General features: G+C 71.7%; 54 protein-coding genes (2 of these 54 cut by a window edge). 35 read left to right on the top strand and 19 right to left on the bottom strand.

From position 1 onward, the window contains the following. The 3 genes from ABZX22_RS09255 to ABZX22_RS09245 form a co-directional block, all read left to right on the top strand. On the top strand, window positions 1–282 hold the 3' portion of the coding sequence (locus tag ABZX22_RS09255; RefSeq protein ID WP_354907099.1) for a proline racemase family protein. The gene continues 681 nt to the left of window position 1, outside the view; the window shows 282 of its 963 coding nt (coding positions 682–963); its start codon lies off the left edge, out of view; its stop codon occupies window positions 280–282. 79 nt (window positions 283–361) lie between these two features. Then, window positions 362–1318 (top strand): ornithine cyclodeaminase family protein, encoded by a 957-nt coding sequence (locus ABZX22_RS09250; RefSeq protein ID WP_354907098.1) that lies wholly within the window; start codon window positions 362–364, stop codon window positions 1316–1318. Between the two features lie 10 nt (window positions 1319–1328). Next, the gene (locus ABZX22_RS09245; protein ID WP_354907097.1) at window positions 1329–2003 is read left to right on the top strand and encodes a GntR family transcriptional regulator; all 675 of its coding nucleotides are present in this window, start codon (window positions 1329–1331) and stop codon (window positions 2001–2003) included. Between the two features lie 79 nt (window positions 2004–2082). Here ABZX22_RS09245 and ABZX22_RS09240 read toward each other — a convergent pair whose 3' ends face one another. From ABZX22_RS09240 to ABZX22_RS09230, 3 genes are all read right to left on the bottom strand, one after another. Continuing rightward, window positions 2083–3000, bottom strand: coding sequence for an EamA family transporter (locus ABZX22_RS09240; protein ID WP_354907096.1), 918 nt, complete (start codon window positions 2998–3000; stop codon window positions 2083–2085). A 78-nt stretch (window positions 3001–3078) separates the two neighbouring features. Then, window positions 3079–3846 (bottom strand): ABC transporter permease, encoded by a 768-nt coding sequence (locus ABZX22_RS09235; protein ID WP_354907095.1) that lies wholly within the window; start codon window positions 3844–3846, stop codon window positions 3079–3081. Next, window positions 3843–4751 carry an ABC transporter ATP-binding protein gene (locus tag ABZX22_RS09230; RefSeq protein WP_354907094.1) on the bottom strand — a complete coding sequence of 303 codons (909 nt, stop codon included), beginning with the start codon at window positions 4749–4751 and terminating at the stop codon, window positions 3843–3845. Before ABZX22_RS09230 ends, ABZX22_RS09235 begins: the two co-directional genes overlap by 4 nt. A gap of 149 nt (window positions 4752–4900) precedes the next feature. Between ABZX22_RS09230 and ABZX22_RS09225 the strand changes: the two genes are divergently transcribed. The 16 genes from ABZX22_RS09225 (at window position 4901) to ABZX22_RS09150 (ending at window position 19450) form a co-directional block, all read left to right on the top strand. Further along, a complete protein-coding gene (locus ABZX22_RS09225; protein WP_354907093.1) occupies window positions 4901–5677 on the top strand; it encodes a VOC family protein in 777 nt (258 codons plus the stop codon). Between the two features lie 95 nt (window positions 5678–5772). Next, a complete protein-coding gene (locus ABZX22_RS09220; protein WP_354907092.1) occupies window positions 5773–7032 on the top strand; it encodes a multidrug effflux MFS transporter in 1260 nt (419 codons plus the stop codon). Between the two features lie 71 nt (window positions 7033–7103). After that, window positions 7104–7796: a helix-turn-helix domain-containing protein gene (locus ABZX22_RS09215; RefSeq protein ID WP_354907091.1), complete on the top strand. Its 693-nt coding sequence runs from the start codon at window positions 7104–7106 to the stop codon at window positions 7794–7796. Further along, window positions 7793–9205, top strand: a complete 1413-nt coding sequence (sufB, locus tag ABZX22_RS09210) for a Fe-S cluster assembly protein SufB (RefSeq protein ID WP_354907090.1) — start codon at window positions 7793–7795, stop codon at window positions 9203–9205. The genes ABZX22_RS09215 and sufB overlap by 4 nt, the downstream gene beginning before the upstream one ends. Then, window positions 9205–10329, top strand: coding sequence for a Fe-S cluster assembly protein SufD (gene sufD, locus ABZX22_RS09205; RefSeq protein ID WP_354907089.1), 1125 nt, complete (start codon window positions 9205–9207; stop codon window positions 10327–10329). Before sufB ends, sufD begins: the two co-directional genes overlap by 1 nt. Beyond that, entirely contained in the window at window positions 10326–10643 is a 318-nt protein-coding gene (locus tag ABZX22_RS09200; RefSeq protein ID WP_354907088.1) for a non-heme iron oxygenase ferredoxin subunit, read from the top strand. The genes sufD and ABZX22_RS09200 overlap by 4 nt, the downstream gene beginning before the upstream one ends. Window positions 10644–10645: 2 nt before the next feature. After that, window positions 10646–11392 (top strand): Fe-S cluster assembly ATPase SufC, encoded by a 747-nt coding sequence (sufC, locus tag ABZX22_RS09195; protein WP_354907087.1) that lies wholly within the window; start codon window positions 10646–10648, stop codon window positions 11390–11392. Between the two features lie 67 nt (window positions 11393–11459). Beyond that, entirely contained in the window at window positions 11460–12713 is a 1254-nt protein-coding gene (locus tag ABZX22_RS09190; RefSeq protein WP_354907086.1) for a cysteine desulfurase, read from the top strand. A 1-nt stretch (window position 12714) separates the two neighbouring features. Further along, the gene (gene sufU / locus ABZX22_RS09185) at window positions 12715–13149 is read left to right on the top strand and encodes a Fe-S cluster assembly sulfur transfer protein SufU (RefSeq protein ID WP_183661900.1); all 435 of its coding nucleotides are present in this window, start codon (window positions 12715–12717) and stop codon (window positions 13147–13149) included. Between the two features lie 2 nt (window positions 13150–13151). After that, the gene (locus tag ABZX22_RS09180) at window positions 13152–13514 is read left to right on the top strand and encodes a metal-sulfur cluster assembly factor (protein WP_354907085.1); all 363 of its coding nucleotides are present in this window, start codon (window positions 13152–13154) and stop codon (window positions 13512–13514) included. Window positions 13515–13829: 315 nt separating this feature from the next. Beyond that, entirely contained in the window at window positions 13830–15857 is a 2028-nt protein-coding gene (locus tag ABZX22_RS09175) for a DEAD/DEAH box helicase (RefSeq protein ID WP_354907084.1), read from the top strand. A 304-nt stretch (window positions 15858–16161) separates the two neighbouring features. After that, window positions 16162–17265 (top strand): mannose-6-phosphate isomerase, class I, encoded by a 1104-nt coding sequence (gene manA, locus ABZX22_RS09170; RefSeq protein ID WP_354907083.1) that lies wholly within the window; start codon window positions 16162–16164, stop codon window positions 17263–17265. A 47-nt stretch (window positions 17266–17312) separates the two neighbouring features. After that, window positions 17313–17576: a phosphoribosyl-ATP diphosphatase gene (locus tag ABZX22_RS09165; protein ID WP_354907082.1), complete on the top strand. Its 264-nt coding sequence runs from the start codon at window positions 17313–17315 to the stop codon at window positions 17574–17576. A gap of 14 nt (window positions 17577–17590) precedes the next feature. Continuing rightward, the gene (hisG, locus tag ABZX22_RS09160; protein WP_354907081.1) at window positions 17591–18436 is read left to right on the top strand and encodes an ATP phosphoribosyltransferase; all 846 of its coding nucleotides are present in this window, start codon (window positions 17591–17593) and stop codon (window positions 18434–18436) included. A gap of 85 nt (window positions 18437–18521) precedes the next feature. After that, a complete protein-coding gene (locus tag ABZX22_RS09155) occupies window positions 18522–18851 on the top strand; it encodes an ATP-binding protein (protein WP_354907080.1) in 330 nt (109 codons plus the stop codon). Beyond that, a complete protein-coding gene (locus tag ABZX22_RS09150) occupies window positions 18848–19450 on the top strand; it encodes a response regulator transcription factor (protein WP_354907079.1) in 603 nt (200 codons plus the stop codon). Before ABZX22_RS09155 ends, ABZX22_RS09150 begins: the two co-directional genes overlap by 4 nt. A 7-nt stretch (window positions 19451–19457) precedes the next feature. Here ABZX22_RS09150 and ABZX22_RS09145 read toward each other — a convergent pair whose 3' ends face one another. Then, complete coding sequence (locus ABZX22_RS09145; protein WP_354907078.1) at window positions 19458–20723, bottom strand: aminotransferase class V-fold PLP-dependent enzyme; 1266 nt, start codon at window positions 20721–20723, stop codon at window positions 19458–19460. 31 nt (window positions 20724–20754) lie between these two features. Between ABZX22_RS09145 and ABZX22_RS09140 the strand changes: the two genes are divergently transcribed. Next, window positions 20755–21339 (top strand): TetR/AcrR family transcriptional regulator, encoded by a 585-nt coding sequence (locus ABZX22_RS09140; RefSeq protein WP_354907077.1) that lies wholly within the window; start codon window positions 20755–20757, stop codon window positions 21337–21339. A gap of 27 nt (window positions 21340–21366) precedes the next feature. On the opposite strand, the gene ABZX22_RS09135 is transcribed toward ABZX22_RS09140, so the two are convergent. The 5 genes from ABZX22_RS09135 to ABZX22_RS09115 all read right to left on the bottom strand — a co-directional run bounded on the left by ABZX22_RS09135 (window position 21367) and on the right by ABZX22_RS09115 (window position 26779). Beyond that, entirely contained in the window at window positions 21367–22428 is a 1062-nt protein-coding gene (locus tag ABZX22_RS09135) for an EAL domain-containing protein (RefSeq protein WP_354907076.1), read from the bottom strand. 123 nt (window positions 22429–22551) lie between these two features. Next, a complete protein-coding gene (locus ABZX22_RS09130; protein WP_354907075.1) occupies window positions 22552–23238 on the bottom strand; it encodes a response regulator transcription factor in 687 nt (228 codons plus the stop codon). A gap of 7 nt (window positions 23239–23245) precedes the next feature. Then, window positions 23246–24367, bottom strand: a complete 1122-nt coding sequence (locus tag ABZX22_RS09125) for a histidine kinase (protein WP_354907074.1) — start codon at window positions 24365–24367, stop codon at window positions 23246–23248. After that, complete coding sequence (locus ABZX22_RS09120) at window positions 24351–25832, bottom strand: nitrilase-related carbon-nitrogen hydrolase (protein ID WP_354907073.1); 1482 nt, start codon at window positions 25830–25832, stop codon at window positions 24351–24353. Before ABZX22_RS09120 ends, ABZX22_RS09125 begins: the two co-directional genes overlap by 17 nt. Before the next feature lie 146 nt (window positions 25833–25978). Beyond that, window positions 25979–26779 carry a PIG-L family deacetylase gene (locus ABZX22_RS09115; protein WP_354907072.1) on the bottom strand — a complete coding sequence of 267 codons (801 nt, stop codon included), beginning with the start codon at window positions 26777–26779 and terminating at the stop codon, window positions 25979–25981. 98 nt (window positions 26780–26877) lie between these two features. Here ABZX22_RS09115 and ABZX22_RS09110 point away from each other — a divergent pair, with 98 nt between their 5' ends. After that, the gene (locus ABZX22_RS09110) at window positions 26878–27531 is read left to right on the top strand and encodes an acVLRF1 family peptidyl-tRNA hydrolase (protein ID WP_354907071.1); all 654 of its coding nucleotides are present in this window, start codon (window positions 26878–26880) and stop codon (window positions 27529–27531) included. A gap of 105 nt (window positions 27532–27636) precedes the next feature. Here the strand turns inward: ABZX22_RS09110 and ABZX22_RS09105 are convergent, their stop codons facing one another. Further along, window positions 27637–29571 (bottom strand): family 10 glycosylhydrolase, encoded by a 1935-nt coding sequence (locus tag ABZX22_RS09105; protein WP_354907070.1) that lies wholly within the window; start codon window positions 29569–29571, stop codon window positions 27637–27639. 218 nt (window positions 29572–29789) lie between these two features. Here ABZX22_RS09105 and ABZX22_RS09100 point away from each other — a divergent pair, with 218 nt between their 5' ends. From ABZX22_RS09100 to ABZX22_RS09080, 5 genes are all read left to right on the top strand, one after another. Further along, on the top strand, window positions 29790–31295 hold the full coding sequence (locus tag ABZX22_RS09100; protein ID WP_354907069.1) for an N-acetylmuramoyl-L-alanine amidase: 1506 nt from the start codon (window positions 29790–29792) through the stop codon (window positions 31293–31295). Between the two features lie 389 nt (window positions 31296–31684). Beyond that, complete coding sequence (locus ABZX22_RS09095) at window positions 31685–33283, top strand: ABC-F family ATP-binding cassette domain-containing protein (protein ID WP_354907068.1); 1599 nt, start codon at window positions 31685–31687, stop codon at window positions 33281–33283. A 113-nt stretch (window positions 33284–33396) separates the two neighbouring features. Next, complete coding sequence (locus tag ABZX22_RS09090) at window positions 33397–33612, top strand: helix-turn-helix domain-containing protein (RefSeq protein WP_020547488.1); 216 nt, start codon at window positions 33397–33399, stop codon at window positions 33610–33612. A 179-nt stretch (window positions 33613–33791) separates the two neighbouring features. Further along, a complete protein-coding gene (locus tag ABZX22_RS09085) occupies window positions 33792–34601 on the top strand; it encodes an enoyl-CoA hydratase/isomerase family protein (protein ID WP_354907067.1) in 810 nt (269 codons plus the stop codon). 40 nt (window positions 34602–34641) lie between these two features. Beyond that, the gene (locus tag ABZX22_RS09080; RefSeq protein WP_354907066.1) at window positions 34642–36528 is read left to right on the top strand and encodes an ABC transporter ATP-binding protein; all 1887 of its coding nucleotides are present in this window, start codon (window positions 34642–34644) and stop codon (window positions 36526–36528) included. Window positions 36529–36607: 79 nt separating this feature from the next. On the opposite strand, the gene ABZX22_RS09075 is transcribed toward ABZX22_RS09080, so the two are convergent. Then, entirely contained in the window at window positions 36608–37486 is an 879-nt protein-coding gene (locus ABZX22_RS09075; protein WP_354907065.1) for a sulfotransferase, read from the bottom strand. A 30-nt stretch (window positions 37487–37516) separates the two neighbouring features. On the opposite strand from ABZX22_RS09075, the gene ABZX22_RS09070 reads away from it, so the two are divergent. Both ABZX22_RS09070 and ABZX22_RS09065 read left to right on the top strand, forming a co-directional pair. Then, entirely contained in the window at window positions 37517–38485 is a 969-nt protein-coding gene (locus tag ABZX22_RS09070; RefSeq protein WP_354907064.1) for an LD-carboxypeptidase, read from the top strand. 43 nt (window positions 38486–38528) lie between these two features. Beyond that, a complete protein-coding gene (locus ABZX22_RS09065; RefSeq protein ID WP_354907063.1) occupies window positions 38529–39398 on the top strand; it encodes a hypothetical protein in 870 nt (289 codons plus the stop codon). A gap of 71 nt (window positions 39399–39469) precedes the next feature. Here ABZX22_RS09065 and ABZX22_RS09060 read toward each other — a convergent pair whose 3' ends face one another. After that, complete coding sequence (locus ABZX22_RS09060) at window positions 39470–41224, bottom strand: glycoside hydrolase family 15 protein (RefSeq protein ID WP_354907062.1); 1755 nt, start codon at window positions 41222–41224, stop codon at window positions 39470–39472. 77 nt (window positions 41225–41301) lie between these two features. Next, window positions 41302–41907 carry a hypothetical protein gene (locus ABZX22_RS09055; protein WP_354907061.1) on the bottom strand — a complete coding sequence of 202 codons (606 nt, stop codon included), beginning with the start codon at window positions 41905–41907 and terminating at the stop codon, window positions 41302–41304. A 64-nt stretch (window positions 41908–41971) separates the two neighbouring features. Between ABZX22_RS09055 and ABZX22_RS09050 the strand changes: the two genes are divergently transcribed. Next, entirely contained in the window at window positions 41972–43405 is a 1434-nt protein-coding gene (locus ABZX22_RS09050) for a PLP-dependent aminotransferase family protein (protein ID WP_354907060.1), read from the top strand. Here ABZX22_RS09050 and ABZX22_RS09045 read toward each other — a convergent pair. Both ABZX22_RS09045 and ABZX22_RS09040 read right to left on the bottom strand, forming a co-directional pair. Further along, window positions 43389–44003 carry a trimeric intracellular cation channel family protein gene (locus ABZX22_RS09045; protein WP_354907059.1) on the bottom strand — a complete coding sequence of 205 codons (615 nt, stop codon included), beginning with the start codon at window positions 44001–44003 and terminating at the stop codon, window positions 43389–43391. The two genes, ABZX22_RS09050 and ABZX22_RS09045, sit on opposite strands and share 17 nt — an antisense overlap. 5 nt (window positions 44004–44008) lie before the next feature. Next, window positions 44009–45505, bottom strand: coding sequence for an oligopeptide:H+ symporter (locus ABZX22_RS09040; protein ID WP_354907058.1), 1497 nt, complete (start codon window positions 45503–45505; stop codon window positions 44009–44011). 150 nt (window positions 45506–45655) lie between these two features. Between ABZX22_RS09040 and ABZX22_RS09035 the strand changes: the two genes are divergently transcribed. From ABZX22_RS09035 to ABZX22_RS09025, 3 genes are all read left to right on the top strand, one after another. Continuing rightward, a complete protein-coding gene (locus ABZX22_RS09035; RefSeq protein WP_354907057.1) occupies window positions 45656–47485 on the top strand; it encodes a long-chain fatty acid--CoA ligase in 1830 nt (609 codons plus the stop codon). 67 nt (window positions 47486–47552) lie between these two features. Then, complete coding sequence (locus ABZX22_RS09030) at window positions 47553–48896, top strand: hypothetical protein (RefSeq protein ID WP_354907056.1); 1344 nt, start codon at window positions 47553–47555, stop codon at window positions 48894–48896. Window positions 48897–49010: 114 nt separating this feature from the next. Continuing rightward, window positions 49011–49499, top strand: a complete 489-nt coding sequence (locus ABZX22_RS09025; protein ID WP_354907055.1) for a hypothetical protein — start codon at window positions 49011–49013, stop codon at window positions 49497–49499. Between the two features lie 103 nt (window positions 49500–49602). Here the strand turns inward: ABZX22_RS09025 and ABZX22_RS09020 are convergent, their stop codons facing one another. Continuing rightward, window positions 49603–50811, bottom strand: coding sequence for a cysteine desulfurase-like protein (locus tag ABZX22_RS09020; protein ID WP_354907054.1), 1209 nt, complete (start codon window positions 50809–50811; stop codon window positions 49603–49605). A 55-nt stretch (window positions 50812–50866) separates the two neighbouring features. Between ABZX22_RS09020 and ABZX22_RS09015 the strand changes: the two genes are divergently transcribed. Together ABZX22_RS09015 and ABZX22_RS09010 are read left to right on the top strand one after the other, a co-directional pair. After that, window positions 50867–51727, top strand: a complete 861-nt coding sequence (locus tag ABZX22_RS09015) for an aldo/keto reductase (RefSeq protein WP_354907053.1) — start codon at window positions 50867–50869, stop codon at window positions 51725–51727. A 68-nt stretch (window positions 51728–51795) separates the two neighbouring features. After that, window positions 51796–53022: a cytochrome P450 gene (locus ABZX22_RS09010; RefSeq protein WP_354907052.1), complete on the top strand. Its 1227-nt coding sequence runs from the start codon at window positions 51796–51798 to the stop codon at window positions 53020–53022. A gap of 49 nt (window positions 53023–53071) precedes the next feature. Here ABZX22_RS09010 and ABZX22_RS09005 read toward each other — a convergent pair whose 3' ends face one another. Together ABZX22_RS09005 and ABZX22_RS09000 are read right to left on the bottom strand one after the other, a co-directional pair. Beyond that, window positions 53072–53224, bottom strand: a complete 153-nt coding sequence (locus ABZX22_RS09005; RefSeq protein WP_354907051.1) for a hypothetical protein — start codon at window positions 53222–53224, stop codon at window positions 53072–53074. 102 nt (window positions 53225–53326) lie between these two features. Beyond that, window positions 53327–54484: an RtcB family protein gene (locus ABZX22_RS09000; RefSeq protein WP_354907050.1), complete on the bottom strand. Its 1158-nt coding sequence runs from the start codon at window positions 54482–54484 to the stop codon at window positions 53327–53329. 255 nt (window positions 54485–54739) lie between these two features. On the opposite strand from ABZX22_RS09000, the gene moaA reads away from it, so the two are divergent. Further along, window positions 54740–55729 carry a GTP 3',8-cyclase MoaA gene (gene moaA / locus ABZX22_RS08995; protein WP_354907049.1) on the top strand — a complete coding sequence of 330 codons (990 nt, stop codon included), beginning with the start codon at window positions 54740–54742 and terminating at the stop codon, window positions 55727–55729. Between the two features lie 29 nt (window positions 55730–55758). Here moaA and ABZX22_RS08990 read toward each other — a convergent pair whose 3' ends face one another. After that, window positions 55759–56027 carry the final stretch of a GntR family transcriptional regulator gene (locus ABZX22_RS08990; RefSeq protein WP_354907048.1) on the bottom strand. 397 nt of this gene lie beyond the right edge of the window, so the window shows 269 of its 666 coding nt (coding positions 398–666); its start codon lies off the right edge, out of view — the gene reads right to left on this strand; its stop codon occupies window positions 55759–55761.

The raw sequence follows: 56027 nt of genomic DNA, 5'->3' as shown, positions 1-56027 counted from the left end.
GCCCACCAGCGCAACGTCACCGTCTTCGCCGACGGGGAGGTGGACCGGTCGCCGTGCGGCTCGGGCACCGCGGCCAGGCTGGCGCTGCTGGCCGAGGAACTGCCGGCCGGGTTCACGCTCACGCACGACAGCATCGTCGGCTCGTCGTTCCGCGCCTGGGTGGCCGAATCCACCCCGGAAGGCGTGATTCCGGAGATCGAGGGCATGGCCTACCGTACCGGGCGGCACAGCTTCGAACTCGATCCGCGGGACCCGATCGGAACGGGGTTCACGCTGCGATGAGCCGCCTCGCGAGCATGTCGGCCGGGGCTGGATCCGCGCCTCCGGTCCCGGCCGGCCACCCTCTGGCCGGAGCGCGCCGATGAGCGGCCTGCCGTACATCGAGGACCTGGAGCGGCTGGTGCCGATGGCACGGGCCGTCGCGGTCCTGGAGGAGACGCTGGTCTCGGGGTTCGACCCCGAGACCGCGCCCGCCCGTGCCGCCGTGCCGGCCGGGCAGGGGGAGTTCCTGCTCATGCCCGCCTCGGCGGGCCGGTACGCGGGCGTCAAGGTGGTCACCGTCGCGCCGGGCAACCCCGCCCGTGGGCTGCCCCGCATCCAGGGCACCTACCTGCTGTTCGACGGCGACACCATGGCGCCGCTGGCGGCCATGGACGGCCTGGCGCTCACCGCGCTGCGCACGCCCGCCGTCTCCGCCCTCGCCGTCAGGCATCTGGCGCCGCCCGACGCCCGCAGCCTGCTGGTGTACGGCACCGGGCCGCAGGCGTGGGGGCACGTGCGGGCGCTGCGCGAGGTGCGTCCCGTGGACAGGGTCACGATCGTCGGCCGGGACCACGGGCGGGCCGCCGCGCTGGCCCTGCGCTGCGCCGACATCGGCCTGGCCGCCTCGGCGGCCGTCGGCGCGCCGCCGTCCGACGCGCTGGTGCCGCTCGAGCAGGCCGACCTGGTCGCCTGCTGTACCACCGCCAGGGATCCCTTGTTCCCCGGTAAGCTCACCGGCGACAACGTCACCGTGACTGCCGTCGGGTCGCACGAGCCCGACGCCAGAGAGATCGACGATGATCTCGTCGCCCGCGCCACCCTGGTCGTCGAGGCGAGGAAGGCGGCATTGTCCGAGGCTGGAGATGTGATCCTCCCTTTGCGCGGCGGTACGATCACCAGTGGTCATCTCGCCGGCAACCTCGCCGACCTGGTCAACGGTCGCGTCGACGTGGGCGAGGGGCCGCGGGTCTTCAAAAGTGTCGGCATGGCGTGGGAGGACCTGGTGGTCGCGGCGGCCGCATACGAGGCGTGGGCTCACATGAACGGACGAAAGTAGGGAAGCCGGGATGGCTGCGGAGGATCGGCTCGACCTTCCGATGGTGGGAGAGCGGCAGAGCCTGCGCGAGCAGGTCGCGCACGCGCTGCGCGCCGCGCTCGTCACCGGCGAGATGCGCCCTGGCGTGGTCTACTCCGCGCCCGTGCTCGCCGCCCAGTTCGGCGTCTCGGCCACGCCGGTCCGCGAGGCCATGCTCGACCTGGCCAAGGAGGGCCTGGTCGAGGCGGTGCGCAACAAGGGCTTCCGGGTCACGGAGCTGTCCGACCGCGACCTCGACGAGCTGACCGAGATCCGCCAGCTGATCGAGGTGCCGACGATCGCCCGGCTGGCCGACGCGTCGAGGGCCGAGGAGTTCGAGCGGCTGCGGCCGATCGCCCAGCAGATCGTCGACGCCGCCGAGCGCGCCGACCTGCTCGCCTACGTCGACGCCGATCTGCGCTTCCACATCGAGCTGCTGTCGCTGTCGGGCAACGCGCACCTGGTCGAGGTGGTGCGTGACCTGCGCAACAGGGCCAGGCTGTACGGGTTGTCGCAGCTGTCGGAGCGCGGCATGCTGCCCGACTCGGCGCGCGAGCACCTGGCGCTGCTCGACGCGCTCAAGGCGGGCGACAGGCAGGCGGCCGAGCGCATCATGGGCGAGCACATCCACCACGTCCGCGACATCTGGGCCGAGCCCACGACCTGAGCCCGGCGAGGCCTCGGGTCCGCCGCAAGACGAAAGCCGCTCATCCCAGGTCACCGGGTGAGCGGCTGTCTCGCGGAGGTCAGGCCCTGGCGGCGCGGGTGGCGCCCAGGCTGGCGGCCACGATGCAGATGATGGCCGCCCACTGCTGCACGTGCAGGATCTCGCCCAGCAGCACCAGCCCGATCATCGCCGCCACCGCGGGCTCCAGGCTCATCAGGATGCCGAACACGTGCTTGGGCATCCGCCGCAGCGCCTGCAGCTCGAGCGAGTAGGGGATCACCGACGACAACAGCCCCACCCCGAGCCCGATGAGGATCACCGAGGGCTGCAGCAGGTCGGCGCCGCCCGTCATCACGCCCACCGGCGCGATGGCCACCGCCGAGACGATCATGGCGAACGACAGCCCCGTGGTCCCGGGGAACCGGCTGCCCGCGGCGGCCGACAGCAGGATGTAGGCCGCCCAGCAGACCCCCGCCACCAGCGCGAAGCCGATGCCCAGCCAGCTGACGGCGGCGGACTCGGTCCAGGGCGCGATGAGCGCGATGCCCACCGCGGCCAGCAGCGCCCACAGCAGGTCGAGGCGCCGGCGCGAGGCGGCGATGGCCACGCCGAGCGGGCCGAGGAACTCGATCGCCACCGCGATGCCGATCGGCAGCCTGGCCAGCGCCTCGTAGAACGACAGGTTCATCACGGCCAGCGTGAGGCCGAAGCCGATGCCGACCGCCCAGTCACGCCACGACAGCCCCTTGAGCTTCGGCCGCGCGAACGCACCCAGGATCAGCGCGCCCGCCACGATGCGCATGAACACCACGGCGGCCGGAGGCAGCGCCGCGAACAGTTCCTTGGCGAAGCCCGCGCCCAGCTGCACCGAGACGATGGCCAGCATGATCAACCCCGACGGCGGCATCGAGTCGGCGGCCGTGCGGAACAGACCGCCCGTGCGCGGCAGGGCTGACTTGAAGCGGTCGGCGGGCCCGTCAAGGGCAAAGGCGGTCAACAGGGCTCCTCGGGGAGAAAACGTACGGCAAGCCCCGAGCCTACTCGGCGGGTCCGACATCCCCCGGCGGTGGGCGGCCTACTCCCAGCGGAACGTCCTGGAGGCCAGTCCCAGCGTGAGCGCGGCCCACGCCACCAGCACCGTCACCGCGCCGAGCGGCAGCGCCGCGCCCTCGGTCAGCACCGCGCGCAGGCCGCCGGTCAGCGCCGAGATCGGCAGCATGGCCAGCACCGGCTCGACGGCGTCGGGGAAGGCGGCCAGCGGGAACACCACGCCGCCGCAGCCCAGCAGCACCAGGTAGACCAGGTTGGCCGCGGCCAGCGTCGCCTCGGCGCGCAGCAACCCGGCCATGAGCAGCCCGAGCCCGCTGAAGGCGGCCGTGCCGAGCAGCACCAGCAGCACGGCCGCGGCCAGCGAGCCGCGCGGCTGCCAGCCGAGCAGGAGCGCCACCGCCACGATGGCCACGGCCTGCAGCAGCTCCACCGCGACGACGGCCGCGGTCTTGGCCAGCAACAGCCCGGCCCTCGACAGCGGGGTGGCGCCCAGGCGCTTCAGCACGCCGTAGCGGCGCTCGAAACCCGTCGCGATCGCCTGGCCGGTGAAGGCCGTCGACATGACCGCCAGCGCGAGCACGCCGGGGGCCAGGAAGCCGACGCGCGAGCCCCCGCCGACGTCCACCAGCGGCGCCAGCGAGAAGCCGACCAGCAGCAGCACCGGGATGATCAGCGTGAGCAGCAGCTGCTCGCCGTTGCGCAGGATGGCCTTGGCCTCGGCGCCCGCCTGCGCCAGCACCATGCGGTGGAAGGGCGCCGCCCCGGGCGCGGGGGTGAGGTCGAGGGCGGTCATCGCAGCTCCCTGCCGGTCAGCTCGAGGAAGACATCCTCCAGCGTCCTGCGCTCGATGGACAGATCGTCGGCCATGACGCCCTCGGCGGCGCACCAGGCCGTCACGGTGGCCAGCATCTCCGGCCCGACATAGCCTTCGATGATGTAATGGCCGGCCGGCGACTCCTTGGCCGCCGATCCCGAGGGCAGCGCGCTCAGCAACTCCTCGAGCCCGAGGCCGGGCCGGGCGCGGAAGCGCAGCTGCCGCTCGGCGCCGGTGAGCGAGGAGGGGGTGCCCTCGGCCACCACCCGGCCCCTGTCGATGATCACCACGTGGTCGGCCAGCCGCTCGGCCTCGTCCATGTAGTGGGTGGTCAGCACGACCGCCACGCCCGCCGTCCGCAGGTCCGCGACCAGCTCCCAGCAGGCCCGCCTGGCCTGCGGGTCGAGGCCCGCCGTCGGCTCGTCGAGGAAGACCAGCTCGGGCCGGCCGATGACGGCCCCGGCCAGCGAGAGCCGCTGCTGCTGCCCGCCCGACATCCTCCGGTACGGCGTGCGCGCGTGCTCGGCCAGGCCGAGCCGTACCAGAAGGCCCTGGGGGTCGAGGGGACGGGCGTGGAAGCGTGACATCAGCCGCAGCCACTCGCCGCAGCGCATCGCCGGCGGCACGCCCCCCGCCTGCGGCATCACGCCCACCCTGGCGCGCAGCGCGGGGTCGGCGGGCGCGCGGTCGAGCACCCGCACGGTGCCGCCGTCGGCGTCGCGGAACCCCTCGCAGATCTCGATGGTGGAGGTCTTGCCCGCGCCGTTGGGGCCGAGGATCGCGGTGACGGCGCCGCGCTCGGCGGCAAGGGTCAGCCCGTCGACGGCGGTGGTGCCGCCGTAGCGTTTCACCAGATCGACGACCTCGACGGCAGGGGAGCTCATGGCCACGAGTTTAGGGACCCCTACGCGCGGTCAGCGCGCCAGGCGGCGCCGGCGACATCCATGGGCGACAAAAAGCTAAAAAGGCAGCCAACTCCAGGGATGTGAGGTTGGTCACGTGATTGTGTGGTGTACCGACAGGAGGTAGCGCGATGTCGGTTCGAAGTGGTTACGAGGCGGGCGTCCCGTGCTGGGTTGATCTGTCGACTCCTGACGTGCAGGCGTCGGTCCGCTTCTACGGCGAGATCTTCGGCTGGACGGCCGAGATGGTCGACGACCCGGCCGCGGGGGGATACGGGCAGTTCGTCCGCGACGGCAAGCGGGTCGCGGGCGTCGGCCCCATCATGGCGGAGGGCATGCCGACGGTCTGGAACACGTACGTGGCCACCGACGACGCGGTCGTCACCGCCGACCGGGTCAAGAACGCGGGCGGGACCGTGGTCGTCGAGCCCATGCGGATCTTCGAGGAAGGCTCGATGGCCGTCTTCCAGGCCACGGACGGCTCCTTCTTCTCGGTCTGGCAGGCCGGCAACCACAAGGGCGCCGAGCTGGTCAACGAGCCCGGCGCGTTCTGCTGGAACGAGCTGGTGACCAGGGATCCGCAGGCGGCCACGAGCTTCTACGGCACCGTCCTGCCCTGGACGCCCAGGACCCAGCAGATGGACGGCATGGCCTACACCGAATGGCTGGTCGGCGACAGGAGCGTCGCGGGCATGATGGAGATGCCGCCCCAGTACCCCGAGGGCACCCCCTCCCACTGGGGGATCTACTTCGCGGTCGCCGACCTCGACGCCACGGTCGCCACGGCCAGGTCGCTGGGCGCCACGGTGCTGGTCGAGTCGATGGATGCCCCGCCCGGCAGGTTCGGGATGCTCGTCGACCCGCAGGGCGCCGCGTTCTCGGTGATCCAGCTGAACCAAACTGCGTGAAAATGAGGCCGAAATTTGGGAATTCGGCGTACCAGATCGTGGTTTGACCCCTCGGCCCTCGTGGGCCACGGCCTACGAGGGAGAGGGGTTTCACCATGTCCGTGGCAGCCGCCGCGCCGGACGTCGCCGGGGAGGCAGGGGGGACCGGGAGCGGCCGCCGCGGGCTGTTGCTGCTGATCCTGGGCGCGCTCTCGGCCATCGGTCCTCTCTCGATCGACATGTACCTGCCCGCGCTGCCCGCCATCACCGGGGAGATGCTCTCGGCGCCCGCGCAGGTCCAGCTCACGCTGACCGCGTGTCTCGTCGGCATCAGCCTCGGCCAGGTCCTCGCGGGCCCGCTGAGCGACGTCAGAGGACGCAGGTTCCCGCTCATCGTCGGCGTCGCCGGCTACACGCTGGCCTCACTGCTGTGCGCCTTCGCGCCCTCCGTACCCGCGCTCATCGCCACGCGGCTGGCCCAGGGCGTCATGGGCGGCGCCGCGCTGGTGATCGTCCGGGCTGTGGTCCGCGACCTGTACGAAGGCGCCGCCATCGCCCGCATCTTCGCCACCCTCATGCTGGTCAGCGGTCTGGCGCCGATCCTGGCCCCCATCGCGGGCGCCCAGCTGCTGTCCTTCACCTCCTGGCGCGGCATCTTCGTCGCGCTCAGCGTGGCCGGCGTGGTGCTGCTGCTGGCCGTCCTGCCGGGCGTCAAGGAGACCCTCCCCGCCGACCAGAGGGAGCGCGGCGGGCTCGGGAACACCGTCGCCACCTTCTGGCGGCTGCTCGGCGACCGGTCGTTCATGGCCTGTTCGCTGGCCGCAGGGCTGGCTTTCGCCGGCATGTTCGCCTACATCTCCGGCTCGCCGTTCGTGCTGCAGGAGGTGTACGGCGCCTCGCCGCAGCAGTTCTCGCTCATCTTCGGGCTCAACGCCCTCGGCCTCACGGTCATGGCCCAGCTCGGCGGCAGGCTCTCGGGTCGCGTCTCGCCCGCCCGCCTGGTGCTGGCCGGCATGCTCGTCAGCCTCGTGGGCGCGGCGCTGCTGGTCACCGCCACGACCGCCGGCTCGCCCGGCACGGGCGCGGGCCTGGGCGGCGTGGTGGCCGCGCTGTTCGTCATGATGTGCGGCGCGGGTCTGGTCCTGCCGGGCACCGGCGCGCTGGCGCTGGCCGGGCAGCCCCCGCAGGTGGCCGGAAGCGCCTCGGCGTTGCTCGGCGTCCTGCAGTTCGCCTTCGGCGCGGTCGCCGCGCCTCTCGTGGGCCTGGCCGGCTCCGGTACGGCGGTGCCGATGGCCGTCGTCATGCTGGCGCTCGTCATCACCTCCTTCCTGGTCTTCGTGCTCCTCGGCCGGGGACGCGTCTTCGCAGTTAGGTAAGCCTTGCCTGCGTGAGAAATTGCATCCCCGTTCATTTGAGAACCGGGAAGGAATTACGGCACACTGATGTTGTGAAAAACGTGCCCCCGTCGATTGAGCCTGGACACGAGCGCAGCACCCGCGCCCGCGTGGCCCGGCTGATCCTGGAGCACGGTCCCGTCGCGGCCGCGGCTCTCGGCGAGCGGCTCGGGCTCACCCCCGCAGCCGTCCGCCGTCACCTCGACGCGCTGCTGGCCGACGGGATGATCGAGCCGCGCACGACCCGGCCCCGGGGTCAGCGTGGACGTGGACGACCGGCCAAGCTGTTCGCCATCACCGATGCGGGGCGCAGTGCTTTCGAGCACGCCTATGACGATCTCGCGGGGAGCGCGCTGCGCTTCCTGGCCGAGCGCATGGGCGAGGAAGCGGTGACCGAGTTCGCCCGCTCGCAGGTCAAGGGCCTGTTGCAGCGGCTCGAGCCGGTCATGCGGACAGTGCCCGAAGACCAGCGCGTTCAGGTGCTGGCCGAGGCGCTGTCGGCGGACGGTTACGCCGCCTCGGCCAGCAAGGCCAAGTCCGGCGGCGACCAGCTCTGCCAGCATCACTGCCCGGTGGCACACGCGGCGGCGGAGTTCCCGCAGCTGTGTGAAGCCGAGACAGAGGCCTTCGGGCAACTGCTCGGTGTCCCCGTGCAACGCCTGGCCACCATCGCACACGGCGACGGGGTCTGTACCACCCACGTGAGCCCCGTTCGGATAAGAGAAAGCAAGGAGACCGGAAGGTGACTGTCACCGACCGCCCGGAGCTGGAAGGCCTCGGGAATTACAAGTTCGGCTGGTCCGACCCTGACGCCGCGGGAGCGGCGGCCAAGCGCGGCCTGTCCGAGGAGGTCGTCCGCAACATCTCCGCGCTCAAGAACGAGCCGGAGTGGATGCTCGACCTTCGCCTGAAGGGCCTCCGGCTGTTCGCCAAGAAGCCGCTGCCCACCTGGGGTTCCGACCTCTCGGGCATCGACTTCGACAACATCAAGTACTTCGTGCGCTCGACCGAGAAGCAGGCCGCTTCCTGGGACGAACTGCCCGCCGACATCAAGAACACCTACGACAAGCTCGGCATCCCGGAGGCGGAGAAGCAGCGCCTCATCGCCGGTGTCGCCGCCCAGTACGAGTCCGAGGTCGTCTACCACAAGATCCGTGAGGACCTCGAGGAGAAGGGCGTCATCTTCGTCGACACCGACACGGGCCTGAAGGAGCACGAGGAGCTCTTCAAGGAGTACTTCGGCTCGGTCATCCCCGTGGGCGACAACAAGTTCGCCGCGCTCAACACCTCTGTGTGGTCCGGTGGCTCGTTCATCTACGTGCCGCCGAACGTCGAGGTCGAGATCCCGCTGCAGGCCTACTTCCGGATCAACACCGAGAACATGGGCCAGTTCGAGCGGACCCTGATCGTCGTGGACGAGAACAGCTACGTCCACTACGTCGAGGGCTGCACCGCGCCGATCTACTCCAGCGACTCGCTCCACTCGGCGGTCGTCGAGATCATCGTGAAGAAGAACGCCCGCTGCCGTTACACGACCATCCAGAACTGGTCGAACAACGTCTACAACCTGGTCACCAAGCGCGCCGTGGCCTACGAGGGCGCGACCATGGAGTGGATCGACGGCAACATCGGCTCCAAGGTCACGATGAAGTACCCGGCCGTCTACCTGATGGGCGAGCACGCCAAGGGCGAGACGCTGAGCGTCGCCTTCGCCGGCGAGGGCCAGCACCAGGACGCCGGGTCCAAGATGGTCCACCTGGCGCCCAACACCTCCTCCAGCGTCATCTCCAAGTCGGTGGCGCGCGGCGGCGGCCGCACCTCCTACCGCGGCCTGGTCCAGATCGAGGAGGGCGCCCACGGCTCGGCCTCGACCGTCAAGTGCGACGCGCTCCTGGTCGACCAGATCAGCCGCTCCGACACCTACCCCTACGTCGACGTCCGCGAGGACGACGTCTCGATGGGTCACGAGGCCACGGTCTCCAAGGTCAGCGAGGACCAGCTGTTCTACCTCATGAGCCGCGGGCTCGACGAGGACGAGGCGATGGCGATGATCGTGCGCGGCTTCGTCGAGCCGATCGCGCGCGAGCTGCCCATGGAGTACGCCCTCGAGCTGAACCGCCTGATCGAGCTGCAGATGGAAGGAGCCGTCGGCTGATGGGCCTGAACGAGAAGCCCCTGTCGACCCTGCACGAGAAGTCGTCCTACGATCTGGCCGACTTCCCGGTGCCGACCGGGCGCGAGGAGGCCTGGCGCTTCACGCCGATCTCGCGGCTGAAGGGCCTGCACAACGGCGCCGCCGAGGTGACCGGGCAGGTCGTCACCCAGGCCTACACGCCCGCCGGCGTCACCGCCGAGTGGGTCGGCCGTGACGACGCGCGGGTCGGCAAGGCGTACGCGCCCGTCGACAGGGTCAGTGCCCAGGCCTACACCTCCTTCGAGAAGGCGCTGGTCGTCACCGTGCCGCAGGAGGCCGTCCCCGGCGAGCCGATCCAGATCGAGGTCCGCGGCGGCGGCCTGGCGGGTGCGGCCTACGGCCACATCGTGGTCAAGGTCGAGCCGATGGCCGAGGCCGTGGTCGTCATCGACCACCAGGGCAGCGCGGTGTACGCCGACAACGTCGAGTTCGTCGTGGGTGACGGCGCCACCCTCAAGGTCATCAGCCTGCAGGACTGGGCCGACGACGCCGTCCACGTCTCCCACCACCACGCCCAGCTGGCCAAGGACGCGACCTTCCGCAGCTTCGTGGTCACCCTGGGCGGCGACCTCGTCCGGCTGTCGCCCAGCGTCGCCTACACCGCCCCCGGCGGCGACGCCGACCTGTCGGGCATCTACTTCGTCGACGCCGGCCAGCACCTGGAGCACCGCCTGCTGGTCGACCACTCGCAGCCCAACTGCAAGAGCAACGTCGACTACCGCGGCGCGCTGCAGGGCGAGGACGCGCACGCCGTCTGGATCGGCGACGTGATCATCAGGGTCGAGGCCGAGGGCACCGACACCTACGAGCTCAACCGCAACCTCATCCTCACCGACGGCGCGCGCGCCGACTCGGTGCCCAACCTCGAGATCCTCACCGGCGAGGTGGCCGGCGCGGGCCACGCCTCCGCCTCGGGCCGTCTGGACGACGAGCACATCTTCTACCTCCAGGCTCGCGGCATCCCCTACGACGAGGCCCGCCGCCTGGTCATCAGGGGCTTCCTCGGCCAGCTGGTGGAGAAGATCTCCGTGCCTGAGCTGCGCGAGCGCGTGTTCGCCAAGGTGGAGGCGGAGCTCGAGAAGTGACATTCCAGAAGGTCTGCAAGGTCAGCGACATCCCCGACGGCGGGGTCGTCGGCCTCGAGGTCGACGAGACCCCCGTGGCGCTGGTCCGCAAGGGCGAGGAGGTCTTCGCCCTGCACGACGTCTGCTCGCACGCGGAAGTCAGGCTCAGCGAGGGTGAGGTCTACGACGGGACCCTCGAGTGCTGGCTGCACGGCTCATGCTTCGACGTGCGCTCGGGCAAGCCCACCGGCCCGCCCGCCACCAAGCCCGTGAACGTTTACCGAGTGAAGATCGACGGCGACGACGTCCTCGTCTCGCTCTCGAAGGAGTCATAACAGTGTCCACCCTTGAGATTCGTGACCTGCAGGTCTCCGTCGCCGACAAGGAGATCCTGCGCGGGGTCAACCTGACCGTGAAGGCCGGCGAGACCCACGCCATCATGGGTCCGAACGGCTCGGGCAAGTCCACCCTCGCCTACGCGATCGCCGGTCACCCCAAGTACACGATCACCGGCGGGCAGGTCCTGCTCGACGGCGTCGACCTGCTGGAGATGTCGGTCGACGAGCGCGCCCGCGCCGGTCTGTTCCTCGCCATGCAGTACCCGGTCGAGGTGCCGGGCGTCAGCGTCTCCAACTTCCTGCGCTCGGCCGTCACCGCCGTCCGCGGCGAGGCGCCGAAGCTGCGCGAGTTCAGCAAGGACCTCAAGACGGGCATGGACTCCCTGGCCATCGACCCGGCCTTCGCCACCCGCAACGTCAACGAGGGCTTCTCCGGCGGTGAGAAGAAGCGCCACGAGATCCTCCAGCTCGAGCTGCTCAAGCCGAAGATCGCCGTCCTCGACGAGACCGACTCCGGCCTCGACGTCGACGCCCTGCGCGTCGTCTCCGAGGGCATCAACCGCTTCCGGGCCTCGGGCGAGACCGGCGTCCTGCTGATCACCCACTACACCCGCATCCTGCGCTACGTGAAGCCCGACTTCGTGCACGTCTTCGCGGGCGGCAAGATCGTCGAGGAGGGTGGCCCTGAGCTGGCCGAGAAGCTCGAAGCCGAGGGCTACGAGCAGTACACCAAGGCGTCGGCCTGAGAAGTGGTGAGCGACCGATGGGCACGGAGCGAGCCCGGCGTAGTGAGCGGGGAGGGGTGAGCGACCGATGAACGGAGCATTCGACGTGGAGAGGGTCAGGAAAGACTTCCCTGTCCTGTCCCGCGAGCTGTCCGGCGGGCGCCCGCTCGTCTACCTCGACTCGGGCAACTCCTCGCAGAAGCCGGCGCAGGTCATCGAGACCATGCGCGAGCACTTCGCGATGCACTACAGCAACGTGGGGCGGGCTCACCACGCGCTCGGCACCGAGTCGACCGAGGCGTACGAGGCGGCGCGTGACAAGGTCGCCGCCTTCGTCAGGGCGCCGAGCCGTGACGAGATCGTGTTCACCAAGAACGCCTCCGAGGCGCTCAACCTGGTGGCCTACTCCTTCGGCAACCGCACCAACACCGACCCCCGTTTCACGCTCGGCCCCGGCGACGAGATCGTCATCTCGGAGATGGAGCACCACTCCAACATCGTGCCGTGGCAGATGCTGGTGCAGCGGACGGGCGCGACGCTCAAGTGGTTCGGCGTCACCGACGACGGCCGGCTCGACCTGGCCGACGACGTCATCACCGAGCGCACGAAGATCGTCTCCGTCGCCCACCAGTCGAACGTGCTCGGCACCGTCAACCCGGTCGCCGAGATCGCCCGCCGCGCCCACGCGGCCGGGGCGCTGCTGATGCTCGACGCCTCCCAGTCGGTGCCGCACCACCCGGTCGACCTGGCCGGGCTCGGGGCCGACTTCGTGGCCTTCACCGGCCACAAGATGCTCGGCCCTTCGGGGATCGGCGTGCTGTGGGGGCGCGCGGAGCTGCTCGAGGCCATGCCGCCGTTCCTCGGCGGCGGCGAGATGATCGAGGCGGTCTGGATGGACCGCTCGACCTACGCGCCCATCCCGCACAAGTTCGAGGCGGGCACGCCGCCGATCGTCGAGGCCATCGGGCTCGGCGCGGCGGTCGACTACCTCGAGGGCGTCGGCATGGCGGCCATCGAGGCGCACGAGCGGGAGCTGGCGGCCTACGCGCTGCAGGCCCTCGCCGAGGTGCCGACGCTGCGGATCATCGGTCCCGCCTCCACCGAGGGCAGGGGCGCCACGGTGTCGTTCACCCTCGACGGCATACATCCGCACGACGTGGGGCAGATCCTTGACGACCGGTTCGGCGTCGCCGTCCGGGTGGGGCACCACTGCGCGCGGCCGCTCCACCTGAGGTTCGGAATACCCGCGACCACGCGGGCGTCGTTCTACCTGTACAACACCACGAGCGAGATAGACGCCCTGGTCAGGGGTCTCCACCACGTGCAGAAGGTGTTCGCCTGAGATGATCGCCGAGTCGATGTACCAGGAGCTGATCCTGGAGCACTACAAGCACCCGCAGGGGCGGGGGCTGCGTGAGCCGTACGACGCCGAGGTCCACCACGTGAACCCGACCTGTGGCGACGAGATCACGCTCAGGGTCAAGCTCGGCGACGGCGGCAAGATCGAGGACGTCTCCTACGACGGGCAGGGCTGCTCCATCAGCCAGGCCGCGGCTTCGGTGCTCCACGAGCTGGCCACCGGCTCGACGGTCGAGGAGTCGCTGTCGGTCGTGGACGAGTTCACCCGGCTGATGCAGGGCAGGGGCCAGGTGGAGGCCGACGAGGACGTGCTCGGCGACGCGGTGGCCTTCGCGGGCGTGGCCAAGTTCCCCGCGCGTGTCAAGTGCGCGCTGCTGTCCTGGATGGCCTACAAGGACGCTGTTGTGAGGAGCGCATAGATATGAGCAAGCCGGTGGAGACGCCTACGTCGGCGTTCGACGGCGAGGCGACCGTCGAGGAGGTCATGGAGGCGCTCAGGGACGTCGTCGACCCCGAGCTCGGGATCAACGTCGTCGACCTGGGCCTGGTCTACGGCCTCAACCTCGACCCGGTCGAGGGCGGCCAGCCGGTGGCCACCATCGACATGACGCTGACCAGCGCGGCCTGCCCGCTGACCGACGTCATCGAGGACCAGGCTCACTCGGCCCTCGACGGCATGGTCTCCGACGTGAAGATCAACTGGGTGTGGCTGCCGCCATGGGGCCCCGACAAGATCACCGACGACGGGCGTGACCAGCTGCGTATGCTAGGATTCAACGTCTGATCTTTTTTGCTGCGACGGTCGGCGAATATCGGCGCCGACCGTTTCAGTATGCCAGGGCTCCGGAAGGTCCGGCGTCCCGCGCGGGAATACCCCAATCCTCTCGCGTGTTAGGCAACACGTGCATCTGACGCACCACTGTGCGTGAACGCCGCCTGCGGCCGGCAGATGGGATGCGCGCAGACGGGCCGGACACAGCGGCCCCGTCCTTCCCAGGCGGGCGTGAGAGACGCCCGCGCACATGGCTCGTCCTTTCGCAGAAGTGACGCGGCCACTCTGACTGAAAGGCACGACTTCGTGACCATGCTTGACGCTGCCATGCCCGAAACCTCCGCCGAGGAGCACGGCATTCCGGAGTTCGAACTGCTTGGCCTGCCCAAGCCGCTCGTGACCGGCCTGTCCCGGCAGGGCATCGACAGCCCGTTCCCCATCCAGCGCGCCACGATCCCCGACGTGCTGACCGGCGCTGACGTTCTCGGCCGCGGCCAGACCGGCTCCGGCAAGACCCTCGCCTTCGGCCTGCCCACGATGGCGCGCATCGCCGGCGTCAAGCCGGCTCCCAAGCGCCCGCGCGCGATGATCCTCGTTCCCACCCGCGAGCTGGCCCTGCAGGTGCACGACGCGCTCGAGCCCCTCGGCCGCGGCCTCGGCCTGCGCATGAAGGTCGTCGTCGGCGGCATGTCCATGGGCAAGCAGATCGAGGCGCTGCGCCGCGGCGTCGACGTCATCATCGCCACGCCCGGCCGCCTGGGCGACCTGATGCGCCAGGGCGAGTGCTCGCTGGACGCCGTCGAGGTCAGCGTGCTCGACGAGGCCGACCACATGTGTGACCTCGGCTTCTTCCCCGTCGTGTCGGACCTGCTCGCCCAGACCCCCGCCGACGGCCAGCGGCTGCTGTTCTCCGCCACCCTCGACGGCGACGTCGACAAGCTGGTGCAGCGCTTCCTCAAGGACCCGATCACCCACTCCATCGCGCCCGCGACCTCGCCGGTCGACACGATGGAGCACCACGTGATCCAGGTCAGCCGGGACGACAAGTTCGACGTCACCGCCGAGATCGCCAACCGCGAGGGCCGCACGATCATCTTCGTGCGCACCCAGCACGGCGTCGACCGGCTGTGCAAGCAGTTGGCCCGTGTCGGCGTCAAGGCCGGCGGCCTGCACGGCGGCAAGCGCCAGAACCAGCGCACCCGCATCCTGTCGGAGTTCAAGGAGGGCCAGGTCGACGTCCTGGTCTGCACCGACGTCGCGGCCCGCGGCATCCACGTCGACGGCATCAGCCTGGTGCTGCACGTCGACCCGCCGCAGGACCACAAGAGCTACCTGCACAGGGGTGGCCGCACGGCCCGCGCGGGGGAGAAGGGCACCGTGGTGACCCTGGTCCTGCCGAACGAGCGCCGCTCCACCGACGCGCTGACCCGCCGGGCGGGCATCCACCCGTTCCGGCTCAAGGCCGCGCCGGGCAACGACCGTGTCGCCGAGGTGACGGGCGCCCGCGTCCCCAGCGGGGAGTCCATCCCGGTGTGGGAGCCCGACGTGCGCAAGCCGCTGCGTCCGCGCCGCGAGGGCGCGGGACACGGCGGTGAGCGCCGTGGCCGCCGCCGCGACTTCGGCGACGACCGGCGCCCGCGCCGTACGGCCGACGGGTTCGGCGACGACCGCCGCCCCCGCCGCCACGACGACGAGGACCGCCGCCCCCAGCGTGACTTCGGTGGCGACCGCGGCTCCCGTGGCGACGTCGGTGGCGACCGCGGTTCGCGCGGCGACTTCGGTGGCGAGCGGCGCCCGCACCGCTCCTTCGACGGCGAGCGCCGGTCCCGCCAGCACGAGGGCGGCTCGACCGAGCCGCGCACGTTCGGCGAGGACAGGGCGCCCTACCGCGACCGGCGCCAGGGCGGCTACCGCTCCGACGACCGCGGCGACTTCCGCTCCGGCGAGCGCGGCGGCAACCGGTCGGACGACCGCGGGCCGCGCGGCGGGTTCCGCTCCGACGACCGTGGTGCCCGTGGCGGGTTCCGCTCCGGCGGCTTCGGCTCCGACGACCGCGCGCCCCGTTCCGGCGGCTTCGGTACCGATGACCGCGCGCCCCGCTCCGGCGGCTACCGCGACGACAGGGGCCCCCGTGGCGGGTTCCGCTCGGACGAACGCGGCCGTCCCTTCTCCGGCGACCGGGGTCCTCGCTCCGGCGGCTACCGCTCGGACGACCGCGGCGAGCACCGGGGCCGCCCGTTCTCGGCCGGACGTGACGACCGGGGCCCCCGCTCCGGCGGCTACCGTTCCGACGAGCGCGGCAACGGCGGCTACCGCTCCGACCGCGGCAACCCGGGCCGTCGCTTCGGCCGCTGACCCACCTTCCCGGCTGCCCGCCGTACCCGCCTGCTGGCGCGGTACGGCGGGCAGCGCCGTCTCACCCGGTCCCCTGTGACGTTCACCCGGTCCCCAGGTGACGACGGCACCCCGTCCAGAAGCACGACGCCACCCTCGTCCGGAAGCACGGGGGAGAGCCGGTGGGACGCGCAGGAGTGCCCGCGGTGTCGTTCCGCGAGGTGGGCGACGTGCGCGGGTGGTGCCGTTTCCTGGGGTTCCGTCGCCGTTCACGCGGGCGCGATAGTCTCGATCAGGCCGCATTCTGGGCATCATCGGAGATCTCGTGACTGAGCTGCTTTCCAACCCCGTCAAGCACTACGACTGGGGTTCCCGCACCGCCATCGCCACGCTGACGGGCCGGCCGTCGCCCTCGCCCGACCCCGAGGCGGAGATGTGGCTCGGCGCCCACCCGTCAGGGCCCTCCCTGCTCGTGGAGCGCGGCATCACCCTCGACCAGGCGATCGCCGCCGACCCGCAGGCGGAGCTCGGCGCCGGGACGGTGGCCAGGTTCGGGGCGCGCCTGCCGTACCTGCTGAAGCTGATCGCGGTCGAGCGGGTGCTGTCGCTGCAGGTGCATCCCTCGGCCGAGCAGGCCGAGGCGGGCCACGCGCGCGGCGCCTACGTCGACGCCCACCCCAAGCCGGAGCTGGTCTGCGCGCTGACCCCGTTCAGCGGCCTGGCGGGCTTCCGGGCGCCGGGTGAGGCGGCGCGGCTGCTGGCCGAGCTCGAACTGCCGGAGCTCAGGCCGGTCGTCGGCCTGCTGGAGGCGGGCGACTCGGCGGGCGCGCTGCGGCTGCTGCTGGAGTGGCCGGAGCGCAAGGCGCTGGTCGAAGCCGTCGCGGCGGCGGCCGGGCGGCGTGGCCACGACCTCGTCACGCGCCTGGCCGAGCAGTATCCCGACGACCCCGCCGTGCTGGCGCCGCTGCTGATGAACCGGCACGACCTGATGCCGGGCGAGGCGCTGTTCCTGGGTGCGGGGGTGCTCCACTGCTACCTGAGCGGGTTCGGGGTGGAGATCATGGGCGGCTCGGACAACGTGCTGCGCGCGGGGCTGACCCCCAAGCCGGTCGACGTCGACGAGCTGCTGCGCATCACCGACTTCGCCGCCCAGCCGCTGCGGGTCGAGCCGGTGGACGGGCTCTACACCGTGCCCGTCCCCGAGTTCGCGCTGGGCCGCGCGCAGGCGCCCGACGTCACGCTGGAGGGCGGCGTGCCGCGCGTGTTCGTCTGCGTCGAGGGCGAGGTCGCCGTCGACGGGCGGACGCTGCGGCCGGGCGAGTCCGCGTTCGTGCCGGGTTTCCAGGCCGCCGTCCAGGTGCGCGGCTCCGGCACCGTCTTCTGGGCGCAGCCGTCTCGGGAGGCGGACGCCCCCGCTACCGGTGTCTGAGGGCCGATAGGCTGGAAGACCACATCGACCGAGCACCGAGAGAGATCATGAAGACCTTCGATGAGCTGTTCACCGAGCTGTCCGAGAAGGCGCGCACCCGGCCCGCGGGGTCGGGGACCGTGGCCGCGCTGGACGCCGGGGTCCATGCCATCGGCAAGAAGGTCGTCGAGGAGGCCGCCGAGAGCTGGATGGCCGCCGAGCACGAATCCGACGACCGTGCCGCCGAGGAGATCTCGCAGCTGCTCTACCACGTGCAGTGCCTCATGATCGCCCGCGGCATCGGGCTTGACCAGGTCTACAAGTACCTCTGAAAGGTTCGTCCACGATGCTACGGCTGGCCGTACCCAACAAGGGCGCCCTCAACGAGGCCGCCGCCACGATGCTGAAGGAAGCCGGATACCGCACCAGGAAGGACAGCAAGGAGCTGGTCGTCGTCGACGCCGACAACTCCTGCGAGCTGTTCTTCCTGCGTCCGCGCGACATCGCCGTCTACGTCGGCGAGGGCACGCTCGACGCCGGGATCACCGGTCGCGACATGCTGTTCGACTCGGGCGCGCCGGTGGAGGAGGTGCTGCCGCTGGGCTTCGGCGGCTCGACCTTCCGCCTGGCGGCGAAGTCGGGCACCATGTCGGCCGTGCAGGACCTCAACGGCCTGCGCATCGCCACCTCCTACGCGGGGTTGCTGGAGAAGTACCTGTCCGACAGCGGCGTCGACGCCCGCGTCATCAAGCTCGACGGCGCCGTCGAGACCGCCATCCGGCTGGGCGTCGCCGACGCCGTCGCCGACGTGGTCGAGACCGGCACCACGCTGCGCAACGTCGGCCTCGAGGTCTTCGGCGAGCCGATCATGCGCTCGGAGGCGGTGCTGATCAGGCGCGAGGGCTCGGCGGAGACGCAGGGCATGCAGCAGCTCGTGCGCCGGCTGCAGGGCGTCATCCACGCCCGCGACTACGTGATGATGGACTACGACATCCGCGCCGAGCAGATCGAGCAGGCCAGCGCGATCACGCCCGGCATGGAGGGGCCCACCATCTCGCCGCTGCACCGCGAGGGCTGGGTCGCCGTCCGCACGATGGTGCCGCGCAAGGGTCACCAGCAGGTGATGGACCAGCTCTGGCAGATCGGCGCGCGCGCCATCCTGGTCACCGACATCTACGCCTGCCGGATCTAGCGGAACAGGTCACGGACCTGGCGGAACCGGTCACGGCGCCGGTGACGGCCGGCTGACCGGTGGCAGGCCGCCGCCGGCGCGCGCCGTGCTGCGGGCCGCGGGGGCCGAGCCGGTGGTGCGCGTCACGGGCACCCCGCTGCCCGAGGCCCTGGACGGCCTGCTCGGGTGGGCGGCCCGCGAGGGCGTCACCAACGTCGTACGGCACGCGGACGCCACCCGCTGCCAGATCGACGTCACCTACGACGGGACGGCGGCCACGCTGGAGATCGTGGACAACGGGCGTGGCGGTCCGCCCGAGTCGACCGGCAGCGGCCTGGCCGGCCTGGCCGAACGGGTCAGGGCGGCGGGCGGCTCGATCGAGGCGGGCCCCCGCGAGGCCGGGGGCTTCCGGCTGTGGGTGGCGGTACCAGCGTGATCAGGGTCATGCTGGCGGAGGACCAGAGCATGGTCCGCGGCGCCCTGGCCTCGCTGCTCAACCTGGAGCCCGACATCGAGGTGGTGGGGGAGGCGGCCAACGGGCAGGAGGCCGTCGCCGTGGTGGCAGCCGTACGGCCCGACATCGCCCTGCTGGACATCGAGATGCCGGGCGGCGTCGACGGCATCACCGCGGGCGCGACCATCGCCGCCACCGGATGCAGGGTGATGATCCTGACCACGTTCGGCAGGCCGGGTTACCTGCGCAGGGCCATGGAGGCGGGCGCCGTGGCGTTCCTGGTGAAGGACAGCCCCGCGCGCGAGCTGGCGGCCGCCATCCGCCGGGTCCACGAGGGGGAGCGGGTCATCGACCCGGCTCTGGCCGCCGCCGCGCTCAGCGCGGGGCCCAACCCGCTGTCGCCCCGCGAGCGCGACGTCCTGGCGGCGGCCGTCGACGGCGCCACGATCGGCGACATCGCCCGCCGCCTGCACCTGTCGGAGGGCACGGTGCGCAATTACCTGTCGTCGGCCATCGGCAAGACCCACGCCCGCAACCGCATGGAGGCCGTTCGGCGGGCCAGGGAGCAGGGGTGGCTGTGAGGCCGCGCTAGAGCGCGGCGACCGCCTTGACGGCCTGGTCGACCTGTTCGGGGCTGACCAGGATGGAGGTGCCGAAGCGCAGGTAGACCTGCTGGTAGGGGGTGGTGCTGGTCAGGATGCGCCGGGCGCGCAGGCGTTCTGTCGCCTGGAAGGGCGTCACGCCGTCGATCTCGCAGCACACCAGCCCCGCCGACAGCGCCGGATCCATCGGCGTGATGAGCCGCACCCGGCGGTCGGCGGCCAGGCCCTGCTTGAGGCGGGTGGCCAGCTCGATCGTCCGTTCGTGCACGCGCTGCTTGCCGATCGAGGTCTGGAAGGCGAAGGCCTCGGCCATCGCCCAGCGATGCTCGAAGGTCTGGTAGCCGCCGGGGGTGTTGACCAGGCCGCCAGGCCCGGTGGGCGCGGTACGGCCGAACCAGGCCCTGAAGCCCGGACCGCTGAAGCTCGGGATGATGGGGGCGACGTGCTCCCAGGCCCTGCCGTACACGATGCCGGTGCCGCGCGGGCCGAACAGCCACTTGTGGGTGCCGGAGGCCAGGAAGTCGCAGCCGAGGTCGGTGACGGAGTCGGCCAGCGCGCCGAAGCCGTGGACGCCGTCGACGCACAGCAGCGCCCTGTCGGCCTCGTCGCGGTCGCGGTTGGCCTCGGCGAGCATGTCGGCGATGGCGCGGATCGGCAGCCTGACGCCGGTGCCGGAGTGGACCCAGGTGACCGCGACGATCCGGGTGCGCGGGGTGAGCCCCGCCTTCAGCGCCGCCACGATCCGCCCGGCGTCGGCCTTGGCCGGGTCGTCGTACAGCCGCACGCGCGTGACCCGGGCGCCGGTGCGCTCGGCCAGCATCCTGAGGTTCTCGTGCGTGGCGTAGAAGTCGTGCTCGGTGGTCAGCACGTGCTGGCCTGGGCGCAGGCGGAAGCCCGAGTAGATCACGCTCAGGCCCATCGTCGTGCTGTCGGTGAGCGCGACCTGGCCCGCCTCGGCGCCGAGGTAGCGCTCGGCGGCCGCCCGGACCGCGGCGTCGCGGTCATCGGCCTCCAGGTATCCGGCGGTGTCGCCGTCGAGCCCGTCGCGGTGGCGCTGGATCGCCGCGCGAACCACGGCCGGGTGGGCGGCCAGCACGTACGCGGCGAAGTTGGCCACCTTCGCGTCGAGGGCGAACTGCGCGCGCACCGAGGCCCAGTCGTCCGTCACCGGCCTCGGGCCCTCGGCGGGCGCGGTGCAGCCCGCCAGCGTCGCGCCCGCTCCGCCCACCAGCAACGTCCGCCTGTTCAGCACGACTTCCTTCCTAGCACGCTAACGTGCCGATGTGGGAAGACCAGCCAAGTTCGGCGCCGACCAGATCCTCGACACCGCCGCGGCGCTCGCCGCGGAAGGCGGCCACGAGGCCGTCACCGTCACCGCCGTCGCCGCGCGCCTGGGCGCGCCGAGCGGATCCATCTACCACCGCTACGGCTCGCGCGACCTGCTGCTGGCACACCTGTGGATCAGGGCCGTGCGGCGCTTCCAGGAGGGCTTCCTGCGCGCCGTGCGCAGGCCCGACCTGGCCGAGGCGGTGCGCGCCGCGGCCGCGCACGTGGTGCGCTGGTCGGCCGAGCACCCCGACGAGGCGCGGCTGCTGCTCGCGCACAACGTGGCCGAACTGCGCGAGCGCTGGCCGGCCGAGCTGGGTGCGCAGCTCGACGCGCTCAACACCGACGTCATGGCGGCGCTGCGCGAGCTGGCGGAGCGGGTGCCGGGCGCCGACGGGCTGGAGCGGGTCACGTTCGCGCTCGTCGACGTGCCCGTGGCGGCCGCGCGGCGGCACGTGCTCGAGGGGCGGGCCGTACCGGATGCGGCCGTACGGCTGGCCGAGGTGGCCGCCCTGGCCGTCATCCTGGAGAACGATCTCTGAGACCAGGCGCGGCCGGCCCCGCGCGGGTCACCGGTACGGCCCGCTGGCCACCCGCATGAGGTCGCTGACCCTGACGATCCCCATGCACCTGCCCACCTCGTCGGTCACCACCAGGTCGTCGTAGACGCGGGCGGTGTCGCGCCCCGCGACCTGCATCGCGGCGATGGCAGGGGTGGTCTTGGGAACGGTCCTGGGCGGGTCGGCCAGCCGCAGCGCCGGTTTCTTGCCGTACAGGGCGTGGCCGTACCTCCCCGCGATCGACAGCAGGAACCTGCTGCGGTCCAGGCTGCCCTCGGGACGCTGGTACTCGTCCACCAAAATCACGCTGGTGATCGAGGGTTCGGTGCCGAACGCCTCCACCGCCTCCTCGGCCGTCGCCCCGGCGGGCAGCGACACAGCCGGCATCAGCAGCTCGTGCACGCGCGGGCCGAGCATCATGTCGGCCTGCGACGGCTTGCGCACCGGCAGCGGCACCCGCACCCGGCCGTCCGGTCCCGGCCGCAGCAGCGGTCCCTCCGCCAGCCGGGTGCCCCACGAGCGCACGGCCGCCAGCTGCGCCTCCTGCGCGATGGCGGGGGCCAGCACGTGCGCGCCGATCCCGCGCGCCAGCGTCGCCAGCGCCTCGCCCGCCGCCGACCTCCTGGGATCCTGCGGAACGCGGGCGAGCAGCTCGGGGGCGAGCACGATGAGGTACGGCGCGGCCTCGATGATCAGCTCCATCGGGAGGCTGCCGACGCCCAGGCCGCCGAAGGCGACCAGGTAACCGATCGCCCGCAGGCCGTCCAGCCCGACGAGCAGCGCCTTCCTGTCCGCGTCCACGCACGGGCCGTGCACCTGGAGGATCACCTCCCTCGGCCGCCTGCCGGACCTCCTGAGGGCCTCGTGCAGCGGCGAGAGCGCGGCCGAGCCGCCGATGACCATGTGGGTGGGAAGGTCGAGGATGACGGGAAGGGTTCCTGCACCGATCTCGGCGGCGTCAGGGGACACGTGCAACGCGATGACACCGCCGGTCTCGAGGTCGACCACAGGGGAGACCGCGGCGGAAGCTTCCTGGTCGTACTGGGGAAGCAGGGGAGTCTGGGGAGACACGTCCAAATTCTGGGGCCGCTCCCGGCAGCCCAGAAGCCCGGTGCGGGGAAATTCACCGACATTTCGCTCCCGGTTCCTGGGACGCCACACCGGGTCTCCGGGCCGGCACGGCCCTGGGGCCGTCTAGAGCGGCCACCCGCCGCCGTCGGCAGGGGCGCCGGGGACGACCAGCCCCGACTCGTAGGCGAACACCACGGCCTGGGCCCGGTCGCGCAGCCCCAGCTTGGTGAGGATCCGGCTGATGTGCGTCTTGGCGGTGTTCTCGCTGACCACGAGCTCGGCGGCCAGCTCCACGTTGGACAGCCCACGCGCCAGCAGTCTCAGCGTCTGGCTCTCGCGGTCGGTCAGCCGCTCCAGCCTGGCCGCCAGCCGCGGGGCGACGCCGTGCCCAGGGCGGCGGACCAGGCTCTCCACCAGCCGTCGGGTCACGGAGGGCGCCAGCAGCGCCTCGCCGGCGGCCACGACCCTGACCGCCTCGGCCAGCTCCTGGCGGCGGATGTCCTTCAGCAGGAATCCGCTCGCCCCGGCCCGCAGCGCGTCGTAGACGTAGTCGTCCAGGTCGAACATGGTCAGCACGAGGACCTTGGCGCTCGTGGTGGCGCAGATGCGCGCGGTGGCCTCCAGGCCGTCCATGCCGGGCATCCGCACGTCCATGAGCACCACATCGGGCCGCAGCCGTTCGGCCGCCGCGACGGCGGCGGCGCCGTCGGCGGCCTCGCCGACAACGGTGATGTCGGGGTGGACGCCCAGGATCATGGCGAAGCCGGCGCGGAACAGATCCTGGTCGTCTGCGATGAGGACGCTGATCACGCGACTCCTAGGGGAGGGGAAGCTCGGCGTGGACGACGAACCCGGTACCGCCGGGCGCGGTTCCCGCCCGCAGCGTGCCGCCGCAGGCGGCGACCCGCTCCCGCATCCCTGCCAGGCCGTGGCCGCCGGGCCCGCCGGGGCCCGCGCCCGCGCCGTCGTCGGTGACGGTGACGGTGAGCAGGTCGTCCGCGCAGGTCACCGCCACGTGGGCATGGCGGGCTCGGGCGTGCCTGATGACGTTGGTCAGCGCCTCCTGGACGATCCGGTAGGCGGCGACGGCCGTCTCGCGGGGCACCGGGTGAGGACCGTCGCCGGTCTCCAGCGTCACCTCGAGGCCCGCCCGGCGGGTCCTGTCGATCAGGCCGGGAAGGGTGTCGAGGCCGGGGGGCGGGTGTCCCGGCGGGTCGGCGTCGTGGCGGTCGTCGCGGCGCAGCGTGTCGAGCAGGCCGCGCAGCTGGACCAGCGCGGTCCTGCCGGTGTCGGCGACCGCGTCGAGCGCCGCCTGCGCCTGCCGCGGGTCCGAGCCGAGGACGGCCGAGCCCGCCTCGGCCTGCACGACCATGAGCCCGACCGAGTGGGTGACGACGTCGTGCACGTCGCGGGCGATGCGGGTGCGCTCCAGCGCGGCCGCGGCGGCGCGCTCCAGCTCCACCCTCCTGCCGCGCTCGGCCCGCTCGGCCAGCCGCGCGGCCCGCGCCCGCGCCCCGGCGCCGAGCGCCCAGGCGGCCACGAACGCGGTGCCGACCATCCGGTAGACCTCGCTCTCCTCGTGCGGTACGGCCAGCGACACGTAGACGGCGATCCCGACGACGGGCGCGGCGAGCAGCCGTACGGTGGTGCCGCTCAGCTCGGCGACGGTGTAGACGCCCAGCAGCGGCCCCCACGGCAGGAACGGCTTCTCCCACAGCACCATCGCGGTCATGGCCAGTCCGGAGACGACGGAGACCGGCACGGGGGCGCGCCGCCGCCACAGCAGCGGCACGCCGGAGGCCACCGCGGACAGGACCACCCACCACGGCGCGGGCGTGGGCATGAGCGTGGGCGCCACGGTCGCGACGGTGACCGCCCCTGCCAGCACGGCGTCGACCAGCCCGGCGGGCGGTGTGGGCAGGCTACGGGCGAACCGCATGAGCCCGCTTCGCGGAACGGTCGGAGCCGAGCCGGCCGCGCGCACCATCGCCATCCCTTCCGTCCCCTGCGGCCCGCAGCCCGACGAGCACGGTCGGGGGCAGCAGCAGGAGGCCGGCCCAGCCTAGCCAATCGCCGAGCACGCTGTACGGCGTGGCCGCCACGGGCGCGGGAAGCGTGAAGACGGCGGAGGCGAAGCCGGGCCCGGTGCGCGCCTCGGCGAGCACCCGCCCGTAGGCGTCGCTGGCCAGCAGGATGCCCGCCCTGGGCGCGCGCACGACGGTCATGCCGTTCTCCACCCCGCGCACCAGCGCCATCCTGCTGTGGATCCACGCGTCGCCGGGGAAGTCCCACGCGGGGGCGAAGACGGCGGTCGCGCCGCGCCGCCGGTAGTCGCGCACGAGCGCGGTGAAGTCGAGGTCCTTGCAGATGGCGATGGCCCACCGGCCGCCGGATCCCGGGAGGAAGGCCACCGCGTCCGCGGGTCCCGGCTGGTACGCCGACTCGATGCCGGGGATGAGATGGCGCTTGTCGTAGCGGACCGGGGCGGCCTTGCCGGGGAAGGCGAGCGCGCTGTTGCCGCGTACGTCGCCGTCGGCGAGGGTGAGGCCGACCAGGATGGTGGCGTGGCGCTCGGCGGCCAGCGCGCCCAGCGGCCGGGCGAGCGCCGGCAGGGTGGCGGCGTCGGCGGCGAAGGTGTTCTCGGGCAGGACGACGACGTCGGCGCGCAGCTTGCGCAGCGCGCCGACGTAGCGCGCGACCAGCGTCCTGCCCTGCGGGGTGCCGACGGGGACGGTGTCGTTCGGCTCGTCGGTGGCCAGCAGCGCCACCCGCGTCGTACCGCCGGCCGCGCCGGGCGCGGCGGCCAGCCGTGCGGCGCCGTAGCCGGTCACGAGTGCCACGACGACCGCCGCTCCGGCGGCCCGCAGCAGCCCGCCCGCCGTCCACGGCAGGCCGGCCAGGACGGCCTGGACGCCCAGCAGCAGGAAGGTGACGCCCCACGGGCCGGTCAGCGACACCAGCTGGAGCACCGGCAGGACGTCGGCCTGCGAGTAGACCATGCTCCACCAGGCGCCGTGCGGCAGCGTGAGCGACACGGCGAACTCCGCCGCCACCCAGGACGAGCCGAACGCCAGCGCGGCGACGAGCGGCCTGCCGCGCCGTGCGATCGCCCCGAAGGCGAGCACCGCCAGACCGAACAGCAGCGAGGTCCCGACGATCAGCGCCGCCCCGAGCGCGGGCGGCAGCTCGAGCACATCGAGGTAGTAGCCCCACATCGGCGTCTGGCCGCCGAGCCAGGCGGCCGTGCCCGCGGCCGTGCGGGTCCATGGGCCCGATCTGACGGCCACGGCCAGCACGGGAAGGGCCGCGATCCACGCGCACCACCACACCGGCGTGAGCCCCGTCCCGAACGCCAGCAGGACGGCCGACAGCGCGGTGAGCATCAGGAGGAGAAGACGATTCATGCCCGCCATGGTCGGCCGGGGACCGCGCCCGGCGCGTCGCGCGGGCGGATGATCCGCGCCCTCATCCGCACGGGTGACGGAGATCGTGTTCCCGCCGGTCACATCCGAAGCGCGCGCCGAAGCAGGAGTTCGCGGCTGCTGAAGGGTCAGCGTGGCGCGGCCGGGGTGAACAGGTCGTCGAGGACGCGCCCCGGTCCCGCTCCCGCGGCGGGTTCGGCGTACCACTCCCTGCCGAGCACCCACCCGAAGACGGGGACAGGAAGCCGGAGGAGCGCCCGCATGACGGGCGCCAGCCTGCCGCGGCCCGCCACCTGCGAATGGTGGGCGGCGATCGCGTCGCGCTTCTGCCTGGCGAAGCGGCGTACGTCGATGCGGTGGGTGATGGCCTCGCGGGGGCTGTAGGCGCGGCTGAGCGCGTCGGGGTCGTAGCGGAGCGGCAGCCGCAGGACGCGCGCCGCGGTCATCAGCCGGGCGACGATGTCGCGGGGGAGGGTCGCCTCCAGCAGGCGCGGCACCCCCGCCTCGGCGGCGGCGAGCTTGCCGACCTCGTGCACCCTGACGTGGTCGCGGTGGCCGTACCCGCCGTTGGCGTCGTAGCTGAGCAGGATGTCGGCCCGCTCCTCGGTGAGGATCGCCGCGAGCCTGCCCGCGGCCTCGGCCGGGTCGGCGGCGACGAAACGGGCGCGGTCCGGCGGATCGGGGTAGAGGATCGCGCCGTGGCCGCTGTCGGCGTAGCCGAGGTGGACGACCCGGTGGACGCCCAGGACGGCGGCGCTCGCGCGCAGCTCGTCCATGCGCGTCGTGTCGCCGTCGGCGGCGGCCCCCATGTGGTCGGTGGCGACGGCGATCACCACGCGGTGGCCTTCGGCGGCGGCACGGGCCAGCGCGCCGCCGGTCAGGATGGCCTCGTCGTCCGGATGCGCGTGGAATGCCACGACTGTCGCCATGCGTCCCCCTGGGTCGTGAAGCCACCCAGCGTAGCCACTGGATGATCTTCGCCGGCCGACTTCGCGGATCTTCACCCCGGCACCGGTACGCTGCCAGGGTGAAGGCGCGACCGGCGAAGGGCGGGGGACGGTGGGTGTCGGTGCCCCCCGAGCGCGTCCAGCGCTGGATCGACGGCTTCGCCGACCGGCACGGCCCCTTCGAGGCGACAGGTGACACCCACGTCGTACGGCTGGCCGCCGCCGACGGCGCGATCGCCGCGTGCCACGCCCCGTTCCCGCCGCTGCCGCAGGGCCCGCCGAGGGTGGCCCGGCTGGTGACGCACGCCCGCGCCGACCGGCTCGTCGGGGTGGTGCTCGTCCGCCTGGGCGGCTACGCGGCGGGCGTCTTCCACGGCTCGGAACTGGTCGCCTCCAAGGTCGGCTCCCGCTACGTGCAGGGCCGCACGGCGGCCGGCGGCTGGTCCCAGCAGCGCTTCGCCAGGCGCAGGCAGAACCAGGCCGACCAGGTCTGGCAGGCCGCCGCCGACACCGCGCTCCAGGTGCTGTCGCCGCACCTGGAGGCGCTGGCGGGGGTGGTGTTCGGCGGCGACAGGAAGGCGGTCGACGCGATGCGTGCCGACCGGCGCCTCGCGCCGTTGTTCGCGCTGGAGACCGAGCCGTTCCTCACCGTGCCCGACCCCAGACTCGCCGTCCTGCGGGAGACCCCCGCGCTGTTCCGCGCCGTCCGGATCCACGTCACCGATCCGGAGTGACCCGCCGTCCGGATCCATGATCCGGAGTGACCTGCCGTCTGGATCCATGTCGCCGATCCGGAGTGACCCGCCGTCCGGAGCTGCGGGCCACTCCGCACGGCCGCCTCAGCCGGTCGCCGTGATCCGGACGGCGTCGGCGATGACGTAGCCGGTGGCCGAGGTCCATCTGCTCACCCCGACCACGTTGTATGTGCCCGCGTTCAGCGTGAAGGTGCCCAGCGAGCGCCATTGCCCGCCGCCCGCGCGCTGGTCGACCGTCACGGTCTGGGTCCCGCTCGCGGCGGCCACGAGGTGCGGGGTCGCGCTGTTGTACCCGGCGTTGGCCGGATACCAGACCTCCACCCGGTAGGCGCCCGCCTGGGGGACGGTGGTCCTGAACCAGGCCGGGTCACTGGCGGCGACGGGGTCGGCGAACCGGTAGTCGGCCCCGTAGCGCTGCGTGGAGTACGCCGAGGTGCCCCACGCCGACCCGGCGGCCGGCCCGTCGACGATCACGCTGAACGGGCCGCCGCCGCCCGAGCTCGCGGCGCTCTCCTGGTGGGTCCTGCCGAGCGCGGTCACGTGGTACGTGCCGGGCCCGGGCGAGGTGTCGGTGAAGGAGGTGCCCCGGGTGGTGCCGATCAGGTTGCGGGCGTCGGTGAACAGGCAGGGGTCGGCGGGGTCGCCCCGGTAGACGGCGTAGGCGGTGCCGCTGCCCTGCCACGACACCTTCACCCCGCCGGACACCGGCGTCGCCGAGACGCCGGTCGGGGACGGCGGGGCGGAGGCCGTACCTCTGGGCGGGATCAGGGCGGGCCTGCGGTAGTGGTCGGAGACGACCAGGGAGAAGGAGCCGATCCTGTCGGCCCGCACGTCCTTGGCGCTGAAGTAGACGTCGCCCTGCACCTCGGGGTGGCCGCGGTTGTCGCGCAGGTGGTCGCTGAGCTCGGCGGGGTCCTGCCAGGCGGGATCCTGGCCGGAGGCGCCCGCGCGGTAGGCGGCCTGTCCGATGAAAAGCTGCACGTTCGTGCCCCGCACCACCTCCGACCACCAGGCGGTGAGCACCGCGTAGTCGGCGGCGGCGAAGCCGATGTGCCAGTAGAGCTGCGGCGTCAGGTAGTCGATCCAGCCCTGCTTCACCCAGCGCCGGCTGTCGGCGTAGATGGCGTCGTAGGACTGCAGGCCCGACGTACGCGAGCCGAGCGGGTCGGTGGAGGCGTTGCGCCAGATGCCGAACGGGCTGATGCCGAAGGCGACGTGCGCCTTGGCGGCGTGGATGCGCTGGCCGAGCTCGCGCACCAGGAGGTTGACGTTGTCGCGGCGCCAGTCGGCGATGTCGGTGAAGGCGCCGCCGTACTGGGCGAAGGTGGCCGCGTCGGGGATGGTCTGGCCGCTGACCGGATAGGGGTAGAAGTAGTCGTCGAGGTGCACGCCGTCCACGTCGTAGCGCGTGACGGCGTCCATGATGGCGTCCTGGATGAAGGCGCGGACGGCGGGGATGCCCGGGTTGTAGTACAGCTTGCCGCCGTAGGCGAAGCGCCAGCCCGGGTTCTGGCGGGCGGGATGGGTCGCGACGAGCTTGGTGAGGTCGTCGTGGTTGGCCACCCGGTAGGGGTTGAACCACGCGTGGAACTCCAGGTTGCGGGCGTGCGCCTCGGCGACCATGAACGCGAGCGGGTCGTAGCCGGGGTCGGTGCCCTGGGTGCCGGTCAGCCACTGCGACCACGGCTCGTACGGCGAGGGCCAGAACGCGTCGGCGGTGGGGCGCACCTGGACGACGACGGCGTTCAGGCGCTTCTGGACGGCCAGGTCGAGCCACGAGCGGAACTCGGCCTGCTGGGCGGAGACGGACAGGCCCGTCCTGCTGGGCCAGTCGATGTTGGCGACCGAGGAGATCCACATGGCCCTGAGCTGCCGCTTGGGCGTGGCGGGATCGGGGACGCAGGCCGCCGTGGCGAGAGTGGTGGCGGGAGCGGCGGCTGCGGAGGCGGCTGTCGGGACGGCGGCGGGGTTGACGAGGAAGGTGAGCACGAGGGCGAAGAGCGCCGCTAATCGGGTCACAGAAGGAATTTTTCATCCAAGATGCCGACGAACGCAATAGTCTTCATCCCGATCGCCGGGCGAAGCGGCGACGGGTGGCGCGTGGCCGGCGCCCGGCGGTCATCCCCTCCTCGGCGAAGGACGGAAATTTTCATCCACAATCGCGGTAATGTCAATTATCGACATCTGTCATGAAGAGCCCTTAATGTGCAGCCACACCCCCTGCTCGAGGAGCGCTCATGACCCGATTAGCCGCTCTTGTCGCCTCTGCCCTCTCCGCCCTCCTCGTCCTTACCGGTCAGCCTGCCGTCGCCGACCGGGCGACACCCCTCGGCGCCGCCTTCGACAAGGCCGCCGCCGCCCACGACGTCCCCCGCGACCTGCTCGCCGCCATCGCCTACGCCGAGACCCACCTCGACGGCCACAACGGCGAGCCGAGCGCCAGCGGCGGCTACGGCGTGATGCACCTGGTCAGCAACCCCACCACGCACACGCTGGAGAAGGCCGCCGAACTCACCGGCCTGCCGGTGGAGAAGCTGCGCGCCGACACCGAGGCCAACATCCTCGGCGGCGCCGCGGTCCTGCGCTCCCTCGCCGACGGCCTCGGCCTCGACGAGGCCGCCAGGAAGGAGGAGGGCCGCTGGTACGAGGCCGTCGCCGCGTACGGCAACGCCACCTCGCCCGAGCTCGCCCGCCTCTACGCCGACGCCGTCTACGAGATGCTCGGCCTCGGCTTCAAGGCCAAGGGCCTGCGCGTGGCGCCCCGGGAGGTCACCGCCGAGCGTGGACGGTACGCCACGGTCAAGGACCTGAACGCCAAGGACACGAACGCCGTGGCCGCCGCCAGCCCCGACTACCCGAACGCCAGCTGGGTGCCCGCCAGCTCCAGCAACTACACCGCGTCGAGCCGTCCGTCGAGCTACGCCATCGACCGGGTGGTCATCCACGTGACCCAGGGCTCCTACGCCGGGACGATCTCCTGGTTCCAGAACCCGAGCGCCCAGGTCTCGGCGCACTACGTGGTCCGCTCCTCCGACGGCGCCATCACCCAGATGGTCCGCGAGAAGGACGTCGCCTGGCACGCGGGCAACTGGTCCTACAACACCCGCTCCATCGGCATCGAGCACGAGGGCTTCATCAGCGACGCCTCGTGGTTCACCGACGCGATGTACCGGGCCTCGGCCGCCCTGACCCGCAACATCTGCGACAAGTACGGCATCCCTAAGGACCGCGCCCACATCATCGGCCACAACGAGGTCCCCGGCGCCACGCACACCGACCCGGGCCAGTACTGGAACTGGACCACCTACATGTCGTACGTGACCGGCGGTGGCGGCGGCTCGTGGTCCACCACGATCGACAACACCGGCGCGTTCACCGCCAGCGGCAACTGGGGCACCTCCAGCTACTCCGCCCAGCGCTACGGCGCCGACTACCGCTTCGCCAACCCCGTGGCGGCCAGCGACCCCGCATGGTACCGGGCCAACCTGCCCAGCATGGGCAGCTACCGGGTCGAGGTCTGGTACCCCTCCGACCCGGGCTACAACAGCTCGGCCCCCTACATCGTGGCCACCTCCAGCGGCAACCAGACGGTCTACGTCGACCAGCGGTCGGGCGGCGGCGGCTGGCGCAGCATCGGCACCTTCACGCTCAACGCCGGTGATCGCGACGTCGTCGGCGTCAGCCGCTGGACCTCCGGCACCGGCTACGTCATAGCCGACGCCGTCCGCATCACCCGCCTCTGACCGACCAGCACCGAAACGCCCCCGGCCCCCGGACCCTGACCCGGCTCACCCGGCCGGAACCCGGGACCCCGACCCAGCCCACCCGGCCGGAACCGGGGTCCCGGGGTCGGCACACCCGAAACTCCGCGCCGGTTCACCGGGACCGGCCCGGTCCATGGACGGGCGGCCGGTCCGGCCCGCTGAGTCCCCTCGGGGGAGAACCGAAGATCGAGGAGAAGGGCGGCCCGCGGGCCGCCCTTCTCGCCGTCACGGGAAGCCCTGCCCCGCCCAGCCCGTTAACAAGGGGAGGAGGCGTGCCCCGGCCCGTACACTGATCCCCATGCACACTCCCGATTGACCGGCCCCCGCCGCCTGACCGACTTTCCTAGCCCGGGAGTGTCCTCCTAACCATGATCATCGCCAGTGATATCGAGCTGCGCGCGGGAGCGCGCCTGCTCATCGAGAACGCGACGTTCCGCGTCAACCCCGGTGACAAGATCGGCCTTGTCGGCCGCAACGGTGCGGGCAAGACCACCCTGACCAAGGTGCTCGCGGGTGAGGGTGTCCCCGCCGCGGGCACGGTCACCGCCTCCGGCAGCATCGGCTACCTCCCCCAGGACCCCCGTGCGGGCGACCTCCAGGTGCTGGCCCGCGACCGCATCCTGTCGGCCCGCGGCCTCGACGAGGTGCTGCGCAAGCTGCGCGCCGCCGAGGAGGGCATGACCAGCGACGACCCGAAGGTGCGCGACCGGGCGGTCAAGCGCTACGGCAGGCTCGAGGACCAGATGCACGTCCTCGGCGGCTACGCGGCCGAGTCGGAGGCGGCCTCCATCGCCTCCAGCCTCGGGCTGCCCGACCGGGTGCTCAAGCAGCCGCTGGAGACCCTGTCCGGCGGCCAGCGCAGAAGGGTCGAACTCTCCCGAATTCTCTTCAGCGGTGCAGAAACTCTCCTTCTGGACGAACCGACAAACCACCTAGATGCCGACTCAATTGGGTGGCTTCGGGATTTTTTGCGCTCCCATCAGGGAGGCTTGGTGATCATCAGCCACGACGTTGGTCTACTTGAAGCGACGGTCAACAAGGTCCTCCACCTCGACGCCAACCGCAGCGTGATCGACATCTACAACGTCGGCTGGACGGCCTATCTCGCCCAGCGCGAGACCGACGAGAAGCGTCGCAAGCGCGAGCGCGCCAACGCCGAGAAGCAGGCCAACGCCCTGCTGTCGCAGGCCGACAAGATGCGCGCCAAGGCCACCAAGGCCAAGGCCGCCCAGGACATGATGCGCCGCGCCAACCGCCTGCTGTCGGGCACCGAGGAGGTGCGCAAGAGCGACAAGGTCGCCAAGCTGCGCTTCCCCGACCCGCTGCCCTGCGGCAAGACGCCGCTGACGGCCGAGGACCTGTCCAAGTCGTACGGCTCGCTGGAGATCTTCACCGATGTCAGCATGGCCGTCGACCGGGGCAGCAGGGTCGTCATCCTCGGCCTGAACGGCGCCGGCAAGACCACGCTGCTACGGCTGCTCGGCGGCATCGAGAAGCCCGACACCGGCGAGGTCAAGCCGGGTCACGGCCTCAAGGTCGGCTACTACGCCCAGGAGCACGAGACCCTCGACGGCGATCGCACGCTGCTGGAGAACATGCAGTCGGCGGGCGGCACGTTCACCGACACCGAGCTGCGCAAGGTGCTCGGCTCGTTCCTGTTCACCGGCGACGACGTCGACAAGCCGGCCGGCGTGCTGTCGGGCGGCGAGAAGACCCGTCTCGCCCTGGCCATCCTGGTGCTCTCGAGCGCCAACGTCCTCCTTCTCGACGAGCCCACGAACAACCTCGACCCCGTCAGCAGAGAGCAGGTACTTTCGGCACTTAGGTCCTATTCTGGGGCGATCGTCCTGGTTACGCACGACGAGGGTGCTGTTGAGGCGCTGCAACCCGATAGGGTGATCTTGCTACCTGACGGAACTGAAGACGCTTGGAGCGCTGAATTTTCCGATCTTGTGGCACTTGCCTGATCTTAATTTGAGCGGGTAGGGATCTTTTCCCCTGGAGTAGGTAGCCGATCCCGCTGAAATGACTGATCATGGCGGAGTAACGCTGCGGAAGTCTGGCACTACAGGAGGTACTCGTGGCCGAGACTCTGAAGAAAGGCACCCGGGTCACCGGGGCCGACCGTGAGAAACTGGCCGGCGATCTGAAGAAGCGCTACGCCGCGGGTGAGAGCATCCGCGCCCTGGCCGCTTCGACCGGCCGGTCATACGGGTTCATCCACCGCATCCTCAGCGAGTCCGGTGTGACTCTGCGCGGACGCGGCGGGGCCACCCGAGGCAAGTCCAAGCGCTGAGGCCGCCTCGGATACGCGCGACCGCAGCCGCTCGTCTCCCAGTCAGCGTGCCGTCCCGCCCGGGCCCTACTAGAACCTCATTCTAGGGAATCGGTAGGCTCGGGCGCGACGGACCAGCGAGGGAGCGGACCCGACCGTCACAGGTCGGGACGCTACCCGTGACCACGCGGGAGTGAGCGATGGCGGAAGCGACGCTTGGGGGGAGTGCGGCGGACGTCTCCTTCGAGGAGGCCGGTCTGCGCTACGAGGTGGACGGTGAGATCGCGACGATCACGCTGGATCGGCCGGACAAGCGGAACGCACAGACGTTCGCTACCTGGTCGGCTCTGGCTCGGATCGGTGACGACCTGCCCGAGCAGGTTCGAATCGTCGTGGTCCAAGGTGAGGGACCGTCCTTCTCAGCAGGGATCGACCTGCGGATGTTCACACCCGAGGGGGTGCCAGGACAGGGCTCGTTCAGCTCGACGGCACAACTCGACGAGAAGTCTTTCGAGCAGCGGATCGAACAGGCCCAGCAGGGTTTCCTGTGGCTGCGCCGTCCGGAGATCGTCTCCATCGCCGCGGTTCACGGTCACGCCATCGGCGCCGGATTCCAGCTGGCGCTCGCCTGTGACCTGCGGATCGTGGCCGAAGACGTCAAGTTCTGCATGAAGGAACCCGCGCTCGGGCTCGTGCCCGACCTGACGGGGACTAAGCCCCTTGTCGATCTGGTCGGCACGGCCAAGGCGATCGACATCTGTCTCACGGCCAGGGTCGTGGGCGCCGAGGAGGCGTTCAGGATCGGGCTGGCCGAACGGGTCGTCAGCAGGGAAGGGCTGGCGCAGGCCGTACAGGACAAGGCGGCCGAGCTGCTTTCGACCAACCGCGACGCGGCCACGGCCACCAAGCGGCTGCTCCAGGGCGCGGCGGGGCGCACCCTGGAGGAGCAGGCGGCGGCCGAGCGGGCCGAGCAGCAGGTCAGGATCAGGACACTGTTCGCCGGGAGCTGATCAGGGAATCGGTGCCGCCCAGCGGGTGCTGAGATTGCCGATGACGATGATGGGTGGGGGCTTCGCGCCCCAGACGATGCGATCGCTGCGCCGTGACGAGTCGGTCATGAAGCAGCGGCTCCGGCCTGGCACGGTCAGGCGGATAGCCGGCCATGCCCGGCCTTTCGGCGGTCTGATCACCGCCTTCCTGGTGCTGGTGGTCGCCGGCGCGGTCATCGTGGTCGCCAACCCGCTGCTGATGAAGGCCATCATCGACGACGGCATCCTGCCCAAGCGGCCGGACGTCGTCGTCTGGCTCGCCGTCGCGATCGCGGCGCTGGCCGCGCTGGACGCCGGGCTGACGCTGGCCCAGCGGTGGTTCTCCGCCCGCATCGGCGAGGGCCTCATCTACAACCTGCGCACCGAGGTCTTCGACCACGTCCAGCGCATGCCGGTGGCCTTCTTCATGCGCGCCCAGACGGGCGCGCTGGTCTCCAGGCTCAACACCGACGTCATCGGCGCGCAGCGCGCGCTGACCAGCACGCTGTCGTCGGTCGTCTCCAACGTCATCAGCCTGGTCCTCGTGCTGGGCGCGATGTTCGTGCTCTCGTGGCAGGTCACGCTGGTCGCCCTGGTCCTGCTGCCGATCTTCATCTTCCCCGCCAAGTGGGTGGGGCGGCGCATGTCCGCGCTCACGCGCGAGCAGATGCAGCTCGACGCCGAGATGAGCTCGGTGATGACCGAGCGCTTCAACGTGGCCGGCGCCATGGTCGCCAAGCTGTACGGCAGGCCGGAGGAGGAGGCCGACACCTTCGGCAGGCGCGCCGCCCGGGTCCGCGACGTGGGCGTCACCGTGGGCATGTACGGCACCGTCTTCAGGGTCGCGCTCGGCCTGGTCGCCGCCCTGGCCACGGCCCTGGTCTACGGCATCGGCGGGGTCCTGGCCGTGGGCGACTACTTCGAGCTCGGCACCCTGGTCGCTCTCACGGCGCTGCTGATGCGCCTGTACGGCCCGCTGACCTCGCTGTCGAACGTCCACGTCGACGTGATGACCGCGCTGGTCAGCTTCGACCGCGTCTTCGAGGTGCTCGACCTGCGGCCCATGGTCGCCGAGAAGGAGGAAGCGCGTCCGGTGCCGGCCGGCCCGGTGACGATCGAGTTCGACGACGTGCACTTCCGCTACCCCGCCGCCGAGGAGGTCTCGCTGGCCTCCCTGGAGTCGGTGGCCAGGCAGGACACGAGCCCCTCGAATCCCGTCCTCAAGGGCGTCTCGTTCGCCGCCCGGCCGGGGCGGCTGGTGGCGCTCGTCGGGCCGTCAGGGGCGGGCAAGACCACCATCACCTCGCTGGTCTCGCGCCTGTACGACGTCGGCGAGGGCGCGGTCCGGCTCAACGGGCTCGACGTGCGCGACGCCACTCTCGCCTCCATCCGCGACACCGTGGGCGTCGTCATGCAGGACGCCCACCTGTTCCACGACACCATCGGCGCCAACCTGCGCTACGCCAAGCCCGGCGCCGACGACGAGGAGATCTGGGAGGCGCTGCGCGCCGCGCAGATCGCCGACCTGGTCGAGGGCCTGCCCGACCGGCTCGACACCGTGGTCGGCGACCGCGGCTACCGGCTGTCGGGAGGGGAGAAGCAGCGGCTCGCCCTGGCCCGGCTGCTGCTGAAGGCGCCCAGCGTGGTCGTGCTCGACGAGGCCACCGCCCACCTCGACTCCGAGTCGGAGGCGGCGGTGCAGCGGGCGCTGAAGACGGCGCTGGCGGGGCGCACCTCGCTGGTCATCGCGCACCGGCTGTCGACGATCCGCGAGGCCGACGAGATCCTCGTCGTCCAGGACGGCACGATCGCCGAGCGCGGCAGGCACGAGGAGCTGCTGGCCCGCGGCGGCGCCTACGCCGAGCTCTACCGCACCCAGTTCGCCGCCGAGGCGCGCGAGCGGTCCTGAACCCCGCGCCCCGCGCCCCACCGGCCGCGCCTCCCGCACCGCGCCGAGCCGGCCCCTACAGGCAGCCGAGCCCGACCCCCTACAGGTAGCCGAGCCTGGTCAGCTCCTCGCGGGCGACCTTCTCCACCAGCTCGCGGTCGTCGGGACGCAGCCGGGTGCGCCACCCGCCCACCTCCGGGATGCGCGTGCCGTACAGCGCGACCTTCGACACCCGCGTCTCCAGGAAGCCCGACAGCGCCGCGACGCTCTCGCCGGTGGAGTGGACCAGGTCCTCGTAGCGGACGGTGAGCAGCTGCTCGGCCGGCAGCTGCCGGCGCAGGGCGGCGCTGAGCCGCACCGCGCTGCGCCAGCGGAGGGCGCACTTGCCCGCCGTCGGCATGGTCTTCCACCGGTCGAGGTGCTCGTCGCGGTTGATCCCGAGGAAGGCGTTGGGGAACTCGGTGTCGTCGGCCATCATCGGCGGCTTGAACCAGGCCAGGCAGTCGGGGTCGGCGGCCATGTCGCAGGCGACGTCGCGGCCGTCGCGGATCAGCTGCACGAAGCGGGCGTCGGGGAAGGCCTGCAGCAGGACCTCGGCACTGTAGAGCAGGTCGGGGCTCGCGTCGCCGAAGCGTGTCACGGTGGCGGTGGCGACGCAGGGACCGCTGCCGGTCACGCCGCCCGCCTCCCGGCACGGCAGCGCGCACTGGCCGCACGAGCCGGGCAGCACCTGCCACGACTCGGCGAGGGAGTCGCGCAGCACCCTGACCGCGCCCGAGCTGCGCCCGATGGACGGGCGGCGGGCGAAGGCGCGCACCACGTGCGCCACCGACTGGCGGCCCATGGTCATGTGGAAGCCGGGGGAGCGCTTCAGGGCACGCGCGAGCAGGTCCGCGCCGGAATGAGGAGCTCCCAGCAGGAAGACCGGCCTGCGGACCTTGATGCCGTTGACCACGAGAATGTGGGGCGGAGGTCGCATACGTCAGGTAAGTGTGACACCGTTTGCCGGGTGAACGAACCGGCCACGCCAACATCGGCCACGGCGACCCCGGGAGCGGGCGCCGGCTCCGGATCAGGACCGCTCCGCCTGGGCGCGGGTGACACGGTCGCCATCGTCTCGCCGTCAGGGCCGCCGAACGCGGCGCTGCTGCAGCGGGGGGTGAAGCTGCTGGAAGGGCTGGGGCTGAAGGTCGTCCTGGGCCGGCACGTGCTCGACCGCGAGGGCTACCTGGCAGGCACCGACGCCGACCGCGCCGCCGACCTCCAGGCCGCCTGGTGCGACCCGGCCGTCTCGGCGGTGTTCTGCTCGCGCGGAGGGTACGGCGCGGCCAGGATCCTCGACCTGCTCGACTGGCGGGAGATGCGCGCCGCGAGCCCCAAGATCCTGCTCGGCTCCAGCGACATCACCGCCCTGCACCACGTCTTCGGCGTCGAGCTCGGCCTGCCCACGCTCCACGGTCCGATGCCCGCCTGCCGTCCGCTCTCCTTCGAGGCCGAGCCGGAGCCGGTGACGTGGGACCACCTGCGGGCCGCGCTCTTCGCCACGGCCCCGCCGCCCGTCACGGGCGACAGGGTCCTGCGCGAGGGCCGCGCCCAGGGCGTGCTCGCGGGCGGGAACCTGGCGCTGCTGGCCTCGCTGTGCGGCACCCGCTACCAGCCGTCCTTCGCGGGCAGGCTGGTGCTGCTGGAGGACGTCGGCGAGCAGCCGTACCGGATCGACCGGATGCTCACCCAGCTGCTGCAGGCCGGCGCCTTCGACGGCGTGCGCGGAATCGCGCTCGGCTCCTGGGTGGAGTGCGGCGACCCCTACCCTGTGCTGGCCGAACGGCTCGGGCCGCTGGGCGTGCCGATCATCGGGGGGTTGACCGTGGGGCACGGCACACCACAGAGGTCTGTGTGGCTCGGAGCGCTTGGTGTTATCGATACCGAATCGTGCTCCCTTACTGGTCTGCTTGGTGGCATGGAGCAGGCAGTGTAAGACGCATAGGGAGAAAAGCGACGATTCCGGAGGTCGGGGACGCGTGAAGTTCTTCAGGCGCGACCGGGAGCCCTCCCGGAGATCCGTCGAGGACATCGATCTCGACTCCCTCCTCGCGCTCGTCGCCGACTCCCTCGGCTACACCTGCACGTTCGCCCCTGACGGCGGCTCGCTCACCCTCGGCGGCGGCAGGGAGATCCTGGTACGGCTGGCGGGCCTGCGCCGCGAGGCGGGCCGCCGCTCCCGCGAGGACTGGCCCGTGCTGGTCTCCGAGCACCTGAGCCACGCGGTGGCCGCCGCCGACGACCTGCTCGACGTGTGCGACCTCGACCAGGTCAGGCCGCTGCTGCGCACCAGGGTCGAGTCGGTCGACGCGGTCGAGGACCTCACCAGGGTGGTCGGCCGCTCACTCAACGGCGACCTGGTCGAGCTGCTGACCGTCGGGACCCGCTTCGTGCGGCCCGAGGAGGCCGGATGCTGGCCCATCCCGTCGGGCCAGGCGCTGGACCTGGCGCTGGGCAACGTCCGGCAGGACGAGCGGCTGACGCTCTCGCACCTCGACCTCGCCGGGCTGCAGGCCTGGCGGCTGTCGGGCCGTACCGTGGCCGCGGCCGCGCACCTGCGCTGGCTCGAGCAGTACGTCGCCGTGCCGGAGGACGGGGTGCTGGTCATCCTGCCCGATCCCGCCACGCTGCTGCTCTACCCGGTCGACGGCATCGGCGTCGTGCGCGCCATCGAGCGGCTGCGCCTGCACGCCGAGCGCGCCGGGGGGCTGAGCCAGCAGGTCTACTGGTGGCACGCCGGCATGCTGACGCTGATCCGCGCCGACATCGTCCTGCAGGACGGCCAGACCCGGCTCGTCGTGGCCCCGCCGCCCGAGTTCGCCAGGGTGCTGGCCCGCCTGGCCGCCTGACCGGGGGAGCGCGCCCGGCAGCACCCAGAACGGGCCTCAGGACGGCCCCAGGCAAGCCCAGGACGGGCTGGCTATGACAGGGCGCGGGCCGCGTGGACGAGGGGCACGTGGGAGAAGGCCTGGGGGAAGTTGCCGACCAGGCGGCCGTAGCGCGGATCGTACTCCTCGGCCAGCAGCCCCACGTCGTTGCGCAGGGTCAGCAGCCGTTCGAACAGCTCGCGCGCCTCCTCGGTACGGCCCTGCATGGCCATGACCTCCACCAGCCAGAAGCTGCACGCCAGGAACGCGCCCTCGCCGCCCGGCAGGCCGTCGATGTCGTTGTCGGCGGCGACCGGGTAGCGCAGCACGAACCCGTCCGTCAGCAGTTCCCGCTCGATCGCGCTCACCGTGCCGCTCACCCTGGGGTCGTCGACCGGCAGGAAGCCGACGACCGGGAGCAGCAGCAGCGACGCGTCGACCTCGACGGAGCCGTAGGACTGGGTGAAGGTGTTGCGGACCGGGTCGTAGCCCTTGGAGCAGATCTCGTCATGGATGCGCTGTCGCACCTCGCGCCACCGCTCGACGGGGCCGGTGCGGCCGAAGTTCTCCACCTGCTTGATCGCCCGGTCCATCGCCACCCAGCACATCACCTTGGAGTGCGTGAAGTGCCGGCGCGGGCCGCGCACCTCCCACAGGCCCTCGTCGGGCTCGTCCCAGTGTTCCTCGACGTAGTCGAGCAGCTCCCGCTGGATGGACCACGCCCTGTCGCTGGGGGCCAGGCCCGAGGTGCGCGAGTGGTAGAGGCAGTTGAGCACCTCGCCGTAGACGTCGAGCTGCAGCTGGTTGACCGCGCCGTTGCCGATGCGCACCGGGCGGGAGTCCTCGTAGCCGTCGAGCCAGCCGAGCTCCATCTCGGGCAGGCGGCGCTCGCCCGCCACGCCGTACATGATCTGCAGGTCCTGCGGCCTGCCCGCGATGGCCCGCAGCAGCCAGGCCCGCCAGGAGGCCGCCTCGTCGAGGTATCCGGAGCCGATGAGCGCGTCGAGCGTCATGGTGGCGTCGCGCAGCCAGCAGTAGCGGTAGTCCCAGTTGCGCACGCCGCCCAGGTCCTCGGGCAGCGAGGTGGTGGGGGCGGCGACGATGCCGCCGGTGGGGTCGTAGGTCAGCGCCTTCAGCGTGATGAGCGAGCGGATCACGGCGTCGCGCCACGGGCCCTTGTAGGTGCACTGGCTCACCCACTCGCCCCACAGCTCCTCGGTCTGCGTGAGGTGCTCGTCGGCCGAGATCAGCCGCGGCATCGGCTGGTGGGAGGGGTGCCAGGTGAAGACGAAGGCGTGCCGCTCGCCCTCCTTGACGTGGAAGGTGGCGCGGTGGGCGTAGTCGCCGCCCTTGAGCGGGACGGGGGAGTGCAGCCAGATGGAGTCGGGGCCGCCGATTGCCTGCAGGTGGCCGTCGCTGCGGCGCACCCACGGGACGATCCTCCCGTAGTCGAAGCGGATCCTGATCTGGGTGGACATCTCCACCGTGCCGGACACACCCTCGACGATGCGCACCACGTCGGGGTTGCGGTCGCGGGGCGGCATGAAGTCGATCACCCTGACGGTGCCGGTGGGGGTGTCGTACTCCGATTCCAGGATCAGGGTCTCGCCCCGGTAGCGGCGCCGGTCGGCCGCCGGCCGGCCGGTGGGTCCGAGCCACCAGTGCCCGTTGCTCTCCTTGCCGAGCAGCGCCGCGAAGCAGGCCGGCGAGTCGAACCTGGGCAGGCAGAGCCAGTCGATCGACCCGTCGCGAGCCACCAGCGCCGCCGACTGCATGTCTCCGATGAGGGCGTAGTCCTCGATCCGCATGAACCCGACGGTACAGCGACCTTGACCGCCAGGCATGGGCAGACAGGTGGATTTCGTGGTGTCGGCCCGCTTCGCGCTCAGGACGGCAGCGGGAAGCGCCGGGTGAACAACTGCGTGATCGGGCCGATCGCCACGGCGAAGAGCAGCGTGCCGATGCCGACGGTCCCGCCGAGCAGCCAGCCGACGGCCACGACGGTGATCTCGATGAGGAAGCGGGACAGCCGGACCGACAGGCCGAGCTTGATCAGGCCGGTCATGATGCCGTCGCGCGGCCCCGGGCCCATCCCCGCGCCGATGTACAGGACGGTCGCCAGCGCGACGGCCACGATCGCCACCAGCAGGTAGGTCCACGCCAGGGCCCAGTGGCCGGGTGCCGGCAGCACGAACATCGCCGCGTCGGCGAACAGGCCCAGGAAGACGATGTTGCTGATCGTGCCGATGCCGGGCTTCTGCCGCAGCGGGATCCACAGCAGCATGACCAGCGCGCCGACCGCGATGATCCAGGTGCCGATGGTCAGGCCGGTCCTGATCGCCAGGCCCTCGTGGAAGACGTCCCAGGGGTCGTTGCCGAGGTTCGACTCGACCTGCAGGCCGATGCCGATGCCGTACAGGGCCAGGCCGCCGTAGAGGCGGACCAGGCGGGACGGAAGAGAGCCAAGGGACGGTACGGATATCTCGCTCATAATGGCCGCTATCCTCCAAGGCCAATGGCTTGCGCTAAAAGGGCCAATCAGCGAAAGTGGCCTTATGTCGGATCGCCACCTGTCCGCCCATCAGCTCGGACGCCTCCTCGACGCCGACCGGTCGGCCCGGCCGTACTACCGGGCGCTGGCCCAGGAGGTGCGCGCCCTGGTGCGGGACGGCAGGGTGCCGGTGCGGATGCGGATGCCCGCCGAACGACACCTGGCCCAGGAACTCGGCGTCAGCCGTACCACCGTGACCGCCGCCTACGACCTGCTGCGCGAGCAGGGCTACCTCGACAGCCGCCAGGGCGCGGGCAGCTGGACGGCGCTGCCCGACCCCTCGGTGTGCGCCGACAACCCCTGGCTGTCGGTGGACGACGACGGCCTGCTCCAGTTGCACTGCGCCGCCCCCGCCGCCACCACGCTGCTGCCGGAGGCCGTCGCCGAGGCCGTCCACGACCTGCCCAGGTACGGCATGGGCACCGGCTACGACCCCATGGGCCTGCCCGAGCTGCGTGAGCGCATCGCCGCCCACTACACCGCCCGCGGCCTGGCCACCCGCCCCGAGCAGATCCTGGTGACGACCGGCTCCCAGCACGCCCTCCAGCTCGTCATGAGCCTGCTGGTCGGTGCCGGCGACCCGGTCGTGGTCGAGTCGCCCACCTACCCGCACGCCATCGACGCCGCCCGCCACAGGTCGGCCCGCATCGTGCCCGTCGGCGTCTCGGCCGAGGGCTGGCAGGTGGACCTGCTGGCCGGCGCCATGCGGCAGTCGGCGGCCCGGCTGGCCTACCTCATGCCCGACTTCCACAACCCGACGGGCGCGCTCATGGACGACGCCACCCGCGCCGCCGTCGTCGGCCACGCCAGGCGTATGGACACCACACTGCTGGTCGACGAGACATGGGCGGAGCTGGCGGTCGACGAGGTGCCGAGAGCCGCGCCGATGGCCGCCTTCGACACCGACAGCAGGGTGATCACCATCGGCTCCGCGTCCAAGCTGTGGTGGGGCGGGCTGCGCATCGGCTGGATCCGCGCCAGCGCGGCCCTGGCGCGCGGCCTGGCCGTGCACCGCGCGGCCGTCGACATCGCCAGCCCCGTGCTCGAGCAGCTCATCGTCGCCCGGCTGTTCGACCGCATCGAGGAGGCTCGCGCCGAGCGCCGCCGCTCGCTCGGCGCCTCCCGCGCGGCGCTGGTCACCGCGCTGCGCGAGCACCTGCCCGAGTGGAGCTTCACCGTGCCGCGCGGCGGCGGCACCCTGTGGGTACGGCTGGCCGGCGAGGGCGCCACCCCGCTGGCCGAGAGCGCCGCCTGCCACGGGGTCAGGCTCGCGCCCGGCCCGTGGTTCGGCGTGAGCGGCACCCTCGAGGGCTACCTGCGCCTGCCGTACACCCAGCCGCCGCAGGTGATCACCGAGGCGGTCGCCAGGCTGGCGACGGCCAGGGCCAGGGGACCGGTCGGCGCCCGTCCGAGGGACCCGCTCATTCGGATGGTTTGACGCCGCTGGCCAGCGGCGCCCGCCAGCCGTACTTCATGGCCAGCATCCGCAGCCCGAAGGCCAGCACGGCGGAGGCCAGCACGGCGGGCCAGCCGTGCAGGTCGAGCTCGAACAGCGCGGCCATCACGGCCGAGCCGAGCGTCGCGGGCACGGCGTACAGCTGGCGGTCGTAGAGCAGGGTGGGGATCTCGCCGGCCAGCATGTCGCGCAGCACGCCCCCGCCGACGGCGGTGGTGACGCCGAGCAGGGTCGCGTGCAGCGGCGACAGGTCGTACAGCAGCGCCTTCTCCGTGCCGACGGCGCAGAACAGGCCGAGGCCCGCCGCGTCGAGCACCAGCAGGACCGGCATGATCCGGGTGACCTGCGGATGCCAGAAGAAGACGATCACGGTCGCGGCGATGGGCACCAGCACGTACCCGAGGCTCTGGAAGGCGGCGGGCGGGACGTTGAGGATCAGGTCGCGCATGATCCCGCCGCCCAGTGCGGTCATCGACGCCAGCACCGCCATGCCGACGACGTCGAGGCGCTTGCGGACGCCCATGAGCGCGCCGGACAGGGCGAAGACAAAGATTCCGGCGAGATCGAGCAGTTCAGACACAAAGGTCAGTGTGTCAGTGCCTGCCCCGGTGCCACGTCCTCGTCACCCATCAACGCCTTCAGCCTGCCCACGAACATCAGCAGGAACAGGCCGGCGGCCAGGGCGATGCCGCCCAGCACCAGGTAGTACTGCGGGAGCGTCAGGAAGGCGGTCAGCCGGTAGGTCTGGCCGCCGATGGCGTCGCCGAGCGCGGCCGCCAGGAACCACACGCCGAGGATCTGGCCCTTGAAGTGGTGGGGGGCGAGTTTGGTGGACACCGACAGGCCCACCGGGCTGAGCGTCAGCTCGCCGATCGTCTGCATGAGGTACATGACGACCAGCCACAGGATGGAGACCTTGACCCCGGCGGCGGCGACGGTGGCGGCCGAGGCGAGCACCACGAAGCTCAGGCCCGCCATGAACAGGGCGAAGGTGAACTTCATCGGGCTGCTCACCCTGCTTCCCCACCGGGTCAGCCAGAGCGCCGCGAAGATCGGCGAGAAGACGATCACGAACAGCGAGTTGAGGTTCTGGGTCCAGCCCGCGGGAATCGTGAACCCGAAGAACTCCAGGTCCACGCTCTTCATGGCGAAGTTGGTCACCGGCCCGGGGGCCAGGTCGAAGATCATCCAGAAGATGACGGCGGCGCAGAACAGCCAGATGTAGGCGCCGAACCTGCGCCGCTCCAGCGGGGTGATGCCGTGGCCGCCGTGGATGATGTAGCTGAGGTAGAAGATCGTGACCAACGCGATGATCGCGGTCACCGTCCAGGTGATGCCGTCCTCGGTGAACAGGCCCGCCGCGCTCAGCAGCGCCGCGATGACGGCGAGCGCGGCGATGGCGGCCAGCACCCACCTGACGGCCACCCGCCGCTCGGCCGGCGTCAGCGGCTGCGGCACCCGCTCGCCCGCGCCGTGCAGGCTCCGCTTGCCCAGGACGTACCAGGTCAGGCCGAAGGCCATGCCGACCGCGGCCGCGCCGAAGGCCAGGTGCCAGTGGGAGTCGCCGGCCAGGACGGGGGTGAGGCTGATGCCCGCCAGCGCGCCGATGTTGATGCCCATGTAGAACAGCGAGAAGCCGGAGTCGCGGCGGGCGTCCTCGTCCTCCCGGTAGAGGTAGCCGACCATGCCGGAGACGTTCGGCTTGAGCAGGCCGGTGCCGGAGACGATGAGCAGCAGGCCGAGGTAGACGAAGAAGGGACCCCTCACCGGCAGGGCCATGCTGATGTGGCCGCACATGATGATGACGCCACCCAGCAGCACGGCCCTGCGCGCGCCGAGCACCCGGTCGGCCACCCAGCCGCCGGGCAGCGCGGTCAGGTACACCATGCCCTGGTAGACGCCGAGGATCGCGAACGCCGTGGCCTCGGGCAGGCCGAGGCCGTTGCGGACGGGCGGGGCCATGAGGAAGGCGGCCAGGATGGCGCGCATGCCGTAGAAGCTGAAGCGCTCCCACATCTCGGTGCCGAACAGCGTGGCCAAGCCCCACGGATGTCCGAAAAAGGTCTTGTCTGCCGTCCTCATCCCGTCCCCCCGGTGACGCGGCGCATGTGGTCGACAACTGGTGGTGATGGCGCGTTCTTGTCCCCTGCCCAGGTCTTGTCGGTGGGTAACGCCGTGTGATGCGATGCATGCCACTCATGCAAGTGGGCACTGACATGGAGGGCGCGCGTCATGGCCGATGTCCTTGAGGTACAGGCCGAGATCCTGCGGGAGATCGCCGGCCGTACGGTATGTGAGCAGCTCAAGCAGATCGCCGAGCGGTACCCGGACTCACCCGCCTACTCCGACCCCGTCGAGGGCGGCTGGAGCACGCTCACCTACGGCCGGGCCAGGCAGCGGGTCCTGGAGATCGCCGCCGGCTTCCTCGCGCTCGGCATGGAGCCAGGCGACGCGGTGGCGCTGATGATGGTCAACCGCAGCGAGCACGTGCTGGCCGACCTCGGCGCGGTCCACGCGGGCGGCACGTCCTGCTCGGTCTACTCGACCTTCGCCCCCGACCAGATCGCCTTCGTCGCCGACAACGTGGGCGCCAGGTACGCCGTCCTCGGCGGCCCCGCCGACCTGGCCCGCTGGGAGCCCGTCCTCGACCGGCTGCCGGACCTGCGCAGGATCATCCTGCTGGACGGCACGTCCTCCACCGACCGCTTCCTGAGCTGGGACGACTTCCTCGAGCTCGGCCGGGCCAGGCTCGCCGTCGACCCCGCGGCCGTCGAGGCCCGCTGGCAGGCGGTCGGCGCCGACGACGTGCTCACCGTCCTGTACACCTCCGGCACCACCGGCATGCCCAAGGGCGTGCCGCTCACCCACGCCAACGTCTTCTACGAGTGCGCCGCCACCGACCGCATGACCGCCCTGCCCCTGCAGGGCACCCAGATCTCCTACCTCACCTACGCCCACATCGCCGAGCGCGTCCTCAGCCTCTACCTGCCGCTGACCAAGGTCTCCCACGTGCACTTCTGCACCGACCTGGCCGCCCTCGGCGCCACGCTCGGCCAGGTGCGGCCGATGATGTTCTTCGGGGTGCCACGGGTGTGGGAGAAGATGATGGCCAAGCTCCAGGCCCTGCTGGCCACCCAGCCCGAGGAGCAGCAGCAGAAGGCACGCCAGGCCATGGCCGCGGGCCGCGCCTACATCGAGGCCGGCCAGTACGGCCGGGCCGTCACCCCCGAGATCCAGGCCGCCTTCGAGGCCGCCGACGCCGCGTTACTGTCGGTCGTCCGCGGCATGATCGGCTTCGACCGCGCCGAGTGGACCGCCACCGGCGCGGCCCCCCTGCCCGACGACGTGCAGGGCTTCTTCGCCGGGCTCGGTCTGCGCGTCATCGACGTGTACGGCATGACCGAGACCACCGGCGCCTTCACCGCCAACAGTCCCGCCTGCTACAAGCTGGGCACCGTCGGCAGGCCCGAACCGGGCGTCGAGGTGCGCATCGCCGAGGACGGCGAGATCCTCACCCGCAGCCCGCTCAACACCGGCGGCTACCTCGGCAGGGCGGCCGAAGAGCTGATCGACGAGGACGGCTGGCTGCACACCGGCGACATCGGCACCGTCGACGACGACGGCTTCTACCGGGTGGTCGACCGCAAGAAGGAGCTCATCATCACCGCCGGCGGCGAGAACATCTCGCCCGCCGCGATCGAGAACCACCTCAAGGAGCACCCGCTCATCGGCCAGGCGCTCGCCTACGGCGACAACCGGCCCTACCCCGTGGCCGTCCTCACCCTCGACGGCGAGGTGGCCCCCGGCTGGGCGCAGGCCCAGGGCATCGCGTTCACCACGCTGGCCGAGCTGGCCGAGCACCCCGACGTGGTCAAGACGGTCGAGACGGCCGTCGAGGCGGCCAACGCGAAGCTGGCCAGGGTGCAGCAGGTCAAGAAGTGGGCGCTGCTGCCTCACGAGTGGACGGCCGAGACCGCCGAGCTGACCCCGAGCCTCAAGCTCAAGCGCAGGGTGATCCACGCGAAGTACGCCGAAGTGATCGAGGGCCTCTACTCCGGGTGACACCTTTGCCAACAGGGGCGTGTGTCTCGCCCCTGGGCATTGCCGGGCGGTTCCTACCGTCCAACTCATGACCAAGACAGTCCTGCTCACATCGCTGGTGGCGGGGACACTGACCGGTCCCGCTCTGGTCGAGGCGCCTGCCCCCCTCGCGATCAAGGAAATCACGATCCGTCCCGGCGACCCCGTGGTGGGGCCGCACGGCTCGGTGAAGCTGGTGATCGACGTCGTGGCCAGCGGAGCCGAGGAGAACGGCGTGACCATCAAGGTCGAGCCGGGCGCTCCGCCGGGCCCGGTACTCGGCCGTAAGCCCGTCGGGGGCGGCAGGCTCCCCGGCCCCGTGTCCCAGGCGCCGGTGGCGAGGCTGGCGCTGGTACCCCTGAACGTCCACCAGCCCGCGGCAGGTGTCCTGTCGCCGGAGGAGGTCTCTCCCGCGTTCGCGGCACCGAAGCCCCCCGTGGCGCCACCGCCCGCCGACGAGGGGGGCGAGGGCCGCGTCCAACTCCCGCGCGCGAAGCGCCCGTCCACCGAGGGCGTGATAGGAGGGGCGATCTCCTGGCCGGGCGAGCCGCCACCCCCGCACCCGGGAGAGCCCTGGTTCGAGCCCTCGGCCGCGACCGACTCCACGACCGACGCCGCGACTGACTCCGCGACCGACGCCGCGGCTGATTCTGCGGCTGAACCTGCGGCCGACTCCACGGCCGATTCCACGGTCGAGCCCGCAGCAGACTCCACGGCCGACTCCGTAGCCGCCGACGCCACAACCGATGCCACAACCGACGCCGCGGCCGACGCCGCGGCCGACACTGCAGCCGACCCGGCGACCGACGCCGCGACCGACACCGCGACCGATTCCACGAGTGGGTCCGCGGGTGACCTCGCGGGGGCGCCGGACCCCTCGTCCGAGCCGGCACCGGAGCAGGAGCCCGCGCCGTCCGCCGGTCCGGACGGAGAGCCCGTCGACCGTGACGGGAGGTGGGAGACCTGGCGCTTCCTGCCCACCCAGCCTCTGAACCGCTTCTATCCCGCGGGCGCCTGGACCATCACGGCCACCGCCACGGCGGACGACGGCACCAGCGTCACCGCCTACGCCACCTTCAACCTGCGCCGCGAGACCAAGCTCAGCTCGGTGCGCGTGAGCGACGCGGGCCCGGCGCGGGGCGTACGGCTGAGCGGGTCGCTGCACCGGGTCGACCCCAGCGGCGTCTCGGACTTCGCGCCGTTCGCCAGGCAGCGGCTGGAGATCCTCTACCGCCAGGACGCCGACGCAGACTGGCGTCCCGTCGGAGTCGTGACCACCGGCGAGACCGGACGCTTCGACCGGCGCCTGCCGGGCCGGGAGCGCGGCATGTGGCGGGTCCGCTACGGGGGAACCGACACCTACGCGGCCGAGCAGGCCAGAACCCAGCGCTGAGCCGGCGTTACCCGATCGTTAGCTTCTTTACTGCAACTTTTCTTTACCTTGACTCGTCGGTGGTGGTGACGCACTCCGTCCCGAGCGCGTCTTCAACGGGGAGAGGAAGTTCAGATGATGCGACGACTCGCCGCCGGCGCGGTGGCCGCCGCGCTCGGCGCCTCGGTGCTCGCGACCACGGGCACCGCGCTCGCCGATCCCGGCTACGACCGCGACCCCGACTGGGACGGCGGCCACACCAGGCTGTCGCTCGACGTCGGTCCTGAGCCCGCGTGGAAGGGCCGCGGCATCTCGATCGAGGGCAAGCTCTCGGTCGAGTGCGAGGAGGACTACATCGACGGCTTCGTCGTGGTCCGCCACGCCGACCACTGCAAGCAGGCGGGCGGCTGGAAGCGGCTGGGCGGCAAGAACATCGAGATCCTGTTCAGGCCGGACGGCTCCGGCCGCTGGGAGCACGTCGACACGGTCAGGACCGGGCGCGACGGCTACTTCTACACGCGCGAGCGCGCCTGGACCTCGGGCACGTGGCGCGCGGTGTTCGAGGGCGCCTGGTACCTCGAGCCGGCCGAGGCCACCGACTGGGTGAAGGTCGTCGGCCACTAGCCGGTGATCGCAGGAGCCCCGGCCCCGGCCGGGGCTCTTGTCTTTCCCGCGGAGTCCCTTCCGGTCAGGTGTCCTCGCCGGTGAAGTTCCTCCCGCCCCGCTATCACGGGCGGGACAGCTCGTCCAGGGCCTCCAGCAGCCGGTCGATCTCCGCCCGGTCGTTGTAGTGGACCAGCCCCGCCCGCACCGCCGACCCGGTGTCCCTGATGCCCAGCGCCTTCGTGGGCTCCCACGCGTAACAGTGGCCGTCCCACACGTTGACCTTCCGCGCGGCCAGGTGCTCGGCCACCCGGCGCGGTGAGTGGCCCGCCACGGTGAAGTAGGCGGTGGCGGTGCGCCGCCGCGGGGCGCCGACCAGCCGTACCAGGGGCAGCGCGGCCAGGCCCTTGAGCAGGTGGGCGAGCTCGGCCTGCTCGTAGGCGGCGACGGCCGACATCGAGGCGAGGATCCGCGCTCTGCGCGGGCCCGCGGTGTCAGGGTCGAGGGCGGCCAAGTGCTCCACGGCCGCGCGCACGCCCGCCAGGTCGGCGAAGGGCAGCGTGCCCGTCTCGAACCTGGCGGGCACCTCGTCGGGCGAGCAGGCGAGCTTGTCCGGCCGTAGCGAGTCGAGCAGCGACGGGGCGGCGACCACCGCTCCGACGTGGGGGCCGCACCACTTGTAGGCGCTGGTGGCGTAGAAGTCGGCGCCGAGAGCCGCCATGTCGACGGGACCGTGCGGGGTGGCGTGCACGCCGTCCACGTAGACCAGCGCGCCCGCGCCGTGGGCGACGGCGGCGATCTCGGCCACGTCCGGGATCGTGCCGAGCACGTTGCTGGCCGCCGTCACCGCCACCAGCCTGGTCCGCTCGGTGACCAGCCGCCGGTACTGCTCGGCGGGCAGCTCGCCCGACGGCACCACGATGTCCGCGTACCTCACCACGGCGCCCGCGCGCTCGGCCGCCTGCACCCACGGGCGCACGTTGGCGTCGTGGTCGAGCCGGGAGACGACCACCTCGTCGCCCTCGGCCCAGGTTCTGGCGAGCGTGGCGGCGAAACGATAGGTCAGCGTGGTCATGTTGGCGCCGAACACCACGCCGCCGGCCTCGCCGCCCACCAGGTCGGCCACCGCGGCGCGGGCCCCGGCCACGATCGCGTCGGAGCGGGCGCTCGCGTCGAACGCGCCGTGCGCGTTGCCGATGCCGGCCCGGTAGGCGCCCGCGATCGCGTCGATCACCGTCCGCGGCACCTGGGTGCCGGCCGCGGCGTCCAGCCATGCGTGCCCGTCGGAGAGAGCGGGGTACAGCGCGCGTACCCGAGTCACGTCGAAGCTCATGAATCACCATCCTGCGCTTGCCCTGGACCGAACTCCAGCCGCGAGGATGGTGCCCATGAGGAACCGATCCATCGCCGACGTCACCGTCAGCGCCATCGGCCTGGGCGCCATGCCCATGTCGGTCGCCGACCACATGCCCGACGAGGCGCGCTCCATCAGGACCATCCACGCCGCCCTCGACGCGGGCGTCACGCTGATCGACACCGCCGACGCGTACGCGCCCACCACCGCGGAGCTCGGCCACAACGAGCGGCTCGTGGCCAAGGCCCTGGCGTTGTGGAGCGGCGACCGCGACGCCGTCCTGGTGGCCACCAAGGGCGGCCACACCCGCACACCCGGCGACGGCTGGGGCCTGAACGGCAGCCGCGCCTACCTGCGCCAGGCGTGCGAGCGGTCGCTGAAGGCCCTCGGTGTGGAGGCCATCGGGCTCTACCAGCACCACCGGCCCGACCCGGCCGTGCCGTACGAGGAGAGCATCGGGGCGCTGCGCGACCTGCTCGACGAGGGCAAGATCCGCCTGGCGGGCATCTCCAACGCCGACCCCGCGCAGATCAGGCAGGCCCACGACATCCTCGGCGGACGGCTGGCGAGCGTGCAGAACGAGTACTCGCCCCGCTTCCGCACCAGCGAGCCGGAGATCGACGTGTGCGCCGAGCTGGGGGTGGCGTTCCTGCCGTGGTCGCCCCTCGGCGGCATCTCGGCCGCCGCCGGGCTGGGCGCCGCGCACGCCGCCTTCAACGAGGTGGCGGCCGAGCGCGGGATCTCGCCGCAGCGGGTGTGCCTGGCGTGGGAACTGGCCCGCAGCCCCGCCGTCATCCCCATCCCGGGCGCCAGCCGTCCGGAGAGCATCCTCGACTCGGCGGCCGCCGCCGACCTGACCCTGACGCCGGACGAACTGGCCCGCCTCGGCCGTTGACCGTGGGCATCGCCCCGCATACGTTCCGCATGGGCCGCCTTCGCGCCGCCCGGACCGGAGGGAATGCGATGACCGCCGAACCCGACCCGCACCGGCAGACCTGGCCCGACATCGTGCCCGGACCGCTGGGCACGCCCCCGCCGGAGTTCGCCCGCCGCCGCGCGGAGGGACCGCTGGACCCGGCCGCGATGCCCAGCGGCGACCTGGTCCCCGTCGCCGTGCGGTACGAGGACGTGCGCACCCTGCTGGGGTCGGCTGCCTCCAGCCGCAACCTGCGCCTGCCGGGGCTGCCTCGGCTGGTGAGCGGCATGGGCATCGACGACGACCCGGACGCGCTGATCAACCAGGATCCGCCGGAGCACACCCGCTACCGGCGGATCATGCACGCGGCCTTCACCCCCCGCCGCACCGAGCCGTGGCGGCCCCGGATCGCGAGGATCGCCGGAGAACTGCTCGACGAGCTGGGCGAGGAGTTCGACCTGGTGGCCGCCTTCGCCGTGCGGCTGCCCGGCCAGGTCGTCTGCCGGCTGCTCGGCGTGCCCCACGCCGACTACGACCGGTTCGTGACGTGGACGGACATGTTCCTCACCACCTCCACGGCGACCGGGCAGGCCCGCCACCGCGCCTACACCGAGTTCATGGCCTACGCCGCCGACCTGGTCGCCCGGCATCGCGCGCGACCCGGCGACGATCTCATCGACCTGCTCGTCCAGGCCAGGGACGACGAGGACCGGCTGACCGAGGGGGAGCTGGTCAACACGGTCTTCTCGCTGATCACCGCCGGGCACGAGACGACCGCCTCGATGGTCTCCCGCGGCGCCTTCCGCCTCATGCTGCACCGCGCGCAGTGGGAGGAACTTGTCGCCCGGCCGGACCTGGCGGCCGGCGCGGCCGAGGAGATCCTGCGCTACGACGGGCCGCCGGCCAGCGCGTTCATGCGCAGGATGACGAAGGACGTCGAGGTGTCCTGCGGCACCCTGCCGGCCGGCTCCGTCGTGCTGCCGAACCTCAACGCCGCCAACCACGACCCGAGCGCCTTCCCCGACCCGGAGCGCTTCGACATCCACCGCTTCGGAGCGCAGCCGCCCCACCCGCACCTGGCCTTCGGGTACGGCCCGCACCGCTGCCTGGCCGCCGCGCTGGCCAGGGTGGAGCTCACCGAGGCGGTCCGGGCCCTGGCGGTCAAACGTCCCACGCTGCGGCTGGCGGTCCCGGCCGAGGCGGTCGAGTGGAGCGACGGGCTGACCTACCGTCCCGTCGCGTTACCGGTCACCTCGGCCGCCCCCGGGTCCTGAACCCCGCCGACGCGCCCCCGGCCGGGACCCACGACGGAGGTGGACGGGGTCAAAGGGTTGCCCGGGATGTCCGGCCTCTGGAGAAGGTCTTGTCGTTGGCGCGCGAATAGCCGGTCAGGGTCAGCCGGGTGCCGGGCAGCGTCCACGTCTTCCACTGCCGGAACGGATGCCCACGCTCCAGGCGCTCGGGATGCGTGATCATGGCGAGGAGAAGATCTTTCCCGTGAAGTTCGATTTCGACAGCGTAAAAGCCGAAAAGACGCCCCCGCCGCGATAATGGGCGAGGGCGTCCCGTTCAGGAATGTCATCCCTTGTAGTTGAAGATTTGCCGCAACGTGTGCTGCACCTCCACCAGATCCTTCTGGTCCGCCATCACCTGGTCGATGGACTTGTAGGCGTCAGGGTGCTCGTCCACCAGCGCGGCGGCCCGGTCCGCGTTCCAGGTGCGGCCGCTCATCGCCGCCGTCAGGGACGCCGCCGACAGCTCCCGCTTCGCCTTGGTGCGCGACATGCGGCGGCCCGCGCCGTGGGAGCAGGAGTTGTACGACTCGGGGTTCCCACGGCCGCGCACGATGTACGAGCGCGTCCCCATCGAGCCGGGGATGACGCCTTCGTCGCCCCTGTCGGCCTTGATGGCGCCCTTACGGGTGATCCACAGCGACTTGCCGTAGTGGGTCTCCTGCTGGGTGAAGTTGTGGTGGCAGTTGATCGTGCGCACCCGCTGACCCATGCCGACGACCCTGAACAGGGCGTTGATCAGGACCTTGTCCATCCGGGCGCGCGAGGCCATGGCGTAGCGCTGGGCCCACAGCATGTCCTCGATGTAGGCGGTGAACTCCGGAGTGTTCTGGACCAGGTAGGCCAGGTCCGGGTCCTCCAGGCCGATCTCCTGCTTCTTCATCAGCTTCTTGGCGCCCACGATGTGCATCGTGGCCAGCTGGTTGCCGATGCCACGCGAGCCCGAGTGCAGCACCGTCCAGACCCGGTCACGCTCGTCGAGGCAGACCTCGACGAAGTGGTTGCCGGAGCCGAGGGTCCCGAACTGGTCGGACACCTTCTTGGTCAGCCGCTGGTCGAGGTCGGTGTGGGGCAGGCCGAGGTCGCCGAGGGCAAGGTCCACTGACGGGTCGTCGTGGCCCTTGCCGACGCCGGCGGGGATGCGGCGCTCCACCATCGGCATCAGCGCGGCCAGGGTGTCGGGCAGGTCGGCGGCGGTGAGCGTCGTCTCCGTGGCCACCATGCCGCAGCCGATGTCCACGCCGACGGCCGCCGGGATGATCGCGTTCTTGGTGGGGATCACCGAGCCGACGGTCGCACCGATGCCGACATGGGCGTCCGGCATGAGAGCGACGTGGCCGGAGACGATTGGCAGGCGAGCGGCACGAGCGGCCTGCATGATCGCGCCTTCGTCGATCTCGCTGGCCCACGACAGCAGGTTGGGTGCGGGCTGGTTCGGCGACATGAGAACAATCTCCTTACTGGTTCTTGATCAGTGTGGCGTGACCAGAAAGGAAATCCCACTCATTTTATCTTTTCGCCGACGCTCACTCCGCCGACGATATTCGGCACCGGTGCGGGTACGCCCGAAACCGCATGGCCGAGCCGGCCGTACCCGGGGTCATGGCCGACGCACGGACGGGGCGGGCTCGGTTCCACGTGGCGCCATGGAATAGGCTGAACACGTGTTCCCCTCGATGAGCTAGGAGGTGACCGCCCAGTGCTGAAGGACTCGTTCGGCCGGGTGGCGACCGACCTTCGGGTGTCCCTCACGGACAAGTGCAACCTGCGCTGCTCCTACTGCATGCCGCCCGAAGGCCTCGACTGGATGCCCAACGCCCAGTTGCTGACCGCCGACGAGATCGTCCGCCTGGTCACCATCGGGGTCGAACGCCTCGGCATCACCGAGGTGCGCTACACGGGGGGAGAGCCGCTGCTGCGCCGCGAGCTGGTCGACATCGTCGCCCGCACCTCGGCGCTGGCGCCCAGGCCGCAGATCTCCGTCACCACGAACGGCATCGGCCTGGCCAGGCTCGCCACCCCGCTGGCCGAGGTGGGCCTCGACCGGGTCAACGTCTCCCTCGACACCCTCGACCGCGAGACGTTCAAGCGCCTGGCCCATCGCGACAGGTTCGCGGACGTCATCGCGGGCCTCGAGGCGGCCGAGCGGGCGGGGCTGCGGCCGGTCAAGGTCAACACGGTGCTCATGCGCGGCGTCAACGAGCACGAGGCCGTGCCGCTGCTGCGCTTCTGCCTCGAGCGCGGCTACGAACTGCGCTTCATCGAGCAGATGCCGCTGGATGCCCAGCACGGCTGGAGCCGGGCCGACATGGTCACGGCCGACGAGATCCTCGCCCTGCTCGCCGCCGACTTCGACCTGTGCCCCGACGACCTGGAGGAGCGGGGCAGCGCGCCCGCCGAACGCTTCCTCGTCGACGGCGGCCCGGCGCGGGTGGGCGTGATCGGCTCGGTGACGCGCCCGTTCTGCGGAGCCTGCGACAGGGTACGGCTGACCGCCGACGGCCAGATCCGCAACTGCCTGTTCGCCAGGGAGGAGTCCGACCTCAAGGCGGCGCTGCGCGACGGCGCCACCGACGAGGAACTGGCCGAGCGCTGGATCGCCGCGGTCCGCGGCAAGCGCGCCGGCCACGGCATCGACGACCCGTCGTTCCTGCAGCCGGTCAGGCCGATGTCGGCCATCGGAGGCTGATCAGCCGCCGGTAGGAGTCGCCGCCGGTGTCAGCCGTCGAGGACCGCCGACAGGGCGGCGACCGCGTGCGCGCGGTGCTCGTCGAGCAGGCGCACCGCGGTGTCGGCGTCGGCGGCCCGCAGCGCGCCGAGCACCGCGCGGTGCTCGCTCACGACCCGCTCCCTGTTGCCCCCGTCGCCGTAGTACATCGACCGGTAGGCGTCGGTGGTGTCCCACAGCGTCCTGATCAGCCGCACCAGCCGGGGCATCCCGGCGCACTCGAAGAGCGTCAGATGGAAGACCCTGTTGGCCGCCGCCA

The organism is Nonomuraea sp. NPDC003804 (genome assembly GCF_040610675.1).
Classification (GTDB): Bacteria; Actinomycetota; Actinomycetes; order Streptosporangiales; family Streptosporangiaceae; genus Nonomuraea.
This window is presented reverse-complemented; position numbering and strand designations above follow the sequence as displayed.

What these genes read in the sequence shown, in the direction of transcription:
- ABZX22_RS09180 (WP_354907085.1), top strand. Translation starts at nt 13,152, where the DNA reads ATGAGCAAGCCGGTGGAGACGCCTACGTCGGCGTTCGACGGCGAGGCG.
- ABZX22_RS09005 (WP_354907051.1), bottom strand. Translation starts at nt 53,224, where the DNA reads ATGATCACGCATCCCGAGCGCCTGGAGCGTGGGCATCCGTTCCGGCAG.
- ABZX22_RS09025 (WP_354907055.1), top strand. Translation starts at nt 49,011, where the DNA reads ATGATGCGACGACTCGCCGCCGGCGCGGTGGCCGCCGCGCTCGGCGCC.
- ABZX22_RS09075 (WP_354907065.1), bottom strand. Translation starts at nt 37,486, where the DNA reads ATGCGACCTCCGCCCCACATTCTCGTGGTCAACGGCATCAAGGTCCGC.
- sufU (WP_183661900.1), top strand. Translation starts at nt 12,715, where the DNA reads ATGATCGCCGAGTCGATGTACCAGGAGCTGATCCTGGAGCACTACAAG.
- ABZX22_RS09250 (WP_354907098.1), top strand. Translation starts at nt 362, where the DNA reads ATGAGCGGCCTGCCGTACATCGAGGACCTGGAGCGGCTGGTGCCGATG.
- ABZX22_RS09050 (WP_354907060.1), top strand. Translation starts at nt 41,972, where the DNA reads ATGTCGGATCGCCACCTGTCCGCCCATCAGCTCGGACGCCTCCTCGAC.
- ABZX22_RS09010 (WP_354907052.1), top strand. Translation starts at nt 51,796, where the DNA reads ATGACCGCCGAACCCGACCCGCACCGGCAGACCTGGCCCGACATCGTG.
- ABZX22_RS09100 (WP_354907069.1), top strand. Translation starts at nt 29,790, where the DNA reads ATGACCCGATTAGCCGCTCTTGTCGCCTCTGCCCTCTCCGCCCTCCTC.
- ABZX22_RS09000 (WP_354907050.1), bottom strand. Translation starts at nt 54,484, where the DNA reads ATGTCGCCGAACCAGCCCGCACCCAACCTGCTGTCGTGGGCCAGCGAG.
- ABZX22_RS09015 (WP_354907053.1), top strand. Translation starts at nt 50,867, where the DNA reads ATGAGGAACCGATCCATCGCCGACGTCACCGTCAGCGCCATCGGCCTG.
- ABZX22_RS09235 (WP_354907095.1), bottom strand. Translation starts at nt 3,846, where the DNA reads ATGACCGCCCTCGACCTCACCCCCGCGCCCGGGGCGGCGCCCTTCCAC.
- ABZX22_RS09190 (WP_354907086.1), top strand. Translation starts at nt 11,460, where the DNA reads ATGAACGGAGCATTCGACGTGGAGAGGGTCAGGAAAGACTTCCCTGTC.
- hisG (WP_354907081.1), top strand. Translation starts at nt 17,591, where the DNA reads ATGCTACGGCTGGCCGTACCCAACAAGGGCGCCCTCAACGAGGCCGCC.
- ABZX22_RS09085 (WP_354907067.1), top strand. Translation starts at nt 33,792, where the DNA reads ATGGCGGAAGCGACGCTTGGGGGGAGTGCGGCGGACGTCTCCTTCGAG.
- ABZX22_RS09060 (WP_354907062.1), bottom strand. Translation starts at nt 41,224, where the DNA reads ATGCGGATCGAGGACTACGCCCTCATCGGAGACATGCAGTCGGCGGCG.
- ABZX22_RS09165 (WP_354907082.1), top strand. Translation starts at nt 17,313, where the DNA reads ATGAAGACCTTCGATGAGCTGTTCACCGAGCTGTCCGAGAAGGCGCGC.
- ABZX22_RS09035 (WP_354907057.1), top strand. Translation starts at nt 45,656, where the DNA reads ATGGCCGATGTCCTTGAGGTACAGGCCGAGATCCTGCGGGAGATCGCC.
- ABZX22_RS09040 (WP_354907058.1), bottom strand. Translation starts at nt 45,505, where the DNA reads ATGAGGACGGCAGACAAGACCTTTTTCGGACATCCGTGGGGCTTGGCC.
- ABZX22_RS09080 (WP_354907066.1), top strand. Translation starts at nt 34,642, where the DNA reads ATGACGATGATGGGTGGGGGCTTCGCGCCCCAGACGATGCGATCGCTG.
- ABZX22_RS09115 (WP_354907072.1), bottom strand. Translation starts at nt 26,779, where the DNA reads ATGGCGACAGTCGTGGCATTCCACGCGCATCCGGACGACGAGGCCATC.
- ABZX22_RS09245 (WP_354907097.1), top strand. Translation starts at nt 1,329, where the DNA reads ATGGCTGCGGAGGATCGGCTCGACCTTCCGATGGTGGGAGAGCGGCAG.
- ABZX22_RS09120 (WP_354907073.1), bottom strand. Translation starts at nt 25,832, where the DNA reads ATGAATCGTCTTCTCCTCCTGATGCTCACCGCGCTGTCGGCCGTCCTG.
- ABZX22_RS09125 (WP_354907074.1), bottom strand. Translation starts at nt 24,367, where the DNA reads ATGCGGTTCGCCCGTAGCCTGCCCACACCGCCCGCCGGGCTGGTCGAC.
- sufD (WP_354907089.1), top strand. Translation starts at nt 9,205, where the DNA reads ATGGGCCTGAACGAGAAGCCCCTGTCGACCCTGCACGAGAAGTCGTCC.
- ABZX22_RS09095 (WP_354907068.1), top strand. Translation starts at nt 31,685, where the DNA reads ATGATCATCGCCAGTGATATCGAGCTGCGCGCGGGAGCGCGCCTGCTC.
- ABZX22_RS09175 (WP_354907084.1), top strand. Translation starts at nt 13,830, where the DNA reads ATGCCCGAAACCTCCGCCGAGGAGCACGGCATTCCGGAGTTCGAACTG.
- ABZX22_RS09020 (WP_354907054.1), bottom strand. Translation starts at nt 50,811, where the DNA reads ATGAGCTTCGACGTGACTCGGGTACGCGCGCTGTACCCCGCTCTCTCC.
- ABZX22_RS09055 (WP_354907061.1), bottom strand. Translation starts at nt 41,907, where the DNA reads ATGAGCGAGATATCCGTACCGTCCCTTGGCTCTCTTCCGTCCCGCCTG.
- ABZX22_RS09030 (WP_354907056.1), top strand. Translation starts at nt 47,553, where the DNA reads ATGACCAAGACAGTCCTGCTCACATCGCTGGTGGCGGGGACACTGACC.
- ABZX22_RS09230 (WP_354907094.1), bottom strand. Translation starts at nt 4,751, where the DNA reads ATGAGCTCCCCTGCCGTCGAGGTCGTCGATCTGGTGAAACGCTACGGC.
- ABZX22_RS09220 (WP_354907092.1), top strand. Translation starts at nt 5,773, where the DNA reads ATGTCCGTGGCAGCCGCCGCGCCGGACGTCGCCGGGGAGGCAGGGGGG.
- ABZX22_RS09225 (WP_354907093.1), top strand. Translation starts at nt 4,901, where the DNA reads ATGTCGGTTCGAAGTGGTTACGAGGCGGGCGTCCCGTGCTGGGTTGAT.